Consider the following 56,159-nt stretch of genomic DNA (forward strand, 5'->3'; position numbering starts at 1 on the left):
GGTAGAACACGTCGCCCGGATAGGCTTCGCGGCCCGGCGGGCGGCGCAGCAGCAGGGACATCTGGCGATAGGCCACCGCCTGCTTGGACAGGTCGTCATAGATGATCACGGCATGCATGCCGTTGTCGCGGAACCACTCGCCCATGGCGCAGCCAGCGAAGGGAGCCAGGAACTGCAAGGGAGCAGGCTCGGACGCCGTCGCCGCCACCACGATGGTGTATTCCAGGGCACCGCGCTCTTCGAGGGTCTTGACGATCTGAGCGACGGTGGAGCGCTTCTGGCCGATGGCCACATAGATGCAGTAGAGCTTCTGGCCCTCATCACCCGAGGCGTTGACCGCCTTCTGGTTCAGAATGGCGTCGATGGCCACGGCGGTCTTGCCGGTCTGGCGGTCGCCAATGATCAGCTCGCGCTGGCCGCGCCCCACGGGGATCAGGGCGTCGATGGCCTTCAGACCGGTCTGCACCGGCTCGTGCACGGACTTGCGCGGGATGATGCCTGGTGCCTTGACGTCGGCGCGACGGCGCTCGGTAGCGACGATCGGACCCTTGCCGTCGATGGGCTCACCCAGGGGGTTGACCACCCGGCCCAGCAGACCCTTGCCCACCGGCACGTCCACGATCTCGCCAAGACGACGGACTTCGTCACCTTCACCGATGGCGCGGTCATCGCCGAAGATCACGACGCCGACATTGTCCCGCTCGAGGTTCAGGGCCATGCCCTTCACGCCCGCCTTGGGGAACTCGACCATTTCGCCCGCCTGGACGTTGTCGAGGCCGAAGACCCGGGCAATGCCGTCGCCGACGGAGAGCACCTGACCGACGTCGGAAACGTCAGCTTCTTCGCCGAAATTGGCGATCTGCGACTTGAGGATGGCCGAAATCTCGGCGGCGCGGATGTCCATGTTCTTACGCTCTCTTGAGGGCGAATTTCAGCGAGTCGAGCTTCGTACCCAGCGAAGCGTCGAACAGACGGGAGCCGACCCGGACCTTGATTCCGCCAAGAATGGACGGATCAACCTGGGTCTCAATTTCAGGATCCTTGCCCAGCGCCTGGCGCAGGGCCTGGGCAACACCCTGGGCCTGGGCCTTGGTGAGGGGCATGGCGGTGGTCACATGCGCCGAAACGACGCCGCGACGCTCGGCCGAAAGGGCCTGGAAGGCGTTGATGACCGACGAGAGGGCCGACGCCCGCCCATTGGCCGTAATCAAGCCCAAAAACTTACGGGTGGTCGGATCAAATCCGGCCTTTGCCGCCACGGCCAGCAGGCCCTTGGCCTTGTCCTGGGCGCTGAAGACAGGCGACGCCAGCAGGATGCGCAGATCCCGGCTGTCAGCCATCATGGCTTTCAGCGACTTGAGGTCGCCTTCTACCGCCGCAATCTTGTTCTCGTCGTCCGCGAGGTCGAACAGGGCTCGGGCATATCTGCCCCCCACATTCGAAGTCCTGGAATCGTCCGCCACTATGTGTCCGCCCGGTGCGTGTCTAAAAGCCACTGCGAAGGAATCTTCGCCCCAGCTAAAGGCTTGAAAGCGCTTGAAAAAGCACGGTGCCGAAAGCGGATGCCCGCCCCCGACCCTAAGCCGCGCGCCTGATAGCACGCGATTTTAGGCGCCGCAACCGAACCAGCGCATGGGAATCGGGCCATCGGCCTAAGGGTGGCCAGGAACCTCGACCCGACGAAAGACGGCCGAGCCCGTGGCGGCCAGGGCACCATTGGCCTTCAGCACCCGGCCATGGGCAAAGACAAGGGTTCGGGTGGCCCGTTCGACCGCCGCCTCCAGGGTCACGGTCTCCCCGGCTTGAAGGGGAAAACCGTAGTCCAGCGTGAGGGAGACCGGCGAGAGGGTCTCACCGCTGACCGCGGCCAGGGCGGCCTCCAGCAGGGCTGCAGCGGCACCCGGCCCGGCAGGGACCTGGCCTGAGCTGACCGTGGGGGCGGAAGGGGAAGCTGTGAATGAGGAGGTCATGACAGCCGCCATTTACGGCGCTCTCCACAAAAGGAAAGGGCGCCGGAGGTCCGGCGCCCAGTTTGGCAGGCTCAACACTCAGCTGGGAGCTGGTTCATCAAAGGCCGCTGGTCAGGGCATGGGGGCCTTGGCTGACGCAGGCGCGGCCGCATTGCAGGCCTCAAGCCGGGCCGCATCAAAGGCCCGGGTGCCGGACTCAAAGGCCGTCAAGGGCCCGAAGCGGCCGGCGATATCCTTGCACGTCGACGGAATAAAGGTGCGGCTGTTGGAAACGGTGGCGACGCAGGCCTCGCCCTCACACACAAACACCGCACCACCGGCCACCAATCGGGTCCGCTCGGCCACGGGCTGGCCAAGTTTGGCGGTAACCAGGGTCTGGGCGGCCGCCTGGCCGGCCAGGGTGAGGGTCAGAAGGGCCGCGGCGGCGGTCAGGGTCGAACGGATCATCATGGCGTATCTCCGGCATTGGGGAGGGGGCGGCGCAGGATGAGCGCCGGCTGGTCCGAGCCCCTGCGCTATCCCCAGCGGCAGACCCTCGAACTAAGCGTTGCTAAGATAACGCTGTTAAGATCGATCGCAACCACCATTTGTGCAGGCCTGCCATGCAGGTTTGGAGGGTTGGGGCGATTGGGCGATGAGGATGAGCCGCCCTTGAACCGTCCCGTTCATCCCCCATCAATCCTGTCGCGCCTCTTGTGGGCTTCGGATAAAGAAAACCGCGCCTGGGCGCACCCCTGCAAAAGCACCAATGGCTGGGATCAAGATGGCCAACCCACAAACGCCAAGATCGCAGCGGCCCGCCAGCGGGGGCCGGACCCGGCGGACCCCGGCCCAGGCCATCCTTTACTGGTCAGCCGTTTTGTCAGTCTGGGGCCTGATCTTCATTGCGGCCTTCTTCGCGGTTTTCGCCGTAGACCTGCCCGACACCTCCAAGCTGTTTGAGGTCGAGCGCCAGCCGTCTGTCGCCTATCTGGACCGGTCTGGTGCCCTGGTGGCCGTTCGGGGTTCGCAATATGCCCCGCCGGTGGACCTGGACACCCTGCCCGACTACGTCCCCCAGGCCTTCATCGCCATCGAGGATCGCTGGTTCTATTGGCACCCCGGCTTCAACCCCTGGGGCATCGTCCGCTCGCAGATCTACAACATGACCAGCGATGGGGGCCCCTTGCGGGGAGGCTCGACCATCACCCAGCAGTTGGCCCGCAACCTCTTTCTGACGCCGGCCCAGACCTATCGCCGCAAGGCCCAGGAGCTGATTCTCGCTGTGTGGCTGGAGCTCAAATTCTCCAAGAAGGAAATCCTCGAGCTCTATCTGAACCGGGTCTATTTCGGTGGAGGGGCCTATGGGATCGAGGCCGCTTCCCAGCGCTATTTCAATAAGCCAGCGCCGCAGCTGACCATCGGGGAATCGGCGTTGCTGGCCGGCATGATGAAGGGCCCCTCACGCTACAGCCCCGTCTCAGCCACCGAACGCGCTGCCCGGCGCGCCACCATCGTTCTCGATGAGATGGTCCGGCACGGGGCGATCACCGAGGCCGAGCGGGCTGAAGCCTTCAACAATCCTGTCCGGGTCAATCCGACCCTGGCCAACCAGCGGGCCCAGTATTTTGTCGACTGGCTCGATGTGGAGGTTCGGGCCCTGGTGGGCGAGCCGACCGACGACCTGGTGGTCGAGACCACCCTCGACCTGCCGATCCAGACGGCCGCCGAGCAAGCCGTTCGCCGCGGCGTCGCCGCAGGTGCCGACCAGGGAATCGGCCAGGGCGCCCTGGTGGCCCTGGATGGCGAAGGTCGGGTTCGGGCCTATGTGGGCGGGGCCGACTATGCCGAAAGCCAGTTTGACCGGGCCGCCATGGCCCAGCGCCAGGCCGGATCGGCCTTCAAGCCCTTTGTCTATCTGACCGCCATGGAGCAGGGCCGGACCCCCAATGTCCGGATGGTCGACGAGCCCCTTCGCATCGGCGACTGGCAACCGCAAAACTACAACGGCGAGTTCCGCGGGGAAATGTCCCTGGAGCAGGCCCTGGCCCAGTCGACCAACACCATCGCCGCGCGCCTGGCTGGCGAGGTTGGCACTGGCAATGTGGCGACCACCGCCCGGCGGCTCGGGATCACGGGCAAGATCCAGCTGGACCCGTCCATGGCCCTGGGCGCCGTCGAGGTCACGCCCCTGCAGATGGCCCAGGCCTATGCGCCTTTCGCCAATGGCGGCTTCAAGGCGCAGGGCTATGGCATCGAGCGCATCCGGACGGCCGACGGCCGGGTGCTCTATGATCACAATGTCGACAAGCCTCAGCGGCAGGCCGTGATCGGGTCTCCGGCGCTGCAGTACATGAACCAGATGATGCGCGGGGTCGTCACCAACGGAACGGGCACAGCAGCCCAGGTCCCCAACTACGATCTGGCCGGAAAAACCGGCACCACCAACGATTATCGGGACGCCTGGTTCGTGGGCTATACTGGCGGCTTTGTGGCGGCGGTCTGGGTGGGCAAGGACGACAACACCACCATGCGTCGGGTGTCCGGCGGCGGTGCCCCGGCTAGGATCTGGCGGGATTTCATGGGCGCAGCCCTGCCCCGGCTCAATGCCCAGCCGATCCCCGGCGGAGTTATTGAAGCCCCCCCGACAGCCCCGGCGGTCGATCCCATCGGCGACCTGCTGGATGGCGTTGGCGGTATGATCGACAGCAGCCCTGCGCCGGCCCAGCCTGCCCCAGTTCAAGGCGCGGGCGAGTCGATTCCCTACTGAGCCGAGACGCCGGCACCGACGGCATGCAGCCGCGCCCCATGGGCTCTCAGCCAGGCACGATGCGGGGCGGGGTCGCCGATCAGGGCCTCCACCAGCGCCCAGAAGCGCGGCCCGTGGTTGAGCTCCAGCAGGTGGGCGCACTCGTGGGCCGCCACATAGTCGGCCACCGGCAGGGGGGCCAGGGCCAGCCGCCACGAATAGCGGATCACGGCGGGCCCGCCGCCGACAGACGGCTTGCACGACCCCCACCGGGACCGGGCGTCAGTGAGCGCCACCTTGGGCATCGGTGCCCCCAGGGCCCCGGCGTGGATCCGTGTGAGGTCGCTCAGCCCTTCCAGCGCGCGACGACGCAGGAGCCTTTGGACGGCGCGGGAGAAGCCTTCCCCCTCGCCTTGCGCGGTGATCTCGTCAGGGGCCTCGCCCGTGGCCGTCAGCCAACGGGCGCGGCCCGGCGCATAAGCCAGCCGCACGGTTTGCCCCATGACCGTTAGCTCAGCACCGGGGATCAGAGGCTGGGGGGCGGGAAGCTCAGCCAGACGCGCACTGATCCAGTCGATCCGGTCCCGGGCGAAGGCGGCCGCCTCGGCAAGGCGGCGCAGGGATGGGGCGGTGGCCACAACCTCGCGGCGGCTGCGGTCCAGGCGCAAGGAGACCCGTCGCGCCCGGGCGTGAACGCTCAGGCGGATGACCGCGCCAGCGATCTCGATCCGGTCGCCATCGGAAAAGGTGCGGCCAAAGGGACTCATGCCCTCGGATTTAGGGGCGGTCGGCGGTGTTGTGGAAGCGGCTTTCGTGCAGGGCGATGAACTCCCGCACCCGAGGATAGATTTCTTCCCGGAACCGGCGGCCGTTGAACACCCCGTAATGGCCCACATGGGGCTGAATGTAATCGGCCTTCAGATCGCCGGGCAGGTTGGCGCAGAGGTCGTGGGCCGCCTGGGTCTGGCCTATCCCAGAGATGTCATCATTCTCCCCTTCGACGGTGAGCAGGGCGACATCTGTGATCTGGCCGGGATCCACGCGCCGGCCCCGGTGCACCAGCTCCCCCTTGGGCAGCAGGTAGCGCTGGAACACGTAGTCCACGGTCTGGAGATAGAATTCTTCGGTCAGGTCCAGGACCGACAGATACTCGTCGTAGAACTCCAGGTGCTTGTCGGCGGAGTCCCCATCATCGGCCATCAGGTGGTCCAGATACTTCAGATGGGCCTCCTTATGACGGTCGAGGTTCATCGACATGAAGGAGTAGAGCTGGACAAAGCCCGGATAGACCCGTCGGCCCATGCCCGGATAGGGCGGCGGCGCGGTATAGATCATGTTCGAGGCGAACCAGGCGAAGGGACGTTGCTCCGCCAGTTGGTTGGTCACCGTTGGCGAAAACCGCGCATCAATGGGCGAGCCCATATAGGTCATGGAGGCCGGACGGGCGTCGTCATTGTCCTCCGCCATCAGGCTGACGGCGGCCAGTACCGGCGGGCCAGGCTGGCAGACGGCCACCACATGGGCCCGCGGACCGACCACCTGCAGCATCTGGCGCACATGGTCGATATAGTCGTGGAAGTCGAAGCGCCCCTCGAGCACGGGCACCGAGCGGGCGTTCTCCCACTCGGTCACATAGACCTCGTGGTCCGGCAGGAAGGCCTGAACCGTACCGCGCAGGAGGGTCGCATAGTGCCCCGACAGCGGCGCGACGATCAGCACACTGGGCTGTATGGCTCGCGCACCGGCCCGGCGCAGGGCACCGGGGTCCCTGGCGAAATGGGTCAGCTTTACCCAGGGCGAGCTCCAGACCGTCTTGGCCGCTACGGGCACCGACTGACCACCGATCGTCGTGGCATCAATGCCCCACTCGGGCCGTCGATAGCGTCGGGTGATGTTGGAGAACAGGTCAGCCGTGGCGAAGATTCGCCGGCCAAGGTCGGTGTTTCGCGCCGGATTCAGCGGCGAACTCCAGAAATCGCGGGTCAACTGCGCCGTCAGACGAAGGGGCGCGGCCCCGTAATAGCTGGTCTCGTGCAGGGTGTAGAGCATCTGCGAGGGATCCTTGTGCGCCGCAGCATAACACGGGGAGCCTTAACGGAGTCCAGCCATGGTCGATTTCCAGGGCCGGGAGGTGTGCGCGTCAGCCTCCCGCCATGGCCTCACGGATCAGCCGGGCCATCTCATCGGGGGCGATGCCATAGGCCAGAACCCGATTGAATCGCCCCTTGGGATCCATCAGATAGGCCGCCGTCGAATGGTCGACGGTGTAGTCGGGCCCCTCGCCGGACTTGCGGTAGAAGACATAGTAGGACTTGGCCACCTGCTCGATCTGTTCGGGCGAACCGGTGAGGCCGATCACCCCATCGGGAAAGGCGTCCAGGCTGAGATAGGTCTTCAGCTGCTCTGGGGTATCGCGCTCCGGGTCCACGGAAATGAACACCGTCTGCAATTCGTCTGCCCTCGGTCCCAACTGGGCCTGGGCGGCAGACACCGACTGCAGCGTGGCCGGGCAGATGTCGGGGCAATAGGTGAAGCCGAAGAACACGATGCTCCAGCGCCCCTCAAGAATCGACTGGTCCACCGTCTGCCCATCCTGGTTCACCAGCTCGAAGGGGCCACCCACATCAGCCTGGGTGTGCGATCCGGTGGTTGGGGCCTCGATCCGCCAGAACAGGGCCGCACCGGCCGCGAGGCCAAGCGCCGCCACCAGGGCGATGATCATCAGAGCGCGTTTCGACATGGGCGCGGCCTTTGGCAAGGGGAGGCGATCTCTCGTTTGGGGCTCGCCAGGACCGCCGATCTCGGTGATCCTGTCTGAGCCATGGCCCTGAAGAACGACGGATCGGCGGGCCTGAAGGATCCCTTGGGTCTGGATAGGCAAAGCACCGCCCTACTGCAAGGTGAGCTCGCCTGGGACGAAGCTGTCGTCGGCCAGGGCCGCCTGCGGATTCGCACGGTTGTCACCCTGCGCTGGTGGCTTCTGTCGCTGCAGGGGGCCGGGCTTGTCCTGGAATCCACGGTGCAGCAGATCCCGGCCCCCTACGCCATCTGCTTTGGCATGCTGGGTCTGATCGCCTGGCTCAACCTCCTGGTCAGCCATGCCAGCCCTGGGCAGCGGCTGCTGCATCCCGCCGAAGCCGCCCTGCAGCTGGGCTTTGATGTGGTCTGGATCGCCGGCCTGGCCGCCCTGACCGGCGGGATCGTCAACCCCTTCGTGATCCTTGTCCTGCCGCCGCTGGCCTTGGCCGCCGCTACCTTGCCCTTTCGACCGACGGCGGTTCTGGGCGCGGTCGCGGCCGGCGCTCTGCTGGTGGTCAGCGTTCTGGCCCCGCCCCTCGCCGACATGGGCACCACAGACTATGCCTTTGGGGGTCAGTTGGCGGCCCTGTTTGCCCTGTTGCTGGCCATGGGGATCACCACCACCTTTGTGCGCGAGGCGGCCCAGGAAACCGCCCGCCGCGCCCTGGCTCTGGATGTCACTCAGGCTGTTCTGGCCCGGGAACGAAGACTGTCAGCCCTGGGGGGGCTGGCCGCCGCCGCCGCCCATGAACTGGGCACCCCCCTCGCCACCATCGCCATCGTCGCCAAGGAGATGGCCCGGGAAGCCACGGATGCCCAGGTCCGTGAGGACGCCGAACTGCTGATGGCCCAGGCCCAGCGCTGCCGGGAAATTCTGGCCCGCCTGACCCAGACGCCCGGGGCCTCCGATGAGGTTCATGAACGGATGAGCCTGCTGCAACTGTTGCAGGAGGTGATCGAGCCTCACCGGGACGTAAAGGGCGTCAGACTGGAGGCCATCGTCACCGGTGCCCCGGGTGCGGGTTCGGTTTCGGCCAAGCCCGCGATCAAGCGCATGCCGGAGGTCGTCCACGCGATTTCCTCTTTCGTCGAGAATGCCGTGGACTTCGCCGCGTCCGAGGTGCTGGTCACGGCGAGGTTCGACGCTGACACCATCTCCTTGGAGGTCCGCGATGACGGACCTGGCATCGCGCCCGAGATTCTGGCCCGGCTCGGGGAGCCCTACGTCACCAGCCGTCCAGGGGCCGAAGGCTCCCGCACGGGCCATGTGGGCATGGGGCTGGGCTTTTTCATTTCCAAAACCCTGCTTGAGCGCACCGGGGCCAAGGTCAGTTTCCAGAACGGTCGCCCCCGAGGTGCTGTTGTATCGGTCCGCTGGCCCCGAAGCCGCATTGAGTCTGGCCGTGTGTAGCCCTGGGAAACGCCCCCCCTTGCCCAAGGGACCCGGTGCACGCCAATATCCCTGCACGCACCGAGGGAGGCCCGCACGCGCGGGTGGCGGCGATGACCGACCTGAGCACCCAGATCGAGGGCCTGGCCGACAAGAGCCTGCTTCTGCTCGATGATGACGTCGCCCTGCGCACCCGCCTCGGGCGCGCCCTTGAAGGCCGTGGGTTCGAGCCGGTGCTGGCCGCCAGCGTCACCGAGGCCCTGGCGGCGGTGAAGGTCTTCCCGCCAGCCTTCGCCGTTCTGGACATGCGGCTGGAAGATGGGACGGGGCTGAAGGTGGTCGAGGCCGTGCGCGAAGCCCGCCCCGACGCCAAGATCATCATGTTGACCGGCTATGGGAACATCGCCACCGCCGTAGCCGCGGTTAAGGCCGGGGCCGTGGATTATCTGTCAAAGCCCGCCGACGCCGATGATGTGGCCCGGGCCCTGCTGGCCCTGCCGGGGGATGTGGCGGCCCCGCCGGACAATCCCATGAGCGCCGACCGGGTGCGCTGGGAGCATATCCAGCGGGTCTATGAACTCTGCGGCCACAATGTCTCTGAAACCGCCCGGCGGCTGAACATGCATCGGCGCACCCTGCAGCGGATTTTGGCCAAGCGCGCGCCGCGCTGATCCCCGGTCACAGACTGAGGCTGGCCCCTGCCCGCAGGGCCGCCAGCCGCCCAAAGGCCACGGTCAAGGCCTTGCGCCTGGCCCCCGCCAGGGTCGCCACCGGTGCCTCCCGCAGCACCGCGCCGCCAAAGGCGTCGGCCACGATCAGCCCGGGGTCTTCAGGCAGGATGTCCTGGGGAAACTCCGGCGCCACGGCGAAGGCGAAGGCATCGCAATAGGGCTCATATTCCCGCCATTTCTGGTCGGCGCGGTAGTCTTCCAGCCCCGATTTCACCTCGACGATGAACAGGTCACCCCGCCGCCCAAGCGCCATCAGGTCAGCTCTGCGCCCATTGGGCAGACAGACCTCAGTGAGCGGCGCATAGCCCAGCGCCGCCAGCAGGCGGGCCGCCCCCCGCGTCACCGCCTGGGTGATCTCAGGTCGGGTGGTTGGGGCGTATGTGGTGAGAACCAGATCCATACCCCACCATGTTCGGGCTTCGTTCTCCGCGCAAGGGGTCTGTCGTGGCGGGCGCGCGGGCCTATTGAACCTGCTGGGGGAATTCCAGTTTCGAGGTGTCGTAGCCCAGCTGGCGGATCCGGGCGATGGCCTGGTTGCGCACGGCAGCGCTGAGCTGCGGGGCCTTGGACAGGAGCCAGACATAGTTGCCCCCCGGCGTGCCCATGATCAGCCAGCCCTCGTCGGTGCGATGGTCGAGGACCCAGTACTCCTGGTTCATGACGCCGCCGAAGAAGCTGAGCTTGAACTTGGCGTTCTTCACCGGATCGACAGGCGTGGCGCTGGCCTTCCATTCCTTCTTCGGGCCATCCGGGGTGCCCCGGCGACAGGTCTGGATCACAGAATAACCTGCACCGGCGCGGGTCCAGTCGGCAGTGGCGGCCTCACAGGCCCTCTGCATGGCGTTGGGGGTGCGGGCCACCTCGTACCAGCGGCCGGTCATCTTGGTCAGCTCGACCCGATTGGCCGGCTCAGGGGCTGCTGCATGCACCATCGTTGTCTGACCAGCCAACAGGGCGAAGGCCAGCAGAAGCGGCGGGACGATGGAGGACGGGATGGTGGCGCGCGACATGTCGGCAACCTAGAAAAACAATGCGCCAGGAACAAGGACGCCCGCCGAGATCCTCGGCGGGCGTCGCAGGCTTGCCTGAACCACAGCCTATTCGGCGGCGATGGTGACGGGCTTTAGGGCCCGCTCCTTGAAGTTGATGGCCTGGAGATAGATGATGCCTTCCTCGGCAATGTCGTCGCCGACCATGCGGTCGCCTTCGTTCTTCAGCTCTTCCATGTCCACATACATGCCGTAGAAGGCCCGGGTGCGGTCGGTGATGATCCCGGCGTTCAGCAGAGTCTTGATCAACACGCGGAAGATGTTGGTGGACTCCTTCATGTCCTCCCGACGGGCCTCGTCGGTGGCCAGGAGCTGGATCTCGGCGAGGACCCGGTCGGGATCGAGGCCGAACTCCTCATAGAGATCCCGCTGCTCGCTGGGGGACACGAGGTTGAACAGCAGCACCTGGAAACAATGGGCCGCCCAGTCCTCGATGATCTCGTGTTCCTGCGGGCTCAGCTTGGGGATGGTGCGGTCGGCCCAGATCTTCCCGAACTTGTGGTGGAAGGCCTCGTCGGTCATGACCAGCTGCATCAGCTTGCGGCCCAGGGGATCATTGAGCTTCTGGTAGAAGGTGGCGAAGGCGCCCATGGCGAGGCCTTCCACCAGCATCTGCATGCCAATGATCTTCTTATAGACCTCCGGGCTGCCGATGATGTCCACCAGCAGGGTCTGCAGCACCTGGGTGCATTCCACCGGCCGGCCCCAGCGGGCCTTGATGTACTTGGCAAAGGCCGTGACGTGGCGGGCCTCTTCCCGGGTCTGGTTGGCGGCGTATTCCTGCGCCCCCTGGTCCAGGAGGACGTGGCAGAGGCTGGCCGACAGGTTCAGGGCCCCCTGCTCGCCGTGCAGGATCGAGGAGAAGGACCGCAGCAGCGACTTGTTGATGAACTGGGCCCGGAGGCTCGGGGTGTTCAGGTGGTTGCTGACATATTCGGTCTGCAGGGCGACGTTCAGTTCCTCGGGCACCAAGGGCTGGTTGTCCATGTCCCAGGGCTCATCGAAGTCGATGTACTTCTTGTCCAGCGGATCCCAGAAATGATCGTGGGTGGCCGAGATGATCTTGTCGAAGGCGGTCGAGCGGTTGTTGTAGCGGTCCAGCTCGAGCATCGACTCGAAGTCATCGGGGGCCACGGCGTCGTAGATCAGGTCCTTGGTGATGTTGCCGTCGGCGGCCATGGGATCCTCCTGAGGGTTCTGGGCGGTGTGGGCGACCTCACCGACAGGGAGGCGGTCGGTCACCACTTTAACGTGGGCGGGAGCCTGACTCGATGACCGACGTTCGTCAAAGGAATCCGTGACGCCGGCGTCAGTTTTGCGTTCGAACATGAAAAACGCCCGCCGGGGTTCCGACGGGCGTTGATCAAAGACAGATCCGAAGGGGACCTATTCGGCGGCGATGGTCACCGGCGCGGCGTGGCGATCCTTGAAGTTGATCTCCTGGAGGTAGCGAATGCCCTCCTCGGCAATGTCGTCGCCCACCATGCGGTCGCCCTCGGCCTTCAGCTCATCCATGTCCACATAGATGGCGTAGAAGGCCCGGGTGCGGTCGGTGATGATACCGGCGTTCAGAAGAGTCTTCACCAGCACCCGGAAGATGTTGGTCTGTTCCTTCATGTTCTCCCGGCGGGTGGCATCGGTGACCATGGCGGCCATCTCGACGATCACCTTGTCGGGATCGAGACCGAACTCCTCATAGAGGTCGCGCTGCTGGCTGGGGGACACCAGGTTGAACAGAAGGGTCTGGAAGCAGTGGGCCGCCCAGTCCTCGATGATCGCGTGCTCTTCGGGGGTCAGATGCGGAATGGTCCGATCGGCCCAGATCTTGCCGAACTTGTGGTGGAAGGCCTCATCGGTCATCACCAGCTGCAGCAGCTTCTTGCCGGTCGGATCCTTGATGTTGTTGAAGAAGGTGGCGAAGGCACCCATGGCCAGGCCCTCCACCAGCATCTGCATGCCGATGATCTTCTTATAGACCTCCGGGCTGCCGATGATGTCGACCAGCAGGGTCTTGAGGGTCGGGCCGCATTCCACCGGCCGGCCCCAGCGGGCCTTGATGTACTTGGCAAAGCCGGTGACGTGCCGGGCTTCCTCGCGGGTCTGGTTGGCGGCGTATTCCTGCGCCCCCTGGTCCTTCAGCACATGGCAGAGGCTGGCCGACAGGTTCAGGGCCCCCTGCTCGCCGTGCAGGATCGAGGAGAAGGACCGCAGGGCCGACTGGTTGACGAAGCGAACCCGGGTCTTCCAGTCCGACAGGTGGTTGGAGACGTAGTCGGTGGACATGGAAATGATCATCTCCTCCGGGAGGATCATCTCGTTTTCCATGTCGAAGGGGGTGTCGAAGTCGATGTACTTCTTGTCCAGCGGATCCCAGAAGTGATCGTGGGTGGCCGAGATGATCTTGTCGAAGGCCGTCGACCGGGCGTTGTAGCGGTCGAGCTCGAGCATCGACTCGAAGTCGTCGGGCGACACCGCGTCGTAGATGATGTCCTTGGTGATGTTGCCGTCAGCGGCCATGACTTCGTCCTCCAGGAACTTGGGGCAGGCTCTGCGGCCCAGGCTCCGCACCTTGCGGGCAGCCCCCTTGATCTACACGGCAGCCTTGCAGATGAACGCCGTTCAGTCAAGAAGATGACGGGTGCGTCAACTTCTCTGCGGGGGCGTCATCATCCGCCTCCGCTGCGGCCTCAATGGCCTCGATCTGCGCGTCGGAGAGGCCGAAATGGTGGCCGATCTCGTGCACCAGGACGTGGCTGACCAGTTCCTCCAGAGTCACGTCCCCCCGGGCCGCCCACTCATCGAGGATGGGGCGGCGATAGAGCAGAACCATGGACGGGTGCGTCTCGGGATCCATCACCGAACGATGGGCCAAGTCTACCCCATGATAGAGGCCCGTGAGGTCGAAGGGATCCTCGATCTCCAGGGCGTCCAGGGTGTCTTGATCAGGAAAGTCATCCACCCGGAACAGCACATGGCCGGTCATCGCCCGAAAGGGGGCCGGCAGGCGGGCAAAGGCGGCTTCAGCGAGGTCGGCCATGTCGTCCAGGCTTGGGGCGAGCCCCGTGACGGTGCGGGTCATTCGTCAGCAATCAGGATGTGGGGGGCCTCGGGCGTGCGCACCTCGAACAGGCCGATGTCCAGGGGCTGCTGGGGCCGGACGGCGCGCAGGGGCTGACGGGTCAGGGCGTCCAGGGTTTCCCGGTCAGGCTCAGCGCCCGTCCGGCGAACCCGGCGGGCCTGGGGTCCGTCCGGGGAGAGCTCGACGGCAGCGCCGACCTTCCAGAAGGAAACCTGCAGACGCCAGACGGTGACGATCGGGTTGGCTGGCGGAGCCGGCCAACGCCGCCCCTCCAGGAGCGTCGGTTGGGCCGGTGGGGGCAAAGGGCGCCGCCGTCCCACCTGAGCGGCCAGTTCCGCCAGCCGACAGTAGCGATCCTCCGGCGGCAGGCTCAGCAGACGCCCGGGGCGGTCGTCCTCCACCTTGCCCGCATAGGCGTCCAGGGCGGCTTCCCGGCTGGCGAAGTCTGGGCCTACGGGGCGTGTCAGGAAGGTCACCGCCTCGCCGCCAGCCAGCCGCTGGGCCTCCCGTGCCCGGGCGGCCCGGCCCAAGGGGGCGGCCAGGGCGGCTTCCGCGTCAACGGCGACCGGGTAAAGGATGGCGCTCATAGGTCCATTGTCGCTCAAACTCGCGGCCCTGGGAACGGACCGTACGTGCGGCGGCTCGCTTTGGGTCCTATGTTGGCAAATGATTGATTCGCATCGGCGCAAGCGTTGTCGATGGAGTGGTGATGAACGCAGATGAACTGATCCTGGCGGCGGCCGCCGGCGCGGTGTGCCTGGCCATCTGCGCCACGGTCTGGGCTCTGGCCCAGCAACGCCTGGGGCGTCGTCGCCTGCAAGGCCTTCAAAGCCGGGTATCCGAGCTCGAGATGCGGGCCGAGGTGGCCCAGTCTTCGGCCGAAGCTTTTGACTCCGCCCTGCTGGCGGTGGAGGACGGTCGCGCGCTCCTGGCGTCTGGCGAGGAAAGTCTGGCGGTCTGCGCCACGGCCCTCGATCTGGGTGAGTCCGACGCCCAGGGCCTGGTCAACGCGCTGATGCGGGCCGACCCTGACCATGCCCGCCGATTGCGCGCCCTGTTCGAGCGGGGTGAAGCCTGCGCCTTCGAAGTGCGCGGCCCTGCTGGCGTGGTCTCCGTCGAGGGCCGGGCCGCCGGAGCCCTGGCCTGGCTGCGCCTGTCAGCGGTGATCGGCGAGGACGCCGGCCTGCCCACAGCCCCGCGCTTTGCCGCCCTGCTGGACGCCCGTCCTGGCCCGGCCTGGATCGCCTCGGCTGACGGTGCCCCGGTGTGGGTCAACGCCGCCTGGCTGGCCGCCGTGGACGCCACCAGTCTGGATGAGGCCGCCGCCAGAGGCCTGACCTTCGACAAGGCCTGTGATGAGATCGCCAGTGAGGCCGCCAATCTGGCCCAGGTGCGCGAGACCACCCGCTGGCTGACCCTCGGAGGCCGGCGTCGGGCCTTCCATGTTATCGCCAGGCCCCTGGAAGGGGGCGGGGTCGGGGTCTGGGCTGAGGACGCCACCGAGACCGAGGAGATGCGCGAAGCCCTCAAGCGTCATGTGGCCGCCCATGACGAGACCCTGAACCATATCGCTGATGCGGTGGCCATCTTCGGCGCCAACAAGAAGATGATCTTCCACAACACCGCCTTTGCCGAGCTCTGGGGTCTGGAGCCTGCCTGGCTTGGGGAGCGGCCCGGACATGGGGAGCTGCTCGACCGCCTACGCCAGCGCCGGCGGCTGCCGGAGACGGCCGACTACGTGAAGTGGCGGGCTGCAGAGCTTGACCGATACGAGGCCCTGGGCTCGAGCCCCGATGATCTCTGGAGCCTGCCCGACGGCCGCACCCTGCGGGTGGTGCGCCAGCCCCATCCCATGGGCGGGGTGCTGCTCCTGTTCTCCGACATCACCGACGAGCTGAAGCTCAAGGCGCAGTACAACGCCCTCATCCAGGTGCAGCAGGCCACCCTGGACAAGCTCAACGACGCGGTGGCGGTGTTCGGTTCCGACGGTCGACTGAGGCTGCATAACGAGGCCTTTGAGCGGTTCTGGAACGTCACCCCGATCCAGCTGGATATGGCCGTGGACTTCGAAGGCGTGGTGGAGCTCTGCGTGCCGCGCCTGCACGACCTGAACTTCTGGCGGGAGCTGAAGGGGCGGGTCGCCGACCCCGACCCTAGCGCCCGGGCACCGATTTCCGGCGAGGTGAAAACCTCAGACTCCCGGATTGTGGCCTATCAGTCGCGCCCCCTCCCTGACGGGGCCACCCTGATCGCGTTCACCGATGTCACCGACGCCCGCAAGCTGGAGAGCGCGCTGGCTGACCGGTCCGCGGCCCTGGCCGACGCCGAGCGGCTGAAGCGGGACTTTGTGGGCAATGTCTCCTATGAGCTGCGCACCCCGCTCACCACCATCATCGGCTATTCCGAGCTTCTGGAGCGGTCGGGGGAAAACCTGTCTGAACGGGGCCGGGGCCATGCCTCCGCGGTACGCATGGCCGCCACCCAGCTGGCCCGCTCCATCGATGACGTGCTGGACATGGCCCAGATTGACGCCGACGAAATGGCCCTGGATCTGGAGGATGTGCGGGTCGCCGAGCTGATCGCGGGTGCCGCTAGTCGCTGGTCCCGCGCGGCCGATGAGGGCAAGGTCATCCTTAAGGTGGATCATGCCCAGGAGATCGGGGTCATCCGGGCCGACGCCCACCGGCTGGACCAGATCCTTGATCACCTGATCGAGAATGCCATCCGTCAGACCCCGCCGGAGGGGACCATTTCCATCTCCGCCCGCCGGGCGCTGGGAGAGGTGCAACTGCAGGTCAGCGATACGGGCCGGGGCATTCCCTTCCACGTCCAGGCGCACATTTTCGACCGCTTCATTGGCCGCGAGCGGGGGGGGCCTGGCCTAGGTCTCGCCCTGGTCAAGGCACTGACGGAACTGCATGGGGGTTGGGTGGCTCTGGAAAGCGAGCCGGGCGCTGGCGCGACCTTCACCTGCCACCTGCCAGAGCTGGCCCAGGCCGAAGCGGCGTCGCATCGGGAACTGGAGTTCTAGGGTGGCCTTGCGGGCGCGCAGACGGCCTTGGCCGCGCGCGCCCCTCAAGACTTAGTGCTGGCTCTCGGGCAGCCGGACCACCAGGCCCTCAAGGGCGTCGGTGACCTTGATCTGACAAGACAGGCGGCTGTTGGGCTCAACATTCTCGGCAAAGTCGAGCATGGATTCCTCCATGGCCGAGGTGTCCCCGGTCTTGTCCTTCCAGGCGTCGTCCACATAGACGTGGCAGGTGGCGCAGGCGCAGGCACCGCCGCAGTCGGCGTCGATGCCCGGGACGTTGTTCTTCACCGCACCTTCCATCACCGTGAGCCCGGTCTTCACGTCCACGACGTGCTCGGTCCCGTCGTGCTCGATATAGGTGATCTTGGCCATGGCTCCCTTTCGCGCCGCGTTCAGGCGACGACCTCTTTCATTGAAATGCTGGGATCGGCAAGCTTGGCCTTGGACACCGCTTTGCGGTTCCCGATCAGCTGCTTGCCCATCATGAATTCCGGGGGCGAGTTAATCGCCTCCACGGATTGGATCTGGTCTCCCTTAAGATGGAAGACCGCGAACTTGCCGCTGGCTGGATCGCCCCGCAGCAGAACCTCATTAGCGTCGAACGGATAGCCCGCGATCTGGAGTTTCAGATCATACTGGTCTGACCACTGCCAGGGCACCTCGCCGGCCGGCGCGGGCCGGCCCGTGATGGCGCTGGCGGCCTGCTTGGCCTGCTCCAGGGCATTGGGCACGCTTTCCATGCGGAACATGCGCCCGTACAGCGGCATGGGCCGTTGAGCCACATCGCCGATGGCAAAGATGGCCGGGTCGGAGCTGCGGGCCTCCAGGTTGACCACCACGCCGCGGGCCGTCTCCAGCCCGGCTTCGGCGGCCAGCTCATCATTGGGAGTTGCGCCGACCCCGATCACGGCAGCGTCGCAGGGTAGCGTCCGTCCGTCGGCCAGGGTGACCCCGGTGACCTGGCCGTTTTCGCCCACAAAGCCCGTCACGCTGGCGCCCATCTCGAACACCACGCCATGGGTCTGATGCACCCCTTGGAAGAAGTCAGACAGGGCCTCGCAGGCCACCCGGGCCAAAAGGCGGGGCTCACGCTCGATGACCACCACCTCAGCGCCGAGGGCGCGGCCCGAGGCGGCGACCTCCAGGCCGATATAGCCCCCGCCGACCACGGCCAGGCGCTTGCCCGGTCCGACGGCGGCCTTCAGGGCTTCGGCATCGGCGGCGGTGCGCAGTTCCAGCAGGCCAGCCAGATCGGCACCGGGGACTGGCAGTTTGATAGCCCGGGCACCGGTGGCCAGGATCAGGATGTCATAGGCCAGCGTCGTCCCGTCGGAGAGCTCGACCAGCTTATCGGCCCGGCGGAGCTTAAGCGCCCGAAGGTTCGGGCGGAAATCGATCTGGTGCTCGGGGTAGAACTCCAGCGGCTTCAGCGCCAGGGAGTCGGCGTCAGCCTCACCCTTGAGCCAGGCCTTGGACAGGGGCGGTCGCTGATAGGGCGCCAGGGGCTCCTCCCCCACCAGGGTGATGGGGCCCGTATGACCATACTGACGCAGCAGGGCGGCGGCCGTGCCGCCGGCATGGCCTGCCCCGAGGATCACGATGTTTGCGCCTAGATCACTCATGCCGTTCCCCGATGCAGAAAAATGACGCCGGCGTCAACTTGGGAAAAGCACGGGGCCGACTTTAGACGACCCGATCGACCAGCATCTTCTTCACCTCAGCGATCGCCTTGGCCGGATTCAGGCCCTTGGGGCAGACCTGGGCGCAATTCATGATCGTGTGGCAGCGATAGAGCTTGAACGGGTCTTCCAGGTCGTCAAGGCGCTCGCCAGTGGCCTCGTCACGGCTATCGATCAGCCAGCGATAGGCATGCAGCAGGGCCGCCGGACCCAGATACTTGTCGCCGTTCCACCAGTAGCTGGGGCACGAGGTGGAGCAGCAAGCGCAGAGAATGCACTCATAGAGGCCATCCAGCTTCTCCCGGTCCGCTGGGGTCTGCAGCCACTCGCCCTGGGGCTCGGGGGTCTTGGTGTGCAGCCAGGGCTCGATGGAGGCATACTGGGCGTAGAACAGGGTCATGTCCGGGACCAGGTCCTTGATCACCGGCATGTGCGGCAAGGGGCTGATGGTGCAGGTCTGACCCGGCACCTCATCCCAGCCATGGGTGCAGGCCAGGGTGTTGCGCCCGCCAATGTTCATGGCGCAGGAGCCGCAGACCCCCTCACGGCACGAGCGCCGGAAGGCCAGGGTCGGGTCCATGGTGTTCTTGATGTAGATGAGGGCATCCAGGACCATGGGTCCGCAGGCCTCGATATCCACGTCATAGGTGTCCCAGCGGGGGTTCTCGGCCCCTTCGGGATCATAACGATAGACCTTGAAGGTACGGACCTTCTGGGCGCCGGCCGGGGCCGGGTGGTGGCGGCCCTTCTGGACGCGGGAATTCTTCGGCAGGGCGAGTTCGACCATCGGAGGCGTTCCTTAGGCGAAGACCCCGGACCCCGCGCGGGCGGCGCGTTCGGTCCGAGGCCGGGAGTGGGCGACGAAGGGGGCCATGGACCCGACTTAGTAAACCCGCGCTTTCGGCGGGATATAGGCCACGTCATTGCTGAGCGTGTAGGCGTGCACAGGACGGTCATCCATACGCACCTTGCCAGTGGTGTCGTCGAACCAGGTGAGCGTGTGCTTCATCCAGTTCTCGTCGTCTCGATCGGGATAGTCCTCCCGGGCATGCGCGCCGCGGCTTTCGGTGCGATGCAGGGCCCCGTTCACGGTGACGGCGGCCTGGCCGATAAGATTATCGAACTCCAGGGTTTCGACCAGATCGGTGTTCCAGATCAGACCCCGGTCGGTGACCTGGATGTCGCTGCGCTGGCCATGGATTTTGTCCAGACGGGCGACGCCAGAGGCCAGGCTCTCGCCGGTGCGGAACACCGCAGCGTCCTCCTGCATGGCCTTTTGCATGTCCAGACGCAGCTGCGCGGTCGGCGTACCGCCCTTGGCGTTACGCAGGCGGTCAAACCGGGCCAGGTGAGCCTCAGTCTGGGCGGGCTTGAGGTCCGGCTGCTTGGCGCCCGGCGTCAGGATATCAGCGGCCCGCAGCGCGGCGGAGCGGCCAAACACCACAAGGTCGATCAGGGAGTTGGACCCCAGGCGGTTGGCCCCGTGCACCGAGACGCAGGCGGCCTCGCCCACGGCCATCAGGCCAGGGATGACGCTGTCGGGGTTGTCGCCGTCGCGGGTGACCACCTCGGAATAGAAGTTCGTCGGGATTCCGCCCATGTTGTAGTGGACGGTGGGCAGCACCGGGATCGGGGCCTTGGTCACATCGACGCCGGAGAACACCCGGGCGCTCTCAGAAATCCCGGGCAGGCGTGCGGCCAGGACCTTGGGGTCCAGGTGGTCCAGGTGCAGGAAGATGTGATCCTTGCCGGGCCCAGCCCCGCGGCCTTCGCGGATTTCGATGGTCATGGCGCGGCTGACCATGTCCCGGGGGGCCAGGTCCTTCACGGACGGGGCATAGCGCTCCATGAAGCGCTCGCCCTCGGAATTGGTCAGATAACCGCCCTCGCCCCGGGCGCCTTCGGTAATCAGGCAGCCGGCCCCATAGATGCCGGTGGGATGGAACTGCACGAACTCCATGTCCTGCAGGGGCAGGCCGGCCCGCAGGACCATGGCGTTGCCATCCCCGGTGCAGGTGTGGGCGCTGGTGCAGGAGAAGTAGGCCCGGCCATAGCCGCCGGTGGCCAGAATGACCATCTGGGCCTGGAACCGGTGCAGAGTGCCGTCGTCCAGCTTCCAGGCGGTGACACCCCGGCAAACGCCGTCTTCCATGATCAGGTCGAGGGCGAAGTACTCGATGAAGAACTCGGTATTGTTGGCCAGGGACTGGCCATACATCGTGTGCAGCATGGCGTGACCGGTCCGGTCGGCGGCCGCGCAGGTGCGCTGGATCGGGGCCTCACCATAGTTGCTGGTCATGCCGCCGAAGGCGCGCTGGTAGATCTTGCCATCCTCGGTGCGGGAGAAGGGCACACCCCAGTGCTCCAGCTCATAGACGGCGGCCGGGGCATTGCGGCAGAGGTACTCAATGGCATCCTGGTCGCCCAGCCAGTCCGACCCCTTGACGGTGTCGTACATGTGCCAGCGCCAGTCATCCTGGCTCATATTGCCCAGGCTCGCCGAAATGCCGCCCTGGGCGGCCACGGTATGCGAGCGAGTCGGGAAGACCTTGGAGACGCAAGCCGTCCGAAGTCCAGCCTGGGCACAGCCCAGGGCCGCCCGAAGGCCAGAGCCGCCTGCGCCGACGACGACGACGTCAAACTTGTGATCAATGAATTCGTAAACGGCCATGCTCAGTAAGCTCCGCCGGTAAGGGCGACCTTCAGGATGGAGAAGAGGGCGAGCGCGCCAAACAGCGCGCAGACGAAGAGATTGAGCAGCAGCAGGCCGGTCTTGGTCAGCCGCCGGTGGATATAGTCCTCGACCACCACCCGCATGCCCGAATGCATGTGCATGAAGCTGACCACCGTCAGCAGGGCCAGCAGGACGGCATTGATCGGCGAAGCGAGCCACATCACCGCCATCTCATAATCACTGCTGGCCAGGCGCAGGGCAGCGAAGACGCCCCACAGGACGAGCGGGATGAGGGCGACCGAGGAAACGCGCTCGGCAATCCAGTGGCTGACCCCGTGGCCAGCGGCACCCAGGCCCAGGGCCCGGGAGCGGGGGGTGCGGAAATCGGTCATGCTCAGAGCGCTCCCGTCATGGCGGCGATGATCCAGACCACCACGGTGGCCACGAGGGCAAAGGCCAGGGTCGCCACAGCGCCCGCATTGGCCGCCGGCAGCTTCAGCGCCAGGCCGGTGTCCCAGATCAGATGCTGGATGCCCTTGGCCAGGTGGAAGAAGACCGCAAAGCTCAGGCCAAACATCACCACTTTGCCAAGCGGCGAGCCGAGCAGGCCCATATAGGCAGCGTAGGACTCAGGTCCGAAAGCCAGAGCGATCGCCCAGCCGGCCAGGATCAGGGTGCCACCATAAAGGGCGACCCCGGTGATCCGGTGCATGATCGAGGTGATGGCGGTGAGATGCCAGCGCCACACCTGGATGTGCGGCGAGGTGGGCCTGGCCCGGATGGTCTTCGAGACGTCCGACATCGGTTCTACAGCCGCTCCCTGTTGCCCTGCGCATGCCTGGCTGCTTTTACGCCGCCGACCGGGGGTGTCAACGCAGGCCCCAAACGAGATCGCGACCCACGCCCTTCGCGGATGGGCGAACATCATGGCTTTCTACCTCCCGTGCAATGCGTCTTTGCTGTAGGCTTCCTTCGTGGGAGGCGAAGGATGCGCTACGATCTGGTGGACTTGCGGTTGTTCTGTGATGTGGTTGAGGCCGGCTCGATCACCCGCGGCGCCGAGCGCGCGGCCCTGGCCCTGGCGGCGGCCTCGACCCGAATCAGGGGCATGGAACAGTCCCTGGGGACGGCTCTCCTGACCCGGTCCCGGCAGGGGGTGACGCCAACCCCGGCCGGACTGCTCCTCCTCAAGCACGCCCGCGCCCTGCTGGAACAGAGCGCCCGGATGCAGGACGAGCTCGGCGTCATGGCCGAAAGCGGTGCCGCCGAGGTCCGGGTCCTGGCCAACACCAATGCCCTGACCGAGTTTCTGCCTGAGGCCCTGTCCTCTTTTCTCGCGTCTCATCCCCAGGTCAGCGTCGACCTGGAGGAGCGCCTGTCGGACGAGATCGTCGGCCTGGTGGCCGAGGGGGCCGCCGATGTGGGCATTGTGGCCGGCACGGTGGATGTGGGCGCCCTGGAAACCTTCGCCTTTCGCACAGACCGGTTCGTGGTGGTGACCGCCCTCGATCATCCCCTGGCGCAGAATGTCAGCGCCGCCTTCGCCCAGGTTCTGGACTACGACCTGGTGGGCCTGGACCGGGCCAGTTCCCTGCAACGCTTCCTGGCCGCCCGCGCCGGGCGAGAGGGGCGGCGCCTCAGGCTGCGGGTCCAGCTGCGCAGCTTCGATGCGGTCTGCCGACTGGTGGAGTGTGGGGTGGGCGTCGGGGTGGTCCCGGAAACCACAGCCGCCCGGGCGGTCTGCACCATGAACCTGGCCATTGTCGCGCTCACTGACGACTGGGCGGCCAGGGAGCTGAAGATCTGTGTCCGCAGCCTGAACGAACTTCGCCCCATTGCCCGCCAGCTGGTGGAGAGCCTGCAGAACCAGCCCGCGCCCTAGGGCAAGTCCCGATCGGCCAGCCAGTCGGCTGAGCGCATCTCCTGCAGGCGCGAGGCAGTGCGTTCGAATTCAAACGCCCCGTCGCCTTCGGGATAGAGGGCGGTGGGCTCTGCTTCAGCCAGGATGATCAGCCTGATCCGCGCCTCGTAAAGCGCGTCGATAAGGATGACGAATCGTCGGGCCTCCTCCCGCCTGGCCGGCGTCAGGCGGGGGACGTGATCCAGAAACACCGTATGGAACCGCTCGGCCAGGGCCAGATAGTCGTTGGGGCCAAGCGCCACCCCGCAGAGGCTGGTGAAGCTGGCCCGCAGGAGCCCCCCCGTGGCCCTGGGCAGGTGGATCTTGCGGCCCAGAACCTCAAGGGTCTCGCCGGACTCCGCCTCACCGTCCAGCATATCGGCCCAAAGGCGGTCAAAGACCCGCTCATGGTCCCGGTCGATGGGAGAAAACCACACCCCGGCGGCCCGCAGGCGGTCGAGGCGGTAGTCGTGCTCGCCGGCGACAGAGACCACCTCGGCCTGGGCCTTCAGCAGGTCGATGAACGGCAGGAAGAGCTGGCGATTGATGCCGTTCTTGTAGAGGGCTTCGGGCACGCGGTTGGAGGTCGCCACCAAGGTGACCCCGCGGTCGAACAGGGCGGTGAACAGCCGCCCCAGAATCATGGCGTCAGCGATGTCTGTGACCTGGAACTCATCAAAGCAGAGCAGGCGGGCCTGGCTGGCCACCACATCGGCCACGGGCGGTATGGGATCATCCCCCCGGTGCTGACCAAAGGTCGCCTTGCGGGCGGCGGCGTCACCCTTGCGCCAGGCGTCGATGAGCCGGTGAACCTCGCCCATGAAGATATGAAAGTGGGTGCGGCGCTTTTTCGCCACCGGCGCGGTCTCATAGAACAGGTCCATGAGCATGGACTTGCCCCGCCCCACTGGCCCCCACAGATAGATTCCCCGCTGGCTCTCCGGCTTGCGGAACCGGCCGAGCAGACCGCCGGGTTCGCTGGCCGCAAGATCGGCCTCAAGACGAGCCAATGCCGGCAGGGCGGCGGCCTGGGCCGGATCAGGCCTAATCTCCCCACGGTCCAGGCGGTCGCGGTAGGCGGTTTCAAGGGCGGAGGTCATGTCCCCGCCCCTAGCCTGACAGGGCCCAGATCACAATTGCCCAATCCCGTCCAAGCCCCGGCCTTAAGCCTGGTGCCGGGCGCAAGGCACCTGGCAGCGGTTCAGATCTGGGCCGGTTGGGCGGCGGTGATCGGAGGTGGCGCGGGCGTACCGTCCTCCTCCCCGGCCGGAATCAGCGGGGTCTGGCTCTGGGCCGGAAGGCCAAGATCCTCGCGGATATAGCGATAGGTTTCCCGCCGTTCGCAGGCGCAGGCCTTCATCTGACCCTCCTGGTCCCACCAGACCAGCAGGGGGTAGGCGAAGTCGACGCCATTGTCCTTCAAGAGCGGGATCAACTGGTCGACCATGTCGCGGCCAGCCTCCACCACCGCCGTCCGGGCGATGTCACCATCAGCGGGAGGCACGCCCGGTGCCGTCCAGGCGGCCGTTGGGACCGCCCCCCAACGCTCCAGCAGGGTCCAGTCGCGGTTGAGCCAAAGCTCGGCCATGGTGGCCCGTTCCTGGGGGGTGGAGCGTTCCAGCCCATTGGCCGGCCGTCGGGTGACCTCGATGACCCGGGTGTCGACGCCCGCAGCGTGAAGATCGGGGAACTGCTCGGCCTTGTAGCGGATGCAGTCGGGGCAGCCTCGGAACGACACCATATAGATGGCGCGGCCTTCGATGCCCGGCGACACCCAGCCGGCGCTTTCCAGCAGGCGGGCGATCTCGGCCTGGTTCTTGGTCATGGTGGTCGGTCTCCAGCGCAGTTCGAAGTTCCAATAGGCATAGGCACCCAGGCCGACCAGGGTCACGACCAGGGCCAGACCCGCCCAGAGACGAAAATTCTTCATGCGGGATTGCTCCAAAGTCCTGACTGGCCTGTCGGCCAAGGCCAGGGATCTATTTCATGGTCGGGATGACAAAGGCCTGGTCGCTCACCTCGCCCTCCGGCCAGCGGGCGGTGACCGTCTTGACCTTGGTGTAGAAGCGGACGCCCTCCATTCCGTGCTGGTTGGCGTCGCCAAACACACTGCGCTTCCAGCCGCCAAAGCTGTGATAGGCGACGGGTACCGGGATCGGCACATTGATCCCCACCATGCCCACATTGACTCGGGAGGCGAACTCTCGGGCGGCGCGTCCGTTCCGTGTGAAAATGGCCACGCCGTTGCCATAGGCATGTTGCGACGGCAGGGCGAGGGCCTCTTCGAAGGTCTCGGCTCGCACAATCTGCAGCACCGGGCCAAAGATCTCGTCCTGATAGGACCGCATGGACGGCAGCACATGGTCAAACAGGCTGGGGCCGATGAAGAACCCCTTCTCGTGTCCTTGCAGCGCGAAATCGCGGCCATCGACCACGAGCTCGGCCCCTTCATCCACCCCCATCTGGATATAGTCGGTGATCCGCCGACGGTGAGCGGCGGTGACCACCGGGCCGTACTGGGCAGACGGATCTGAGGAGACGCCGACCTTCAGAGTCTCGATCTTGGCGCACATCAATTCGCGGAAGGCCGCGGCGGTGGCTGCGCCCACCGGCACGGCCACCGGCAGGGCCATGCAGCGCTCTCCAGCCGACCCGAAGGCTGCCCCCAGGATATCGTTGGCTGCAGCCTCCAGATCCGCATCCGGCAGCAGGACCCCGTGGTTCTTGGCGCCTCCCATGGCCTGGACGCGTTTCCCGTGGGCTGAGGCGGTGGCGTAGACATATTGGGCGATGTCGGAGGAGCCCACGAAGCTGACGGCGGCGATGTCAGGGTGGGTCAGGATCGCATCCACGGCGACCTTGTCCCCATGGACCACATTCAAGACCCCGCTGACCTCAACCCCGGCCTCGGCCCCAGCCTCCATAAAGAGCTCAGCCAGCCTGACCGGCACGCTGGGATCTTTCTCCGACGGCTTGAGGATGAAGGTGTTGCCCACCGCCACCGCCACCCCGAACATCCACATGGGAATCATGGCCGGGAAGTTGAACGGCGTGATCCCGGCCGCCACCCCCAGGGGCTGGCGCATGGAATAGACATCAATGCCGGGACCGGCCCCCTCCGTGTATTCGCCCTTGAGCGCATGGGGGATGCCACAGGCGAACTCGATCACCTCCAGCCCCCGCTGGATGTCCCCGCGCGAGTCGGCGACGACTTTGCCGTGCTCGGCCGACAGGCGCGCGGCCAGCTCCTCCATCCGCGCCTCTACCAGCCGCTTGAAGGCAAACATCACCCGCGCCCGGCGCTGGGGGTTGACCGCCGCCCAGGCGGGTTGCGCCTGAAGGGCCGCCTGAACCGCAAAATCCAGTTCGGCGGCCGAGGCCAGGGCGACCCTCGCCTGCACCTCCCCGAGATTGGGATCGAAGATGTCGCCGAAGCGGCCCGAGGTGCCGGCCACGGCGGCACCGGCGATGAAGTGGCTGATCTCACGCATGTGGGGAGCTTAGGCCGGCACCGCGCCCTCGCCTAGCGCTTGCCCAAATTGCAGGCTCAGGCGCATTGTTCCGCGCCATGAGCGTCGCCACGACCACCGATATCCTCAACCCGTCCCGGAACGCCCGCGACCATATTGTCGACGTGCTGATCGCCGAGCGCGCGCCAGCGCTCAGCCGGCACCCGACCTGGCCCCTGCTGAGGCCTATGCTCTATGGCCTGCTGGACTATGGAAAAGCCCGGCGCATGGCCGATGCCATTGGGCCCCTGCCCGGCCACGACGCCCTGGAGCGGGTGGCTGGCCTGCTGCAGGTGCAGCTGTCGGTAAGCGGTCTGGAACGCCTGCCCAGCCAGGGCCGTGTCGTGGTGATCGCCAATCATCCCACCGGGATCGCCGATGGGGTGGCCGTGTTCGACGCCTTCAAGGCCCGGCGGCCTGACCTCTGTTTCTATGCCAATTCGGACGCCCATCGGGTGGCCCCGGGGTTTTCCGATGTGCTGATTCCGGTGGAATGGGTCGAGGAAAAGCGCACCCGCGAACGCACCCGCCTGACCCTGCAGCGCACCCGCGAGGCCATGGAGGCCGAACGCGCCCTGGTGATTTTCCCGTCTGGCCGCTTGGCGCGGCGCGGGGCCGATGGCCTGCTGGCCGATCCCCCGTGGATGAGCAGCGCCATCTCCATCGCCCGCAAGTACGAGGCACCGATTATCCCGCTGCATGTCGCCGGCCCCTGGTCGACCTTGTTCCACCTGTTCAACCGTTTTTCAGCCGAGCTGCGGGACATCACCCTGTTCCATGAACTGTTGAACAAGCGCGGGGGGCGCTATGGCCTGATCCTGGGCCAGGCGGTGTCCCCCGACGCCCTTGCCGGAGACGCCCAGGCGGCGACCGACGCCCTGAAAGCCTATGTGGAGCGGGTGTTGCCCGCCGATCCTGACCGGCCCTTTGCATGAGGCCCTGCCGCGCAGAAGACCTGCGCCTGGAGGACGAGGCGGCCACAGCGCGGCTGGGGACCGCCCTGGCTGCGGTCCTCGGTAGGGGCGACGCCATCTGCCTGACTGGGCCGCTGGGGGCGGGCAAGTCGACCCTGGCCCGGGCTCTGATCCGCGCCCGCACCACCCCGGACGAGGATGTGCCGAGCCCCACCTTCACCCTGGTGCAGTTCTATGAGGGGGCGGACCTGTCTATCGCCCATTTCGATCTTTACCGGCTGACCAGCCCCGATGAGGCCTTTGAGATCGGCCTGGATGAGGCCCTGGAGGACGGGGCGGTAATCATCGAGTGGCCGCAGCGCCTGGAGGGTCGCCTTCCCCCCCATCGGCTGGATATAGAGTTGGTTCTGGATGGCGCAGCGCGGCGGGCGCGGCTGGTGCCCCATGGTGCCTGGGAAGGACGTACGATTGAGTTCTGATCGTGAGGGTCTGAAGGCTGCGTTTCTGGAGCAGCATGGCTTGGCCAACGCCGCGCGGATTCCCCTGGCCGGGGACGCCTCCACCCGGCGCTATGAGCGTCTGGTTCGCCCGGGACAGGCCAGCTTGATCTTCATGGACCAGCCGCCGGTGGAAACCGCGCCCTGCCCGCCGGACGCCAGTCCCGACCAGCGGCGGGCGGCGGGCTACAACGCCATGGCGCGCCTGGCCGCTGGCCGGGTCGACGCCTTTGTGGCCACCGCCGGTTGGCTGCGCGGCCAGGGGCTGTCAGCCCCGGAAATCATCGCCCATGAGGCTGGCGAGGGGCTGGCAGTGCTGGAGGACCTGGGGGATGATCTCTATGCCCGGCTGATCGAGACCGGGACGGATGAGACCCCACTCTACGAGGCCGCCGTCGAGGTTCTGGCCCAGCTGCATCAAGCGGTTCCGCCGCCGGTGCTGGAGGCCCAGGGGGCCTCCTGGCCGTTCCTGACCTATGATGACCTGGCGCTGCGCACCGGGGGCGACATGTTCCTGGAATGGTGGCCCAAGTTCTCGGGCCTCGCCCCTTTCTCGCCAGACGTCATGGCGCACTGGGAGGCCCTGTGGGCCCCGATCCGCGCCCGCGGAGAGGCCGGGGCCAGTGTCTTCTGTCACCGGGACTATCACGCCGAAAACCTGATCTGGCTGCCGCAACGGTCCGGGGCGGCGCGGGTGGGTCTGCTGGACTTCCAGGACGCGGTCAGGGCCCATCCAGCCTGGGACTTCTCCATGCTGCTGCATGACGCCCGGCGCGATGTGACCCCTGAACGAGAGGCTGTGGCCCTGGCTCAGTATCTGGCAATCCGCAGCGAGATCGATGCTGACGCTTTCCGCGCCGATTATCACGCGCTGGGTGCCCTCAACTCGGCCCGGATTCTGTTCATCTTCGCCCGCCAGGTGGCCGGCTTTGGCAACCCGCGCTACGCGGCGTTCATGCCTCGCACCTGGCGCTATCTCGAGCGCTGTCTGGCGGACCCTGAACTGGCACCGGTCAAGGCCTGGTTTGACGCCCACATTCCCCCCGAGGCCCGCCGATGAGCGGCGGCGGCTTCCCCAGGACCGCCATGGTCATGGCGGCGGGCCTGGGCACCCGCATGCGCCCGCTGACCGACCACCGGCCTAAGCCCCTGGTGGAGGTGGCCGGCCGCGCCCTGATCGATCACGTCCTGGACCGGCTGGTGGAGGCTGGGGTCGAGACCGCGGTGGTCAATGTGCATCACTTCGCCGACCAGATGGTGGCCCACCTGGCCCGCCGGGACGATATCCGCATCAAGATCAGCGATGAGCGCGCCGCCCTGCTGGATTCTGGCGGCGGCATCGCCCATGCCCGCAGCCTGCTAGGGAACGATCCGATCCTGGTGGCCAATATCGACTCCCTCTGGAACGGCGGGACCACGCCACCCTTGCAGACCCTGGCGCAGGCCTGGAACCCCGAGCTGATGGATGTGCTGCTGCTGCTGGTCCCCCGTGGCCAGGGCATCGGGTTTGAGGGACCTCAGGGATTCTTCCGGGACGCGGCCGGTCGCCTGACCCATTCGGCGGCACCGGAGCCCCCGACCCCCTTTGCCAATGTGGGGTTCCAGATCCTCAAGCCACAGATCCTCGATGAGGTCCGGGAGACCGTGTTTTCTATCGTGCCCCTCTGGCGCAAGCTGTCCGAGCAGGGTCGCCTGCATGGGGCGGTGATGGACGCCTTCTGGATGCATGTGGGCGATCCCGCCGCCCGGGAGGCCGCAGAAGCCAAGCTCGCGCCGTGAGCCGAGCACCCTCGCTCTTTTCCGGCTCTGAACCGCGCTGGTTCAATATTCCAGCCCACCGTCCCTTTGTCCGCGACCTGGCCCAGGGGCTCCATGACGCCCTGGCCCCCTTGGGTCCGGAGGCCCTGTCCCAGGCCACCGTCCTGACCCCTACCCGGCGGGGTGCCCGGGTCCTGGCCGACGCCTTCCTGGCGGCCGGCGGGGGGCTGGCCATGCTGCCACCGCAGATCCGGCCCCTGGGGGATCTGGACGCGGGCGAGCCCCCCTTCGAGCCGGGGGATCTGGCCGCAAAGCTGCCAGCCGCCATCGACCCTCTGCGCCGGCGGCTGGAGCTGACCCGGCTGGTGAAAACCCACGAAAACCTGCTCTCCCGCGACCTGGACGCCTCGGCCGCCCTGGAGCTGGCCGACGCGCTTGGGGGATTTCTCGACAGCCTGCAGATCGAGGAGGTGGACGCCTCCGGGGCCCTGGCGGGTCTGGTGGACGCCGAGCTGGCCGAGCACTGGCAGGTCTCCCGCAGTTTCCTGGAAACCGCCCTGGCCGCGTGGCCTGAGCGCCTGGCGGCGTTGGGCGTCGTCGACACCAGCCAGCGCCGGGTCGCCCTGCTGCGGGCTCTGGCCGAACAGTGGAACCTGCGACCGCCCTCGGGGGTCCTGGTCGCCGCCGGCTCCACCGGCACGGCGCCAGCCACAGCCGAGCTGCTGGCGGTGATCGCCAGGGCACCCCAGGGCTGCGTGGTCCTGCCGGGCCTTGATGAGAGCCTGGCCCAGACCGCCTGGGACAAGGTGGATGAGCAGCACCCGCAAGGGGCGCTGAGCCGGCTGCTGACCCGGGCGGGCCTTAGCCGGGACTCGGTGAAGACCTGGCCGGCATCCGCCCCCTATCAGAGCCAGGGCCGCTGGCGACGGCGGGTGATCAATGAGGCCCTGCGCCCGGCTGAGGCCACCGCCGACTGGCTGAGCGTGATCGAGAACCTGCGGGCCGAGGGCGCCAAGGAAGGGGTAGACCCCATCGCCGAGGGTCTGGCGGGCCTCTCGGTGGTCACCGCCCGCAGCGAGGAGGAGGCCGCCACCGTGGCCGCCCTGCTGCTGCGGGAAACCCTGGAAATCCCAGGCGCGACCGGGGCCCTGGTGGCGCCTGACCAGAACCTGGCCCGTCGGGTGACGTTGAAGCTCGCCCGGTGGGGAATCGTTCCGGACTCTTCGGTGGGCATGCCCCTGATGGCCTGTCCCGCCGGGGTGCTGGCGGGTATGGTGGCGAAGCTGGCCGCCGAACCGCTCCATCCCGTGCTGATGCTGGGGGTCCTCAAACACCCCCTGACCCGGCTGGGCGAGCATCAGGACGCCCTGGAGCCCCGACTGATCGACCTGGAGCGTTTTGGCCTGCGCGGATCAAGGCCGGTCGACTGGGGCGCCCTCACCCGGCGTCTGGAGGCCGGTCTTTCCGACGAGACCCGGCGGGCAGGGGCCAGTGGCCTGATTACCGCCCTGCGCAGCGCCCTCACCCCCCTCACCGACCTGAGCGCCCCGGCCCCCGCGGCGGAGCGGGCGCGGGCCCTGGCCCTGGCGTTGGAGGCCCTGGCCTTGGAGGCCGGCGGCGGCTCTGGACGCCTGTGGGGCGGGGCCGGGGGCGAGGCGCTGTCCCAGCTGCTGGCCGGGTTGATGGCGGAGGCCGGAGCCCTGCCGCCGGTGACCCCCAAGGGCTTCGCCGACCTGCTGATCCGGTTGATGGGGGACGAGACCATCCGGGTCGGCGGGGCCACCCATCCCCGGCTGCGGATTCTTGGGGCCATCGAGGCCCGTCTGGTGCGGGCCGACCGTCTGGTGGTGGCGGGTCTGGAAGAGGGCGTCTGGCCGCAAGGCGCGCCGCTGGATCCCTTCCTGTCGCGGCCCATGCGCAAGCAGCTGAACCTGCCGCCGCCGGAGCGCCGGGTCGGGCTGGCCGCCCACGACTTCGCCCAGGCCGCCTGCGCCCCCAATGTAGTCCTGCTGCATTCTGAGCGTCGGGATGGGCAGCCGACGGTGAAGTCCCGCTGGCTCTGGCGGCTGGAGACCCTGGCCCGGGGGGCAGGCCTTGTCCTGCCAAGCCGCCCTGAGGTTCTGGACTGGGCCAGGGCCCTGGACGCCGCCCCAGACTATGCCCCGATCGCCCGCCCGGCCCCGCGGCCACCGGTGGCCGATCGGCCCACTCAGTTTGCCGTCACCCGCATCGAGTCTTTGACCCGGGACCCCTATGCCGTCTGGGCCAGGGACATTCTGCGGCTCTACCGCCTGGACCGCCCCGATGAACCTGTGGAGGCCCGGGCCCGGGGCACGGCTATCCATGAGGCCTTTGAGACCTTCGCCCGCCGCCACCCCAAGGCCCTGCCGCCGGACCCTGCGCGAGAGTTCGCCGCGCTCTATCTCGAAGCCCTGGCCGCCGCTGGTGCGCCACCGGAGTCCCTCGCCCGGGAGCAGGCCCTGGCCCAGGAGGCTGCGGCCTGGGTGGTGGCCCTGGAGGCCGAGCGGCGGGCCGACGGGCGCGATATCCATGTGGAGGCCAACGGCCAGATCACGGTGCGTGCCGGGGACCGGGACTTCATCCTGACCGCCAAGGCCGACCGGATCGAGACCGGCCCCGACGGCTACGCCCATGTTCTGGACTACAAGACCGGCCAGGCGCCGTCGAAGAAGATGGTCCAGACGGGCTTTTCCCCCCAACTGACCCTGACCGGGGCCATCGTCGCCCGGGGCGGGTTCAAGGACGTGCCGGCCACGCCCCCCGGCGACCTCGTCTATCTGCAGGTCACCGGCCGCCGCCCCGCCGGCAAGGTCGAGGTGCGGGCGGTCGCCGGCGAGGACAGCCAGGACGCCGCTGAACAGGCCCTGGCCGGCGCCATCAACCTGCTGACCCAGTTCGACGACCCCGAACGCCCCTATCTGTCGCGGACCGCCCCGCAGTTCGTCCACGACTATGCGGGCGATTATGGCCATCTGGCCCGGGTGTTTGAGTGGTCCACCAGCGGCGAAGATGGCGAGGGGGAGGGATGAGCCCCGTTATCGACATCGGCATCGACATCAACCCCCAGCGCACGGCGGCAGACCCCGAGCTGTCGGCCTTCGTCACCGCCAATGCGGGCTCGGGCAAGACCAAGACCCTGATCGACCGGGTGGCCCGGCTGCTGCTGGCCGGCGCAGCGCCGGCCGCCATACTGTGTGTCACCTACACCAAGGCCGCCGCCGCTGAGATGCAGCGGCGGCTGTTTGACCTCCTGGGCCAGTGGTCGGTGTGCGACGACGGGGCGCTACGTCAGGCCCTGGCCGCGCTGGAGGGCCGCAAGGCCGGCGACTATGACGCTACGCGGCTATCGGCGGCCCGGGCCCTGTTTGCCCAGGCCCTGGAAACGCCGGGCGGTCTGAAGATCCAGACCATCCACGCCTTCTGCGAAAAGCTGCTGCGGCGGTTCCCCCTGGAGGCCGGCATCTCGCCCGGGTTCCGGGTGATGGATGACCCGGCCGCCGCCCTGATCGCCAGGGCCGCCCGTCAGGCCGTGGCCCGCCATGCCCTGAGCGGCGAGGGCAGCGTGGCCCAGGCCTATGCGCGGTTGTCGGTGAGCCTGGATTTCCGCGCCTTTGAGCAGATGTTCGCCACCTTTGAGGCCCGCAGAGGAGCCCTGGACGCTTTCGTCGCCCGTGAGGGGGGGCTGAGTGGCGCGCTGGCCTGGATTTGGGACGCCTGCGGTTTTAGGGGCGAGACCGATCCCGAGGCCGTGGCCCTCGCAGCCATGGCTGACCTTGACCGGGCCCTGTGGCGGGAGGCCGCCGAGGTCCTGGCCCTGGGGGGCAAGACCGACCAGGCCAATGCAATGACGCTGGCCGCCGTGGCGGCCGACCCCGAGGCGACCCTGTCCGACGCCCTGAAGGCCCTGTTCACCGTCGGGGGCGAGGGCACGCCTGCCACCTGGGTGGGCAAGACCAAGGCCTTTGCCGCCGCCGAGCCCCTGCGCCAGGCCCTGCTGGCCGAGCAGGCGCGGCTGGCCCTGGCCCGCGATCAGGTCCGGGCGGCCAATATCGCCTGGGACAGCGCCTATGTGCTGGTCCTGGCCCAGGCCTATCTGACGGCTTACGGCCAGGAAAAGGCCGCCGCCGGGGCGCTGGACTTCGGCGATCTGATCGAAAAGACTCGGGCCCTGGTGGCCGAGCGCCCCATGGCCGCCTGGGTGCTTTACAAGCTGGACGGGGGCATCGATCACATCCTGCTGGACGAGGCCCAGGACACCGCGCCTGAGCAGTGGGAGATCCTCAGCGCGCTCACCGCCGAGTTCTTTGCCGGCGAAGGCCGCGAGCGCCAGAAGGCCCGCAGCCTGTTCGTGGTCGGCGACGAAAAGCAGTCGATCTATTCCTTCCAGGGGGCCGCGCCCGAGCGCCTGCGCCTGGAGACCGAGACCTATCTGGCCCGCATCCAGGACGCCGGCGGCCGCGCACAGAGCGTGCCCCTGGCCGCCTCCTGGCGCTCCACCATCGATGTGCTGAACTATGTGGATGCGGTGTTTTCAGCCCCTGAAACCCAAGCCGGCGTGCCGCCTGCCCGGGGGGAGGAGGCCGTGCGCCACATCCCCATGCGCCGCGACCACCGGGGCTGTGTCGATATCTGGCCCCTGGAGCGGGAGCCCAAGGGCGAGGACCGGGAGGCCTGGGACGCGCCGCTGGACGCCGACGGCCCGGCCAGCGCCAACCGTCGCCTGGCCGAAAACATCGCCCGGGAGATCGAGGACCTTGTGGCCAGGGGGGACGGGGTGTTCGACAAGGATCTGGACGGCGAGGACGGCACCCGCGGCGCCTGGCGCCCGGCCCGCTATGGCGATGTCCTGATCCTGGTCCGCCGGCGCAAGGCGTTGTTCGAAGACATCCTGCGGGCCCTGAAACGGCGCGGCGTGCCGGTGGCCGGCGCCGACCGCCTGGCCCTGTCGGAGCACATCATCTTCGATGACCTGCTGGCGGTGGCGCGCTTTGTGCTGTTCCCCCAGGACGAGCTGACCCTGGCGGCCCTGCTGAAAAGCCCGTTCTGCGGCCTGGACGATGAGGCCCTCTATGCTCTGGCCAAGCCCCGCAAGCCCGGCGACCTGTGGAGCGCCCTGCAGGCCCGCGCCCCAGAGCGTCCAGACTGGACCGACGCCCTGGCTTTCCTCAAGGCCGCCCGGGAGGAAGCCCAGCGCCGGCGGCCCTTCGAATTCTATGGCCGGCTGCTGTCCCTGCGCGACGGGGCCGGCGCCTCCATGCGCCAGAAGATCGTGCGCAGGCTCGGCACCGAGGCCGAGGACGCCCTGGACGAATTCCTGGCCCAGGCCCAGGCCGCCGAGCAGCGGGGCATCTGCGACCTGGAAGGCCTGACTGACGCGCTGGCCGGCCTCAACATCACCGTCAAGCGGGAGATGGAGGCGGCCAGGGACGAGGTCCGCGTCATGACCGCCCATGGCGCCAAGGGGCTGGAGGCGGCCATCGTCTTCCTGCCCGAGACCACCCTCTCAAGCCTTGGTCGAGGCTCGCCCCTGCTGGAAACCGAGGACGGCGGCTTCCTGTGGTGTGCGTCCAAGGCCCTGGACTGCGCCGCCTCGGCGAAGGCCCGGGAGCGCCGGGCCAGCAAGGATGAGGAGGAGGCCTACCGCCTGCTCTATGTGGCCCTGACCCGTGCCCGCGACCGGCTGGTGATCTGCGGCCGGATCGCCGCCGACGCCAAGGAAGACAACCTCAAGGGCTGGTGGGCGGCGATCCAGGCGGGTTTTGCGCACCCCGACATTGCCCCGCATCTGCGGCCGGCCGCCTGCGGCCAGGTCATGGCCCAGCGGTTTGGCGAGGACCCGCAGGTCCTGGGTAAGGGCACCCGTGCGGCCCCGAGCGCCGCCGCCCTGCCGGCCTGGGCCCGCAGCGACGCGCCCCTCGACCCGATGGCGCGCCTGGCCTCCCCCGCCGACCTTGGGGAGGTCCAGGACGTCCTCGCCCCCTCCCCCCTGGCCCGGGTCGGCGGGCTGGGCCGGTTCAGGCGCGGCGACCTGATCCACCGGCTGTTGCAGATCCTGCCCGACCTGCCCCTGGAGGGCCGCGCCGCCGCCGCCGCCGCCATCCTCGCCCGGGAGCCCGACCTCACCGACGACCAGCGGGCCGAGATGGCGGGCGCGGCGCTGGCCGTCCTGGCCGATCCGCGCTTTGCCGATGTGTTTTCCGCCGACGGCCGGGCCGAGGTGGCCATCGCCGGGGGGGCTACCACCCTGCCCCCTGGCCTGCAGATCTCCGGCCGCATCGACCGGCTGGTGGTTCGCCCAGACCGGGTTCTGGTGGTGGACTTCAAGACCAACCGCCCCTCGCCCGACGCCATCGAGGACGCCCATCGCGCCTATATCCGCCAGATGGCGCTCTATGTGGCCGTGCTCGCCGAGGTGTTCCCCGGCCGGGCCATTGAGGCGGCGCTGGTCTGGACCGATGGCCCGAAGCTGATGGCGGTGCCAGAATTCCTGATGGCCCAGGCCCTGGCTGATCTGGGGTCTGAGAGTTGATCGCCGGGCCGCAGGGCCTTACATCCGTGGATCAAGAGGCGCCCGGCGCGCGTTAGGCCCCAGTCGCAAAAGGAGCTTCCATGAGCACCGTCACCGTCACCGACGAGTCCTTCGAAAAAGACGTGCTGCAGGCGCAACGCCCGGTCCTGGTGGACTTCTGGGCCGAGTGGTGCGGCCCCTGCAAGCAGATCGCGCCCGCCCTGGAGCAGATCTCCGAGGAACTGGCCGGCCAGGTCACCATCGCCAAGCTGAACATCGAAGACAGCCCCACCACCCCGTCCCGCTACGGCGTGCGCGGCATCCCGACCATGATGCTGTTCAAGGACGGCCAGATGTCGTCCATGAAGGTCGGCGCCATGCCCAAACAGAAGATCCTGGAGTGGCTGTCGGAAGCGGGTGTGCAACCGGCGGCGTGAGGCGGTAGCGTCAGACGTGAGAGATTGCGAAAGGGTCGGCGAAAGCCGGCCCTTTTTCGTTTGGGGCATGGCGGCGGCGATGCGCCAGGAGTGGACGTTGGGATCACGCCGCAACCCGGACATTCGAAGCCAGCGTCAATTTGACGGGGGCACTGATAGTAGCGCCCACACTGCACGCCCTCTGCGCCCCGACAGTAAGCCCGGAGCGGACTACTAGCCGCGATTAACGACGAAGAAGCTGTCCATCCGCTTTTCGCTTGCGGCGCGGAATGGACTCCGCTCAGCCAGCGTCGCGTCCATCTCCGGATCCTGGGCCCAGGTCTGCTCGATCAGGCACCAGTCGATGGTGACGTGCTCGCCCTCATAGCCGACCTGGATGCCGACTCCCTTCGGCGATTTGTGGTCGTACATGGCCAGGTGGGTCAGGTTCCGCAGGCCCGTCACGCGCGCCTTCTCGCGTTCGGGCTCGTCCTTGGGGATGTCCGGATGTAACGGGGTGATCATGAAGGTGCACTGGCTGCCCGGGAACGTTAGGCGGTAGGGCATTTCGAACTTGCCGGCCTTGGCAGCCTCCAGCGATAGCAGGAATCGCTCCTTGATCGCGCGCCATACCGAGCGCGGGACGACGGCGAACTGCAACATGATCCGATAGTAGGCGAGCGGCTGGTCGTCCTTCTCAATGTGGTCGTGCAGGTTGCCGACCAGCATCGAGAGATCGAAGGCGTCGTAGTCCTGCACCAGCCGCCTGAGGATTTCGCGCATCCCCGCTTCAGGAACCACGGCCTCGGCGATGAAGGCCCCCATGATGTCGGGCTCGATCACCGCCGGATCCGCGATCTTGCCCGCGACCTGCTCGCGGTAGACGAAGTAGCGGCGGATGTCCTCTGGCACCCGCAAGGTGTGCAGCACCCCACGATAGTCATCGATGTCCAAGAGGTGAATGAAGCCCGCCGTGCGACTGACGTGGAAGCGCTTGAGTGCCAAGTCGTCCGGCAGCGCCTTGCCAGGCTGGAAGACGACGATCTTCAGGATGTCGACGAGGTCTACGCGCCGGATGTCGAATGCCTGGCCTCGCTCGTTGGTAATGCTGATCTGCGGCTCTTCGTCCAGAAAGCGAAGGGTGTCCCTCACCTGGCTTGTCGCCTTGTCGAGGACCTTCTTCTTGAACCAGCTCGCCTCAGTGTCGGCGTCCTCCGTCGGCGTCTCACGCTCCTTCAACTGGAGGGCGATTGCGAAGTCGCCGAACCAGACTAGGTTGTCGGCCAACTCAAGCTCCTGTCCGGGCTTCGGCGCGAACTTGTTCTCGGCGAAGGTGAACTCTTTCCAAAACGCTGCCCCGTTGACCTGAGCGACATGGTCTTCAAGGGTCATAGTCATTGTTCAAACCGCATCAGTCCCAGCAACAGAAGAGATTCCTGACTTTCCGACTCTTCGGCAGGAAAGCCCAACAAAATTGAGCCCACCACCCTTAAGGCTTTTCCGCACCGTCAGCAGCTTCTCGATTGGCGTCATGCTCGCCGCACGCGACTTCTCGGAGGTGCGCCTATTGCAGGAAGCCTGGCTCGGGACCGTCCGCCCACCTTCATTTGCAGCGTATGACACCACGTTGGAAATCGAGGCTCCATGAGCGACACCTACAAGCGATCACCTCCGCGAGACGAAGCGACAGTCTTTGCTGCCCTCGCGAGCCTCTGTGCGGAGCCGGGATTTGCGGAGGCGATCGCCACTATCCGCTCAGGCGAGGCCGTGATCGAACCTAAAGGTGGTCTAACCGGCGCGTCCCTCGCCCACCTGTATGGCACCGACAGGCTAATCCGCACCGAAGTCTCAACGCTCGTTGGCCTCCTAGCGCAGTCGACGATCGATGAAGCCACGCCGCCGCCGGCGGTAACTGCTGAACAGGTGCGGCGCGCCGAGGCCTTGCTAGCCGAGATGCACGACGTCCTTTCCGCGCCGTTCCGACAGACGATGCGTGACCTCGTGGACGGCAAGGGCTCAGTACCCGGCCGCGACAGCGGCGAGGCATTGCGGGAGCCCTTTTTCTATTCCGGCGAGGCCGCATTTAGCTTCCAGTACCGGGATTTCGCGGTGCCCCGGTATGGTGCGGATGACGCCTGGTTGCGCAAGCACAAGGGCTTCAGCATGGCCTTCGCTCGGGATGTCGTGATGGCCGTCGAAGAACGGCTCGTGCGTCAGATCCAAGCGGTCAGCGTGGCGCGCAAGGCCGGCGCGGCGGGTCCTTGGCTACCTGCGTTCGCCTTTTCCGCAGCGGACATCGCACGCGATCTCCGCACCACCGTGGTTCGGGTGACGCCAGTGCTTGAGGCGTTTGCCCTACCGCTTGACGCCGGCAACCCTTCGTTCCAGGGCGTTCAGCACTTCAACGCAACCAACGCCATGCCGCTGCTCAGGCTTTCCGGCGAACGTTACGTGCTTTTTCAGATCTACAGCTTGGCCGAAGCGCTCTACGAGAGCCCCGCCTTCTGGATGGCCGCAGATGGGGAGTATTTCGACACGGCCAACCGCCACCGCGGTGACTATCCAGAGCAATTTGCGAAGAACTGTCTCGCTGGGGTGTTCGGCAAGGCAGCCGTCCACCGTAACGTCATCCTACCTGGCCCGAACCGTACTCGACGGCGCGGCGAGATCGACACCTTGGTGGTGTTCGGGGAAATGGCGCTCGTCGTCCAAACTAAGGCCAAGCGCCTGACGCTCAAGGCGCGACAGGGCGACGACGGCCAGATCGAAACCGACTTCCGCGGGGCGATCCAGGACGCTTGCGATCAGGCCCGCGACTGTGCACTCGCCTTGCTTGAGGGCCACGAGCTTCGCGACGAACACGGCGTGAGCTTGCAGCTAACCTGCCCGATTCGCCGGGTGTTCCCTGTCTGTCTGGTCGCCGACCACTATCCAGCCCTGGCGGCCCAGGTCCGGCAGTTCCTTACCTGGATCCCGGCGGATCACGTGGCCGCACCGCTGGTAACCGACCTGTTCGCTCTCGACACGATCTGTGAGATGCTCGGCAGCCCGCTCCGGCTGCTGAACTATCTGCACCTGCGCGACCTGTTCGGCGACAAGCTCATGTTCAACCATGAGGTCGTCCTCTTGGGCTTCCACTTGCGCCAAAACCTCTGGATGGGAGAGGACCAAGATTTCGGGCTTCTGGACGACAGCCTCGCCGCGGACCTAGAAGCGGCGATGGCGGTCCGCCGCGTCGGCTTGCCCGGCCCGCGCACACCTCCAGGAATCCTGACCCGACTGCAGGATAGCAAGTTAACGGTCATCATCGAGCAGGTCGCGCGTGAACCGCGCGCCGCTGCGCTCGGGCTATTCCTCTTGCGGCTGGGCGAAGACTCTCACCGATCCCTCAGCGCCAGCCTGGGTAATCTGGCCACCCTCGCGAGCCGTGATTCCAAGCTCCATGACATGAGCTTCGCTGTCGGCGACGAGGGCATCTGCATTCATATCACGGCGAACATCGACTTAGGTGCCCGGCAACGCCTCGAAGCGCACTGCGAAATCAAGAAGCACCAGCAGCGCGTCAACGGCTGGTACGGACTGTTGCTGAACCCCGACCTACGGGTGTGCGGCGCTATGGGCCTGAGGCGGCCCTGGGCACCCGATCCCGAGCTGGAGGAGTTCGCGAAGAACTTCACCAAGCCGCCCGTACCGCGCGCTGTGCTCGCACAGATGCGGCCACCGAAGCTCCGTCCCAATGCGCCCTGCCCGTGTGGCAGCGGACGCAAGTACAAGAAGTGCTGCCGCTTGGCGGAGACCTAAACAGTCAGGGCGGCACGTTCCGGCAGAGACCCTCGGCCCCGGACAGGCTCAGCGCCTACCAGCGGACACACTGAAGGTCCGTTGTGAGCCCATCGGAGACATCCAGGCGATCGACATCCTCACCCCACCCCCCCCCCTTGCACACGCCCCCCATTCCGGCCACGGCTCCGACCCAACAAGCACAAGCCCCCGGGGAGGAGCCGCCATGAAGACCCGCATCACTGAATTGCTCGGCGTGGAGCATCCGATCGTCCAGGGGGGCATGCACTATGTGGGCTTTGCCGAGATGGCTGCGGCGGTGTCCAATGCCGGCGGGCTTGGCATCATCACCGGTCTGACCCAGGGGACGCCGGAGAAGCTGGCCGCCGAGATCGCCCGGTGCCGGGGGATGACCGACAAGCCGTTCGGGGTGAACCTGACCTTCCTGCCCTCGGTCACGCCGCCGGACTATCCGGGCTTTGTGGAGGCCATCGTCAAGTCCGGCGTCAAGATCGTCGAGACGGCGGGCAACAATCCGCAGAAGTACCTGCCGGCCCTGAAAGAGGCGGGCATCAAGGTGATCCACAAGTGTACGGCGGTTCGCCACGCCCTGAAGGCCCAGGCCATCGGCTGTGACGCGGTCAGCGTCGACGGCTTTGAATGCGGCGGCCATCCGGGGGAGGACGACGTGCCGAACTTCATCCTTCTGCCCCGGGCGGCCGATGAGCTGGAGATCCCGTTCCTGGCCTCGGGCGGCATGGCCGATGGGCGATCCCTGGCCGCAGCGTTGTGCCTCGGCGCCGACGGGATCAATATGGGGACGCGGTTCATCGCGACGCAGGAAGCGCCTGTGCACCCCAATGTGAAACAGGCCCTGGTGGAGGCCAGCGAGCTCGACACCCGGCTGATCATGCGGCCCCTGCGCAATACCGAGCGGGTGCTGGTCAATGCCGGCGTGGAGCGCCTGTTGGCCAAGGAAAAGGAGATGGGGGCCGCCCTGACCTTTGCCGACATCGCGCCGGAAGTGGCGGGCGTCTATCCGGCCATCATGCGCGACGGTCAGATGGACGCCGGGGGCTGGTCCTGCGGCATGGTCGCGGGCCTGATCCACGACATCCCGACGGTGAAGGACCTGATCGACAAGATCATGGCCGACGCCGAGGCCATCCTGCGCAAGCGGGTGGGCCAGTTCGAACTGGCTTGAGGCGCGCGGTCGGTCAGGTGGGCCTCGGGCGGCGGACCTGAGGCGGTAAACGTGTTCTTTTTTTGTTCTTGCAGGCCGCGCTTCTTGTGGTAGTGTTTTTCCTGTGTGCGCCCCTAGGGTGCGTGCAGGGGAGGCCCCATGACAGGAGCGCGGTTTGAGAAACGTTCACGTTGGCGTTCGCCAAGGTGCCAGTGCCTTTGAGGGCTGGATCGAGGCGCAGCAGGCCAACGCCCAGCGCCACCTTGAAGATGCCGAGCGGCGCATTGAGGCCGAACGGCAGAAGGCGGTTCGGCGGGCCCAGGCGCTTGCCCAGACGGTAGTTACCCAGGCCGAGCGGGTGGTTGACGAGGCTGCTCGGCGGTTCACGCCCCCCGTGGCGCCAGCGCCGCCGCCCCGGCCCGCCGCCAGGGCCCCGCAGCCGGCGCGGCCAACGCCGACTGTGCGGCCCACAGTAAAAGACGATGGCTTCCTGGACGAGACCCGGGCCCAGCTGGGTGCCGCCGCCCGCGGCGCGCAGGACGCCTTCACGCTGGGCCTGGGCGACCGGGCCTATGCGGGCCTCGGCGCCCTAGGCGATGCCCTTCAGGGTGAGCCCCTGGCCGCCGCTTTTCACCACAAAATGGAACAGGAGCGGGCGCGGGACGCGGCGGATGCTCAGCAGTATGGCGCGGCAAGAGCCACCGGACAGGTTCTGGGGGTTGGCGCTCAGGTGATCGGCCTGGGCGCGTTTCTGGGGCCTGGGGCACTTCTTGCTTCCGCTGCGCGCGGGGGTCGCATCGCGCAGGCCTCCCCCTTGATCCTGCGAGAGTACGCCGCCCTGGCAGGGGCTGGCGGGGCGCTCGGCGGCGTGGGTCAAGTTGCTCACGATGCCCAGAAGGGGGCCTTGGGAACGCCAGCGGATTATGGCGGCGCCGTCCTAGGCGGGGCGCTTGGCGCCGCGGCGCTCTCGCGGGGCCATGTCGTCCAGGCCAGCGGCATGGCCGGGCTCACCCAGACGGTCGCCCAGGACACCCTGAACGGCGGCGTCAACGCCCAGACCGCGACAGAGGGCCGAGAAGCGGCCGCCACAGCGGCGATGATCGGAGGCATCACCGGAGGAATGGCGACCAAATATAGCGACAACATGTCAAGAACGGCCAAAGAGGTCGCTGGGGAGACCGTGTCTAAAATCAGAAACCTTGCGCGTGGAGATAAGACTGAAGGTGGACGAAAACGGAAAGAAGACCTGCCCTTGGGCGGTTACACCATTCCGGACATGCGATCTTATCGTAACGGCGAGGTGCACGAGGTCATTGAGTCTAAGTTTGGGCGCTTTGCAAGGCTCTCCAAACGCCAAGCCGAAGCCCACGCGCAGCTCAAGAATTACCGTGTCGATCATACCCTTCCCCAAGATGTTGGCGCAGCGGTCGGGCTGCCGGCTGCGCTCTTTTTCCCATGGGACCGGGCGAAGGCCGACAAAACATCAGGATGGGAAGGGACTGCGCCATGAGAGCGACTTGGATTGCCGTTCAGGGCGCAAGCCGGGACGAGGTTCTGGCGGCGCTGCAGCTTGAGGTCCTCCCCGATGGGGAGGCGGGTAGCTGGTTTGAGGGCAACTATAGCTGCCGGGCGTTTCCGGGGGGCTGGTTGGTCGTGGCCAGCCAGGAGGGCCTGGACCTCGCCTCGGACCTGGCCAGCGCGGCGGCCACCACACAGCGGTTGGCGTTGGGCGCCGAGATGAGCACCATCGTCATGTTTTCTGAGGCCTGCGGTTACCAGGACGGTCAGCGTCAGTGGTCCATGATCCATGACCCGGAGGATGAAGACGACCCCCTGGCCATAGAGGGCGAACCGCCGGCCATCGTGGCTGAGCTGAAAGCCAAGGCCTTGGAGGACCCAGACGATGATGACGGCGCCGACATCGTCTTCGAAGCCCCCATGCAGGTGATCGCCCACTATACGGGGTTCGTCTATGACGAGGATGAGGCCACCGACTGGGTCCGTCTGCGGGCCACCGCTGCGCGACCGGTGGCCCGTGACCGGCCCAAGCCCCCCAGACCCCCTGGGCCACCTGTGCAGAGCGAACAGCCAAGGCCCAGCCTCTTGAGCCTTCTAGCGCTCGCGATGGCTACAATCATCCTGGTGGGCTGGGGGGTGCAAACGATCCTCCGACTGGTGCTCTAGGGATGGAGATGGGCTTTTGCGCCCCGGCCCTGGCCGACCGATCGACCTCGCGCCGCCGCGCTCAGCGGCCTTCGGCATCGACGACGATGGCGACGGTCTTGCCCCGGGACAGGGGTTCCCAGCCTGCCGCGATGGCCGAGGTGATGGCCCGGGCCACCAGGTCTGTGGAGATGTGCGCGGGCTGAAGCTGGGGGGCACCGTAGCGGCGCTGGGGACCGGGCGGAAACTCCACCACCGCCTCCCGCTGACCCTCCACATGGCGGACGGCCAGCGCCATGCCGCGCCACCCTGCCGTGTCGCTGGACCACTGGGGCTGGCGCTGCAGCCGCCAGACATAGGGGTCCCCGTCCACCGTGATGGGAAACTCAGGATTCAGCTTGGTGCGCGCCATGGGAAGGCCTTAGCCCGATCAGCCGCCACAGGCCACCCCGGCACGCCCGGTCGGGGGCTCAGCGGGGCCAGGTCTCCGGGTCCATGGCCAGGACATCCCCGGCAAAGTGCAGCCCGCCGCAGATCAGAATATGCGGGGCGGGACCCTCCTGCGACAGGGCGGCGGACAGGGCCGCGGTGACATCGTCGGCGATCTGCGCGTCCAGCCCGGCGGTGCGGGCGGCGGTGGCGATCTCCTCAGCCGGGGCAGCATTGGGGGAGTCAAAGCTGGTGGCCACCACCCTGGGCCGCAGGTCGGCGAAGGGGGCGAAGAAACCGACGGCGTCCTTGCGGGCGAACATGGCGGTGATCAGCACCACCGGGCGGGGATCCCGCGCCGTCAGCCGCAGCAGCGACTGGGCTAGGGCCGCGCCCGCGTGGGGGTTGTGTCCGCCGTCGAGCCACAGGACCGCGCCGCGATCTGCCGCCATCTCGCCCAGGCGGCCCTGGGTCAGGCGCTGGAACCTGGCCGGCCACTGGGCGCTGGCCACACCCCGGCCCATGGCGGCCTCATCAATGCGCGGATCGTTCAGGGTCAGAAGGGCGGCCACCGCCACCCCGGCATTGTCGAACTGATGGGGGCCAAACAGGGCCGGGGGCGGCAGGTCCAGCAGGCGCTCGCCCAGCTGGACCAGCAGCCGGCCATCGGCCTCCCAGGCGTCGGCGTCGACGCCCATCAGGGTCATGGGCGCGCCCAAGGCCTCGGCCTGGGCCTTGACGACGTCCAGACCTTCTTCCATCTGATGGGCGACCACCACCGGACGGCCGGCCTTGATGATGCCGGCCTTCTCCCAGGCGATCTTGGACAGCTCCGGCCCCAGCATCTCCAGATGGTCATAGTCCACCGGGGTGATCACACAGAGGTCCGGAGCGTCGAAGACATTGGTGGCGTCAAACCGCCCGCCAAGCCCCACCTCGATCAGGCACAGATCCGCCGGCGTCTGGGCAAAGGCCTGCAGGGCGATCACCGTGGTGATCTCAAAGAAGCTGATGGGCTGGCCGGCATTGACCGCTTCGACCTCGCCGATCAGGGCCTCCAGCCGCGCATCGGTGATCAGTTCCCCGGCCACGCGGATGCGCTCGGCAAAGCGGACCAGATGCGGCGAGGTGAGCACATGGACCTTGAGGCCCGCCGCCTCGGCCATGGCGCGCATATAGGCCACCGTCGAGCCCTTGCCATTGGTGCCCGCCACATGGATCACCGGCGGCAGCTGACGCTCCGGGTGGCCAAGGGCGGCCAGCAGCCGCTCCACCCGCCCGGTGGTCAGGTCGATCAGGCTGGGGTGGTTGGCGCGCAGACGGGCGATCACCGCGTCTGAGGCCCGGATCGGATCATACATGGCGAGGGCTCTGGCGGCGGGGCCTTGGGTGTTGGGAGGTATCAGGCGGCGCGGGAACGGGCGCGTCCGAGCATCAGGGTCTTCAGGATCGAGCCCAGCATGGCCGGCAGGTCGGGGCGGCTGACCACCCGATCGACCATGCCGCGTTCCGCCAGGAACTCTGAACGCTGAAAGCCCGGCGGCAGGATTTCACGGATGGTCTGCTCGATCACCCGGCGGCCGGAAAACGCGATCATGGCGTTGGGCTCGGCCAGGTGCACGTCGCCGAGCATGGCGTAGGAGGCGGTCACCCCGCCAGACGTGGGGTCGGTGAGCACGACGATATAGGGCAGGCCCGCAGCCTTCAGCTCATTGACCGCCAGGGTCGTGCGGGTCATCTGCATCAGGGACAGGGTCCCCTCCTGCATCCGCGCGCCCCCGGAGGCCGTGAAGATCACGAAGGGGCACTGCCGGGCGATGGCCTCATGGGCGGCCTTGATGAAGGTCTCACCGGCCGCCATGCCCAGGGAGCCGCCCATGAAGGCGAAGTCCTGGACCACCACCACAGCCGTCTGGCCCTGGATCTTGCCGACCCCGATGGCCATGGCGTCATGTTCGCCGGTGGCCTTGCGGGCGGCCTTCAGCCGTTCGCCATAGGGCCGGTCATCGGGGAACTTGAGCGGGTCTTCGGTCACATGCGGGGTGGCGATGCGCTCGACCACACCGTCATCGAAGGTGATCTTCAGCCGTTCCTTGGCCCCGATGCGCATGTGGTGCCCTGATGGGGTCACCCACAGGGCGGCCTCCAGGTCGGGGCGATAGATCATCTCCCCGGTGTCAGGGCATTTGACCCAGAGGTTCTCCGGGGTCTCGCGCTTGACGAAGGCGTTGCGGATCCCCGGCGCAATCCGGGACAGCCAGCCGCCCTGAGAGCCTTGCGGGCGGGCGGGCTTTTCGTTCTTCTGATCTGCCATCTCGATCGGGGTCTAGGCCGGTATGGAGCCGGCGCGGGCCATACGGACAGCCTTAGCCAGGGATTCAACTTTGGAAAGCACCCGGGCGGTCACGTCTTCGTTGCGCTCCAGGGCGTCGGCCACCTCGTCCACCAGGGCCGAGCCGACCACGGCAGCGTCGGCCACCTGGGCGATAGCGCCGGCGCGCTCCGGCGTCCGAATGCCAAAGCCCACCGCCACCGGCAGACCAGACGCAGCGCGGATGCGGGCCACGGCCGGCCGCACGGCCTCGGCGTCGGCCTCCTTGGCACCAGTCACCCCGGTCACGGAGACATAATAGACAAAGCCCGAGGTCCGCCGCAGGACCACCGGCAGGCGCTTGTCGTCGGTGGTAGGCGTCGCCAGCCGGATCAGGGAGATGTCGGCGGCGTCCAGGGCGTCGGCCAGGGGGTCGGCCTCCTCCGGCGGGCAGTCGACGACGATCAGCCCGTCAATGCCGGCGGCCGATGCGGCCTGGGCAAAGCCCTCAAAGCCCCAGGTCACCAGGGGATTGAGATACCCCATCATGATCAGGGGCGTGGTCTGATCGGTCTGGCGAAACTCCGCAGCCAGGTCCAGTACGCCCTTCAGGGTCATGCCATTCTTGAGGGCGCGCTGGGCGGCCTTCTGGATCGGCGGGCCCTCGGCCATGGGATCGGAGAAGGGAAAGCCCAGCTCAATCAGATCAGCACCGGCGGCCGGCAGACCCTGCAGGATTTTCAGGGCCGTGGCCCGGTCCGGATCGCCAGCCATCACATAGGCGACAAAGGCGGCGCGATCCTGCGCCTTCAGCGCGGCAAACCGGGCGTCGATACGGGATTTCATCAGATGGTGCGTCCCAGGTGGTCGGCCACAGTGGCCACGTCCTTATCGCCCCGGCCTGAGAGGTTCATCACCACGATCCCACCCTTGCCCACATCGCGGGCGATGTCAGGCAGACGGGCAATGGCGTGGGCGGTTTCGAGGGCGGGAATGATGCCCTCCAGCTCGGCGCAGAGCTTGAAGGCGTCCAGCGCCTCGGTGTCAGTGCAGGTCAGGTACTGAGCCCGACCCACATCGTGCAACCAGGAATGCTCGGGCCCGATGCCCGGATAGTCGAGGCCAGCCGAAATGGAGTGAGCCTCGGTGATCTGGCCCTCAGGGTCCTGCAGCAGATAGGTCTTGTTGCCGTGCAGAACGCCAGGGCGACCCCCATTGATGGCTGCGGCGTGGCGGTCGGTGCCCATGCCGTCGCCGGCCGCCTCGACCCCGATGATCCGCACCGACTCGTCGTTCAGGAAGGGATGGAAGGTGCCGATGGCATTGGAGCCGCCGCCGACGCAGGCGACCACGGCGTCGGGCAGTCGGCCCTCGGCCTCAAGCACCTGCTCGCGGATCTCCCGGCCCATGATCGCCTGGAAGTCCCGCACCATCATCGGATAGGGGTGAGGACCGGCCGCCGAGCCGATGAGATAGTAGGTGTCCTCCACGTTCGTGACCCAGTCGCGCAAGGCCTCGTTCATGGCGTCTTTCAGGGTCGAGGCGCCGCTGGTCACGGGCATGACCTCTGCCCCCAGCAGGTTCATGCGGAACACGTTGGGCCGCTGCCGGGCCACATCCAAAGCGCCCATATAGACCACGCAGGGCAGGCCAAAGCGGGCGCAGACGGTGGCCGTGGCCACCCCGTGCTGGCCCGCGCCGGTCTCGGCGATGATCCGGGTCTTGCCCATGCGCCTGGCCAGCAGAATCTGGCCGATGCAGTTGTTGATCTTGTGCGCGCCGGTGTGATTCAGGTCCTCGCGCTTGAAATAGATCTTGGCCCCGCCGAAGTGGTCGGTGAGGCGCTCAGCGAAATAGAGCGGCGAAGGCCGGCCCACATAGTGGGTGAGCAGGCCGTTCAGCTCGGCCTGGAAGGCGGCGTCCTGCTTGGTGGCCAGATAAGAGGCCTCCAGGTCCAGCACCAGCGGCATCAGGGTTTCGGCCACATAGCGGCCGCCAAACTGTCCAAACCGCCCATGGGCGTCCGGATAGGCGGCAAAATCGTTGGGCGTCGCGGGGGGCACCATGGCCTGCGTCGGGGCGTTCATCGTCTTGCGCGTCCTTGCAAAGAGCTCGTCATGCGCGGCGCACGGCGTCTAGAAATGCCGTGATCAAAGCCGGGTCCTTTAGTCCGGGACCGCGCTCCACGCCAGAGGAAACGTCCACGGCGGGCGCGCCCGAGAGGCTGATGGCCTCAGCGACGTTCCAGGGATCAAGGCCGCCGGCCAGGAACCACGGCCTGGAAAACCGGCGACCCGATAACAGGGTCCAGTCGAAGCGGGCACCGACGCCGCCGGGCAGGGTTGCATCCTTGGGGGGGCGGCCCTCAAACATCAGGTGGTCTGCGGCACTCTCATAGGCGCTGACGCTGGTGAGGTCGTCTGGCCCGGACACCGGGATCACCTTGATGGTCTTTGCGCCGGTGCGCTGGCCGATGGCGGCCACCCGGGCCGGGGGCTCGGCCCCATGCAGCTGGATCAGGTCCGGGCGCAGGTGGGTCATGATCTGGTCGATGAGCGTATCGGACGGATCGACGCTGACCGCCACCACCTGGGCCTCGCCACGCACCGGCGCGGTCAGGGCACCGGCGGCTTCCGGGGTCACATTGCGTGGGCTGGCGGCAAAGAAGATGAAGCCCAGATAGGCCGCACGCCCCTCCAGGGCGGCAGTGACCGCCTGCGGCGTGGACAGGCCGCAGATCTTCGAGGCGATGCGGGGGGCGCTCATGTCTCGTCGATTAGGGGATCAGAACCCCGGTCCGCAAGGCGCCGGCGCAAATCAGGTCTTGGGGGGCACCTTGGGCTTTGCGGGCGCCTTTAGGTCAGCCTGAGCTTTCAGCTGATCCCGGATCTCCATCAGCAGCACCTCGGTAGGCGTGGGGGCCGGCTGGGCTTCCGGGGGCTTTTCAGCCTCGTTGCGCCGAATGGTGTTGACCAGCTTGACCAGCAGGAAGACCGCCCAGGCCACGATCAGGAACTGGATCACCGTATTGATGAAGGCACCGTATTGGATGGCCACCAGTTCCACCGCCTCGGTGGCGGGATCCTCCGGCCTCAGCACCCAGGTCAGGCGGGAAAAATCTACGCCGCCGGTGAGCAGCCCAATGGGAGGCATGATCACCTGGTCCACCAGGCTTTTGACGATGGAATTGAAAGAGGCACCGATGATGACGCCTACGGCCAGGTCGATGACGTTACCGCGGGAGATGAACTCGCGGAATTCCGAGACGATGCTCACGGGGGACAGTCCTAGGGGTTAGGGAATCAAGGGACGCGGAACATCCCGCCGATCAGTCGGCGTTAAGGCGCTCGCGCAGTTCCTTGCCGCTCTTGAAGAACGGGACATGCTTGGCCTCGACGTCGACAGGCTCCCCTGTCCGCGGGTTGCGCCCGGAGCGGGCATCCCTGGCGCGGACCGACAGGGCGCCAAAGCCCCGCAGTTCGACGCGGCCCCCCTGTTCGAGGGCGACGATCATCTGCTCCAGGACGACGCCCACGACCCGCTCGATATCGCGCTGGGTCAGATGGGGGTTTTCCTCGGCCAGACGGGCGATCAGTTCAGATTTGATCATCGTACTTTCCGGAGGTTCGGCGGGGGCGACCATGGGCGAGTCCCTGAGGATGTTCAAGGCCATATGCGGCCCCACCGTCCAGGAACCCGGCCCTCCGGACACGAAAAAGCCCCGCCCGGAAATCCGGACGGGGCCTTTCCTCATCATGGAACAGGCAGGACGATCAGTCCTTGCCGGCGCCCTTTTCACGGAGAGCCGCGCCAAGGATGTCCCCGAGGGACGCGCCGGAGTCCGACGAGCCGAACTGCTCGATGGCTTCCTTTTCCTCGGCCATTTCCAGGGCCTTGATCGACAGGGACAGGCGACGGGCACCCTTGTCGACATTGGCCACCTGAGCATCGACGCGGTCACCCACGGCGAAGCGCTCGGGGCGCTGGTCGGCCCGGTCGCGGGACAGGTCAGACTTGCGGATGAAGGCCGTCATCGGGGCTTCATCATCGCCGAGCCGGACTTCGATGCCGCCCGAAGTGACCTCGGTGACGGTGACCGTCACGGTCTGGCCCTTGCGGTAGGCGTCGCCAGCCATGGGATCACCAGCCAGCTGCTTGATGCCGAGCGAGATGCGCTCCTTTTCGACATCAACATCCAGCACCTGCGCCTTGACCATCTCACCCTTCTGATAGCGGGTGATGACCTCTTCGCCGGGCGCGGTCCAGTCCAGGTCGGACAGGTGGACCATGCCGTCGATGTCGTTCTCCAGGCCGATGAACAGGCCGAACTCGGTGGCGTTCTTGACTTCGCCCTCGACGGTGGAGCCGACCGGATGGGTTTCCAGGAAGGCGTCCCAGGGGTTGGCCATGGCCTGCTTCAGGCCCAGCGACACGCGACGCTTGGACGGATCGACGTCCAGCACCACCACGTCGACTTCCTGCGAGGTGGAGACGATCTTGCCCGGATGGACGTTCTTCTTGGTCCAGGACATTTCCGACACGTGCACCAGGCCCTCGACCCCGGCTTCCAGCTCCACGAAGGCGCCGTAGTCGGTGATGTTGGTGATGCGGCCGGTGAACTTGGCACCGACGGGATACTTGGCTTCCACGCCGTCCCAGGGGTCGGACTGCAGCTGCTTCATGCCGAGCGAGATACGCTGGGTGTCGGGGTTGATCTTGACGATCTGCACCTTGACCGTGTCGCCCACCGCCAGAACCTGGCTCGGATGGTTGACGCGCTTCCAGCTCATGTCGGTGACATGCAGCAGGCCGTCGATGCCGCCCAGGTCCACGAACGCACCGTAATCGGTGATGTTCTTGACCACGCCTTCGCGGACTTCGCCTTCCAGCAGCTGAGCCACCAGCTCGGTGCGCTGCTCGGCGCGGGCCTCTTCCAGAATGGCCCGGCGGGAGACAACGATATTGCCCCGGGGACGGTCCATCTTGAGAATGGCGAAGGGCTGTTCCTTGCCCATCAGCGGGCCGACGTCGCGGACCGGGCGGATATCGACCTGGCTGCCCGGCAGGAAGGCCGAGGCGCCGCCGAGATCGACGGTGAAGCCGCCCTTCACGCGGCCGACGATGGAGCCCATGACCGGCTCGTTCAGGGCATAGACCCCTTCCAGACGGGTCCAGGCCTCTTCGCGGCGGGCCTTGTCGCGGCTGATCACCGCTTCGCCCATGGCGTTTTCGACCCGCTCGAGGAAGACCTCGACCGTATCGCCGATGGCCACAACGGCCTTGCTGTCGTCTTCGCCGCCGAATTCCTTCAGCAGGACGCGGCCCTCGGTCTTGAGGCCCACATCGATGATGGCGAAGTCCTTTTCGATGCCCACCACCAGGCCCTTGACCACGGTGCCTTCCATGAAGTCACGGCCGCCAAGCGACTCGTCGAGGAGGGCGGCGAAGTCGTCGCGGGAGGGGGAGAGGCTCATATCGTCAGCCATAGTGTTCTTTCGTTCGAATTGACCTCGGGCGCCTGGCCGCGCGCGGTCTCAGGACGGATTCCCGGTGTCAGGTTAGGGGTTGCAACCGAAAACGTGAGGCGAGCCTCTCGCGATGAATTCGCCCGCAGCCGACGAGGAAAAGGCGCGGTTGGATTTGCTCGCCCAGCTGCCCTGTTCAGGAAAGTTGGGCGGCGCGCGCCGCCTCGACGATGCGGCGGGCCGCATCGGCGGCTTGGTCTATAGTCATTTCCGAGGTGTCCAGCAAGACAGCGTCCGGCGCCGGTGCCATGGGTGCCGCCGCCCGGCCGGAGTCGCGGGCGTCACGGACCCGGATATCGGCCAGCACCTCGGCCAGGTCGACCCCCTCGCCCTGGCCCGTCAGCTGGCGCCAGCGGCGCTCAGCGCGCACCTCCGGCCTGGCGGTGACATAGAGCTTGGCCCCAGCCGTGGGGCAGATCACCGTACCCATGTCGCGCCCGTCCAGCACCGCCCCCCCGGGTTGTTCGGCAAAGTCCCGCTGCAGGGCCAGCAGCACCTGACGAACCTCGGGATGGACAGCCACCTGGCTGGCGGCCTCGCCGGCGGCGCGGGTGCGAAAGGCGTCCTGGTCCAGGGCCTCTGGCCGCAGGTCCCGGGCGATGGCGGCGGCGGCCAACGGGTCACCCAGATCCCCGCCGGCCTGCTGCAGCAGCACTCCGACGGCCCTATAGAGCAGGCCTGAGTCCAGCACAGGCAGGCCATAAATGCGGCCCAGTCCTGCTGCGATCGTGCCCTTACCCGAGGCCGCAGGACCATCAACGGTGATCACCTGGGAGCCGCTCATGCGGTCAGGCGGTCCGCCACGGTGATCTGACCGCCCAGACCGCTCATCATCTCGACAAAGCCCGGAAAGCTAGTGGCGATCATGCCAGGCTCGTCCACGGTGACCGGCGCCTCGGCGGCCAGCCCCAGGACCAGGTGAGCCATGGCGATGCGGTGATCCCCGTGGGTGGTCACCTGAGCCCCCCCGGCCACCGGATGGTTGGCCCGGGCCGTCCCGCTGACAATCAGGCCCTCAGGCTCCTCCTCGACACTGACTCCGCAGGCCGCGAGGCCCGCAGCGGTCAGGGCGATGCGGTCGCTTTCCTTGACCCGCATCTCGCCGATGCCACGCATGATGGTTGGCCCTGAAGCGCAGGCGGCGGCGACCGCCAGGATCGGATATTCATCGATCATGGCCGGGGCCCGCTCCGGGGGCACGACCACGCCGTGCAGGGACGAATGGCGGGCCGTGATGTCCCCCACCTGATCGCCGCCTTCGTCCCGGACGTTGGAGATCACCAGATCGGCGCCCATCTCCTGCAGGGTCAGGAACAGGGCGGTCCGCAAGGGATTGAGCAGCACCCCCTCCACGGTCACCTCAGAGCCTGGCGTAATCAGCGCCGCCACCAGGGGGAAGGCCGCCGAGGAGGGATCGCCGGGGACCGCCACCTGAGCGCCGCTCAGGGTTTGAGCGCCGGGCACAGTGATCAGGCGGGCGCCATCGGCCATCAGCTCGATCTCGACCTTGGCCCCGAAGGCCCGCAGCATGCGTTCGGTGTGATCACGGGTGGCCTCAGGCTCAATGACCTGGGCACCGCCTGCCGCATGCAGGCCCGCCAGCAGCACCGCCGACTTCACCTGTGCCGACGGCTCGGGCAGCCGATAGGCGATGGTTTTCAGACCGCCGCCCCGCAGGGTCAAAGGCAGCCGCCCGCCGGAGCGGGCGATCCAGGTCGCCCCCATTTCCCCCAGGGGCTTGAGCACCCGGTTCATTGGGCGCCCCCGAAGGGAAGCATCGCCGGTGAAGGTGGCGCTGAGGTCGAAACCGGCAGCTGCCCCCATGATCAGCCGCACCCCGGTGCCGGCATTGCCGCAATCGACCACGTCCAGGGGCTCAGCAAAGCCCCCCTGGCCCTCGACGCGCCAAGCGCCAGGCCCCAGGCGCTCGACGCGGGCACCAAAGGCCGCCATTGCCTGGGCGGTGCGCTTGACGTCCTCGCCCTCGAGCAGGCCGGTGATATCTGTGGTTCCGCTGGCCATGGCACCCAGGATCAGGGCGCGATGGGAAATGGACTTGTCGCCGGGAGCGCGGACACGGCCCCGCAGCGGGCCGCCGCGGGTCGCGGTCAGTCCAGCCGCCGTGATGGAAATGGACGCCTCCTCAAGGCCTTGGGTTTGTCCGTGGGGCTTTGCTTTTGACAGCCGCCCTGGCCCGTGGCAAGGGAGCCGGCTTCTGTCAAACCGCTCTTTAGGGGATCGCCCACGTGGCAAATCCAGAGTTGGGCGCCAAGCAGGTTTGCCCGAACTGCCAGGCCAAGTTCTACGACCTGACCAAGCGACCGGCTGTGTGCCCCAAGTGCCATCACGAATTTGATCCCGATGAGGCGGTCAAAACCCGCCGCGTTCGCGGTCGCGCGCCCATGCCAGAGCCGGAGGCCGAGGCCGAAGATCAGGTCAAGGCCCGCGGCGAGGACGACGAGGACGAGGACGAGGACCTCGGCACGCCCGAGATCGACGAGATCGAAGATCCCGCCGTCGAGGACGATGAGGATGAGGACGCCGAGCCCGTCGAGCGCGTGGCCAAGAAAAAGTCCCCCGACGCCGACCTGGCCGGCTTCAGCGATGAAGACGACCTGGAAGACGACGACGACGAGGCCGTGCCCTTCCTCGAGGAAGAGGACGAGGATTTTGACGACGCCGATCTCGAGGGAATCCCCGAACCGGACGAAGATTGAGGTCCCGGCGATCAGCCCTGAAAATGGTGCTTGATCGCCGCAAGACCTTTGACTAGGTTCCGCGCCTCTTCGGGAGGGCAAGCCCGCCCGAAGAACCCAGGACCTGGGGCTATAGCTCAGCTGGTAGAGCGCTTGAATGGCATTCAAGAGGTCAGCGGTTCGACTCCGCTTAGCTCCACCATGGAGGCCCGCAGGTAACCCTGCGGGCCTTCGCCTTTTGTGGATGATGCACTCTGTCAATGCTGAGGCACAGCGGCGCTGCGGTTGCAATCGTGGCTCAGGCCGGGCATAGCCGACCCCATCGACGGACCCGGCTTGCCGGGTGGCTCGGCCGGGCGCCTATCCCCCGGACAACGCACGGCCCCCTGAGGCGCTCGCTGCCCTGGGCCCGATGAATGACTGAAACCCGAACATATGACTCTCCTCGCTAAGCTGAGGCGCGATTGGCTGTTCAATGTGCGCGGCGATGTCCTGGCCGGTATCGTGGTCGCCCTGGCCCTGATCCCCGAAGCCATCGGCTTTTCGGTGATCGCCGGAGTTGACCCCCGCGTCGGCCTCTATGCCTCTTTTTCCATTGCCGTCATCATCGCCTTCACGGGCGGGCGGCCCGGCATGATCTCGGCGGCCACCGCGGCCATCGCCCTGCTGGTCGGTGACCTGGTCCGGGATCACGGGGTGGAATACCTGTTCGCCGCCACCGTCCTGATGGGCGTGCTGCAGATCGGCGCGGGCCTCGCCAAGCTGGGCGGGCTTATGCGCTATGTGTCCCGCTCGGTGATCACCGGCTTCGTCAATGCGCTGGCCATCCTGATCTTCATGGCCCAGCTGCCTGAGCTGATCGGCATGGGCTGGCAGACCTACGCCATGGTCGCGGCTGGCCTCGGGGTGATCTATCTGTTCCCCCGCCTGACCCGGGCCATCCCCTCGCCCCTGGTGGCCATCGTGCTGCTTTCGGGGGTCGCGATCTATATGGGTCTCGACGTCCGCAGGGTGGGCGATCTCGGTGAACTGCCCACCAGCATCCCGTTCTTCCATTTCCCGCAGGTGCCTCTGACCCTGGAGACCCTGCAGATCATCTTCCCCTATGCCGCGACCATGGCCGTGGTCGGCCTGCTGGAAAGCCTGCTGACCGCCACCATCATCGATGACCTGACCGATACGGGCTCCGACAAGAACCGCGAGTGTCGCGGCCAGGGGATCGCCAACTTCGCCACCGGCTTCCTGGGGGGCATGGGCGGCTGCGCCATGATCGGCCAGTCGGTGATCAATGTGAAATCTGGCGGTCGGGGGCGACTGTCGGCCCTGGTGGCTGGGAGCTTTCTGCTGTTCCTGATCGTGGTTCTGGGGCCGTGGGTGGCCCAGATCCCCATGGCCGCCCTGGTGGCGGTGATGATCATG

51 protein-coding genes, 1 tRNA gene, 1 pseudogene and 1 other annotated feature (1 of these 54 running past the window's edge) are annotated in these 56,159 nt (G+C 67.0%); of the genes and pseudogenes, 19 read left to right on the plus strand and 34 right to left on the minus strand.

Features of this window, described 5'->3' with window-relative positions; all coding sequences use genetic code 11:
* The 4 genes and pseudogenes from MH112_RS03775 to MH112_RS03790 form a co-directional block, all read right to left on the minus strand.
* Positions 1-904 (minus strand): annotated as a pseudogene (locus MH112_RS03775) (F0F1 ATP synthase subunit alpha); the annotation flags it as partial.
* A 4-nt stretch (positions 905-908) separates the two neighbouring features.
* On the minus strand, positions 909-1,463 hold the full coding sequence (locus MH112_RS03780) for a F0F1 ATP synthase subunit delta (protein WP_296564058.1): 555 nt from the start codon (positions 1,461-1,463) through the stop codon (positions 909-911).
* 189 nt (positions 1,464-1,652) lie between these two features.
* A complete protein-coding gene (locus MH112_RS03785) occupies positions 1,653-1,970 on the minus strand; it encodes a hotdog domain-containing protein (RefSeq protein WP_296564061.1) in 318 nt (105 codons plus the stop codon).
* 111 nt (positions 1,971-2,081) lie between these two features.
* The gene (locus MH112_RS03790; RefSeq protein WP_296564063.1) at positions 2,082-2,420 is read right to left on the minus strand and encodes a hypothetical protein; all 339 of its coding nucleotides are present in this window, start codon (positions 2,418-2,420) and stop codon (positions 2,082-2,084) included.
* 313 nt (positions 2,421-2,733) lie between these two features.
* Here MH112_RS03790 and MH112_RS03795 point away from each other — a divergent pair, with 313 nt between their 5' ends.
* Positions 2,734-4,719, plus strand: coding sequence for a penicillin-binding protein 1A (locus MH112_RS03795; protein ID WP_296564065.1), 1,986 nt, complete (start codon positions 2,734-2,736; stop codon positions 4,717-4,719).
* Here the strand turns inward: MH112_RS03795 and MH112_RS03800 are convergent.
* From MH112_RS03800 to MH112_RS03810, 3 genes are all read right to left on the minus strand, one after another.
* A complete protein-coding gene (locus tag MH112_RS03800; RefSeq protein ID WP_296564068.1) occupies positions 4,713-5,465 on the minus strand; it encodes a SprT family zinc-dependent metalloprotease in 753 nt (250 codons plus the stop codon). The genes MH112_RS03795 and MH112_RS03800 overlap by 7 nt on opposite strands.
* A 10-nt stretch (positions 5,466-5,475) precedes the next feature.
* Complete coding sequence (phaZ, locus tag MH112_RS03805; RefSeq protein WP_296564071.1) at positions 5,476-6,747, minus strand: polyhydroxyalkanoate depolymerase; 1,272 nt, start codon at positions 6,745-6,747, stop codon at positions 5,476-5,478.
* Between the two features lie 91 nt (positions 6,748-6,838).
* Positions 6,839-7,438 carry an SCO family protein gene (locus tag MH112_RS03810; protein ID WP_296564074.1) on the minus strand — a complete coding sequence of 200 codons (600 nt, stop codon included), beginning with the start codon at positions 7,436-7,438 and terminating at the stop codon, positions 6,839-6,841.
* An 81-nt stretch (positions 7,439-7,519) separates the two neighbouring features.
* Here MH112_RS03810 and MH112_RS03815 point away from each other — a divergent pair, with 81 nt between their 5' ends.
* Positions 7,520-8,908 (plus strand): ActS/PrrB/RegB family redox-sensitive histidine kinase, encoded by a 1,389-nt coding sequence (locus MH112_RS03815; protein WP_296564077.1) that lies wholly within the window; start codon positions 7,520-7,522, stop codon positions 8,906-8,908.
* A 92-nt stretch (positions 8,909-9,000) separates the two neighbouring features.
* Positions 9,001-9,558 (plus strand): ActR/PrrA/RegA family redox response regulator transcription factor, encoded by a 558-nt coding sequence (locus MH112_RS03820; protein ID WP_296564080.1) that lies wholly within the window; start codon positions 9,001-9,003, stop codon positions 9,556-9,558.
* 7 nt (positions 9,559-9,565) lie between these two features.
* Here MH112_RS03820 and mmcB read toward each other — a convergent pair whose 3' ends face one another.
* From mmcB to MH112_RS03850, 6 genes are all read right to left on the minus strand, one after another.
* The gene (gene mmcB / locus MH112_RS03825) at positions 9,566-10,018 is read right to left on the minus strand and encodes a DNA repair putative endonuclease MmcB (protein WP_296564083.1); all 453 of its coding nucleotides are present in this window, start codon (positions 10,016-10,018) and stop codon (positions 9,566-9,568) included.
* A gap of 61 nt (positions 10,019-10,079) precedes the next feature.
* On the minus strand, positions 10,080-10,628 hold the full coding sequence (locus tag MH112_RS03830) for a lipocalin family protein (protein WP_296564085.1): 549 nt from the start codon (positions 10,626-10,628) through the stop codon (positions 10,080-10,082).
* An 87-nt stretch (positions 10,629-10,715) separates the two neighbouring features.
* Positions 10,716-11,846: a ferritin-like domain-containing protein gene (locus tag MH112_RS03835; RefSeq protein ID WP_296564589.1), complete on the minus strand. Its 1,131-nt coding sequence runs from the start codon at positions 11,844-11,846 to the stop codon at positions 10,716-10,718.
* A 207-nt stretch (positions 11,847-12,053) separates the two neighbouring features.
* Positions 12,054-13,184: a ferritin-like domain-containing protein gene (locus MH112_RS03840; protein ID WP_296564087.1), complete on the minus strand. Its 1,131-nt coding sequence runs from the start codon at positions 13,182-13,184 to the stop codon at positions 12,054-12,056.
* A 106-nt stretch (positions 13,185-13,290) separates the two neighbouring features.
* Positions 13,291-13,746, minus strand: a complete 456-nt coding sequence (locus MH112_RS03845; protein WP_296564090.1) for a metallopeptidase family protein — start codon at positions 13,744-13,746, stop codon at positions 13,291-13,293.
* Entirely contained in the window at positions 13,743-14,333 is a 591-nt protein-coding gene (locus MH112_RS03850) for a hypothetical protein (RefSeq protein WP_296564093.1), read from the minus strand. The genes MH112_RS03845 and MH112_RS03850 overlap by 4 nt, the downstream gene beginning before the upstream one ends.
* A gap of 122 nt (positions 14,334-14,455) precedes the next feature.
* On the opposite strand from MH112_RS03850, the gene MH112_RS03855 reads away from it, so the two are divergent.
* Complete coding sequence (locus MH112_RS03855; RefSeq protein WP_296564094.1) at positions 14,456-16,777, plus strand: PAS domain-containing sensor histidine kinase; 2,322 nt, start codon at positions 14,456-14,458, stop codon at positions 16,775-16,777.
* A gap of 51 nt (positions 16,778-16,828) precedes the next feature.
* Here the strand turns inward: MH112_RS03855 and MH112_RS03860 are convergent, their stop codons facing one another.
* The 6 genes from MH112_RS03860 to sdhC all read right to left on the minus strand — a co-directional run bounded on the left by MH112_RS03860 (position 16,829) and on the right by sdhC (position 21,932).
* Positions 16,829-17,149 (minus strand): 2Fe-2S iron-sulfur cluster-binding protein, encoded by a 321-nt coding sequence (locus tag MH112_RS03860; RefSeq protein ID WP_296564096.1) that lies wholly within the window; start codon positions 17,147-17,149, stop codon positions 16,829-16,831.
* Between the two features lie 20 nt (positions 17,150-17,169).
* The gene (locus MH112_RS03865; protein ID WP_296564101.1) at positions 17,170-18,399 is read right to left on the minus strand and encodes an FAD-dependent oxidoreductase; all 1,230 of its coding nucleotides are present in this window, start codon (positions 18,397-18,399) and stop codon (positions 17,170-17,172) included.
* Between the two features lie 61 nt (positions 18,400-18,460).
* Entirely contained in the window at positions 18,461-19,243 is a 783-nt protein-coding gene (locus MH112_RS03870) for a succinate dehydrogenase iron-sulfur subunit (protein ID WP_296564104.1), read from the minus strand.
* 96 nt (positions 19,244-19,339) lie between these two features.
* Entirely contained in the window at positions 19,340-21,127 is a 1,788-nt protein-coding gene (sdhA, locus tag MH112_RS03875) for a succinate dehydrogenase flavoprotein subunit (protein ID WP_296564106.1), read from the minus strand.
* A 2-nt stretch (positions 21,128-21,129) separates the two neighbouring features.
* Complete coding sequence (gene sdhD, locus MH112_RS03880; RefSeq protein ID WP_296564111.1) at positions 21,130-21,522, minus strand: succinate dehydrogenase, hydrophobic membrane anchor protein; 393 nt, start codon at positions 21,520-21,522, stop codon at positions 21,130-21,132.
* 2 nt (positions 21,523-21,524) lie between these two features.
* A complete protein-coding gene (sdhC, locus tag MH112_RS03885) occupies positions 21,525-21,932 on the minus strand; it encodes a succinate dehydrogenase, cytochrome b556 subunit (protein WP_296564154.1) in 408 nt (135 codons plus the stop codon).
* A gap of 186 nt (positions 21,933-22,118) precedes the next feature.
* Between sdhC and MH112_RS03890 the strand changes: the two genes are divergently transcribed.
* Positions 22,119-23,012: a LysR substrate-binding domain-containing protein gene (locus MH112_RS03890; RefSeq protein WP_296564157.1), complete on the plus strand. Its 894-nt coding sequence runs from the start codon at positions 22,119-22,121 to the stop codon at positions 23,010-23,012.
* On the opposite strand, the gene zapE is transcribed toward MH112_RS03890, so the two are convergent.
* The 3 genes from zapE to MH112_RS03905 form a co-directional block, all read right to left on the minus strand.
* Positions 23,009-24,130: a cell division protein ZapE gene (zapE, locus tag MH112_RS03895; RefSeq protein WP_296564160.1), complete on the minus strand. Its 1,122-nt coding sequence runs from the start codon at positions 24,128-24,130 to the stop codon at positions 23,009-23,011. The two genes, MH112_RS03890 and zapE, sit on opposite strands and share 4 nt — an antisense overlap.
* A gap of 101 nt (positions 24,131-24,231) precedes the next feature.
* Positions 24,232-24,960, minus strand: coding sequence for a hypothetical protein (locus MH112_RS03900; RefSeq protein ID WP_296564163.1), 729 nt, complete (start codon positions 24,958-24,960; stop codon positions 24,232-24,234).
* Positions 24,961-25,009: 49 nt separating this feature from the next.
* Positions 25,010-26,521 (minus strand): CoA-acylating methylmalonate-semialdehyde dehydrogenase, encoded by a 1,512-nt coding sequence (locus tag MH112_RS03905; RefSeq protein WP_296564166.1) that lies wholly within the window; start codon positions 26,519-26,521, stop codon positions 25,010-25,012.
* Positions 26,522-26,598: 77 nt separating this feature from the next.
* Here MH112_RS03905 and MH112_RS03910 point away from each other — a divergent pair, with 77 nt between their 5' ends.
* The 7 genes from MH112_RS03910 to trxA all read left to right on the plus strand — a co-directional run bounded on the left by MH112_RS03910 (position 26,599) and on the right by trxA (position 36,674).
* Positions 26,599-27,474 carry a 1-acyl-sn-glycerol-3-phosphate acyltransferase gene (locus tag MH112_RS03910; protein WP_296564167.1) on the plus strand — a complete coding sequence of 292 codons (876 nt, stop codon included), beginning with the start codon at positions 26,599-26,601 and terminating at the stop codon, positions 27,472-27,474.
* Complete coding sequence (tsaE, locus tag MH112_RS03915; RefSeq protein ID WP_296564168.1) at positions 27,471-27,932, plus strand: tRNA (adenosine(37)-N6)-threonylcarbamoyltransferase complex ATPase subunit type 1 TsaE; 462 nt, start codon at positions 27,471-27,473, stop codon at positions 27,930-27,932. The genes MH112_RS03910 and tsaE overlap by 4 nt, the downstream gene beginning before the upstream one ends.
* Positions 27,898-29,010: an N-acetylmuramate/N-acetylglucosamine kinase AmgK gene (gene amgK / locus MH112_RS03920; RefSeq protein WP_296564593.1), complete on the plus strand. Its 1,113-nt coding sequence runs from the start codon at positions 27,898-27,900 to the stop codon at positions 29,008-29,010. The genes tsaE and amgK overlap by 35 nt, the downstream gene beginning before the upstream one ends.
* The gene (locus MH112_RS03925) at positions 29,007-29,729 is read left to right on the plus strand and encodes a nucleotidyltransferase family protein (RefSeq protein WP_296564169.1); all 723 of its coding nucleotides are present in this window, start codon (positions 29,007-29,009) and stop codon (positions 29,727-29,729) included. Before amgK ends, MH112_RS03925 begins: the two co-directional genes overlap by 4 nt.
* Positions 29,726-32,758: a double-strand break repair protein AddB gene (addB, locus tag MH112_RS03930; protein ID WP_296564171.1), complete on the plus strand. Its 3,033-nt coding sequence runs from the start codon at positions 29,726-29,728 to the stop codon at positions 32,756-32,758. Before MH112_RS03925 ends, addB begins: the two co-directional genes overlap by 4 nt.
* Positions 32,755-36,258, plus strand: coding sequence for a double-strand break repair helicase AddA (addA, locus tag MH112_RS03935; protein WP_296564175.1), 3,504 nt, complete (start codon positions 32,755-32,757; stop codon positions 36,256-36,258). The genes addB and addA overlap by 4 nt, the downstream gene beginning before the upstream one ends.
* 80 nt (positions 36,259-36,338) lie before the next feature.
* Positions 36,339-36,674: a thioredoxin gene (trxA, locus tag MH112_RS03940; RefSeq protein ID WP_296564178.1), complete on the plus strand. Its 336-nt coding sequence runs from the start codon at positions 36,339-36,341 to the stop codon at positions 36,672-36,674.
* A gap of 213 nt (positions 36,675-36,887) precedes the next feature.
* Here trxA and MH112_RS03945 read toward each other — a convergent pair whose 3' ends face one another.
* Entirely contained in the window at positions 36,888-38,045 is a 1,158-nt protein-coding gene (locus MH112_RS03945; protein WP_296564181.1) for a hypothetical protein, read from the minus strand.
* Between the two features lie 252 nt (positions 38,046-38,297).
* Between MH112_RS03945 and MH112_RS03950 the strand changes: the two genes are divergently transcribed.
* The 4 genes from MH112_RS03950 (at position 38,298) to MH112_RS03965 (ending at position 43,800) form a co-directional block, all read left to right on the plus strand.
* Positions 38,298-40,454, plus strand: coding sequence for an SEC-C metal-binding domain-containing protein (locus tag MH112_RS03950; protein WP_296564184.1), 2,157 nt, complete (start codon positions 38,298-38,300; stop codon positions 40,452-40,454).
* Positions 40,455-40,659: 205 nt separating this feature from the next.
* Positions 40,660-41,637 (plus strand): nitronate monooxygenase family protein, encoded by a 978-nt coding sequence (locus tag MH112_RS03955; RefSeq protein ID WP_296564188.1) that lies wholly within the window; start codon positions 40,660-40,662, stop codon positions 41,635-41,637.
* A 154-nt stretch (positions 41,638-41,791) separates the two neighbouring features.
* On the plus strand, positions 41,792-43,126 hold the full coding sequence (locus MH112_RS03960) for a hypothetical protein (protein WP_296564190.1): 1,335 nt from the start codon (positions 41,792-41,794) through the stop codon (positions 43,124-43,126).
* Positions 43,123-43,800, plus strand: coding sequence for a hypothetical protein (locus MH112_RS03965; RefSeq protein ID WP_296564192.1), 678 nt, complete (start codon positions 43,123-43,125; stop codon positions 43,798-43,800). Before MH112_RS03960 ends, MH112_RS03965 begins: the two co-directional genes overlap by 4 nt.
* A 61-nt stretch (positions 43,801-43,861) precedes the next feature.
* Here MH112_RS03965 and MH112_RS03970 read toward each other — a convergent pair whose 3' ends face one another.
* The 11 genes from MH112_RS03970 to aroA all read right to left on the minus strand — a co-directional run bounded on the left by MH112_RS03970 (position 43,862) and on the right by aroA (position 54,171).
* Positions 43,862-44,191, minus strand: coding sequence for a hypothetical protein (locus MH112_RS03970; protein ID WP_296564195.1), 330 nt, complete (start codon positions 44,189-44,191; stop codon positions 43,862-43,864).
* A 58-nt stretch (positions 44,192-44,249) separates the two neighbouring features.
* Positions 44,250-45,569 carry a folylpolyglutamate synthase/dihydrofolate synthase family protein gene (locus MH112_RS03975; RefSeq protein ID WP_296564198.1) on the minus strand — a complete coding sequence of 440 codons (1,320 nt, stop codon included), beginning with the start codon at positions 45,567-45,569 and terminating at the stop codon, positions 44,250-44,252.
* A gap of 41 nt (positions 45,570-45,610) precedes the next feature.
* Positions 45,611-46,522, minus strand: a complete 912-nt coding sequence (accD, locus tag MH112_RS03980) for an acetyl-CoA carboxylase, carboxyltransferase subunit beta (RefSeq protein ID WP_296564199.1) — start codon at positions 46,520-46,522, stop codon at positions 45,611-45,613.
* A 12-nt stretch (positions 46,523-46,534) separates the two neighbouring features.
* The gene (trpA, locus tag MH112_RS03985; protein WP_296564596.1) at positions 46,535-47,368 is read right to left on the minus strand and encodes a tryptophan synthase subunit alpha; all 834 of its coding nucleotides are present in this window, start codon (positions 47,366-47,368) and stop codon (positions 46,535-46,537) included.
* Entirely contained in the window at positions 47,365-48,585 is a 1,221-nt protein-coding gene (gene trpB / locus MH112_RS03990; protein ID WP_296564599.1) for a tryptophan synthase subunit beta, read from the minus strand. Before trpB ends, trpA begins: the two co-directional genes overlap by 4 nt.
* A gap of 49 nt (positions 48,586-48,634) precedes the next feature.
* The gene (locus MH112_RS03995) at positions 48,635-49,285 is read right to left on the minus strand and encodes a phosphoribosylanthranilate isomerase (RefSeq protein ID WP_296564201.1); all 651 of its coding nucleotides are present in this window, start codon (positions 49,283-49,285) and stop codon (positions 48,635-48,637) included.
* Between the two features lie 51 nt (positions 49,286-49,336).
* Positions 49,337-49,795: a large-conductance mechanosensitive channel protein MscL gene (mscL, locus tag MH112_RS04000; RefSeq protein WP_296564204.1), complete on the minus strand. Its 459-nt coding sequence runs from the start codon at positions 49,793-49,795 to the stop codon at positions 49,337-49,339.
* A gap of 52 nt (positions 49,796-49,847) precedes the next feature.
* Positions 49,848-50,129, minus strand: coding sequence for an integration host factor subunit beta (locus MH112_RS04005; protein WP_296564207.1), 282 nt, complete (start codon positions 50,127-50,129; stop codon positions 49,848-49,850).
* Positions 50,130-50,292: 163 nt separating this feature from the next.
* On the minus strand, positions 50,293-52,005 hold the full coding sequence (gene rpsA / locus MH112_RS04010; protein ID WP_296564211.1) for a 30S ribosomal protein S1: 1,713 nt from the start codon (positions 52,003-52,005) through the stop codon (positions 50,293-50,295).
* Positions 52,006-52,180: 175 nt separating this feature from the next.
* Positions 52,181-52,828 carry a (d)CMP kinase gene (gene cmk, locus MH112_RS04015; RefSeq protein ID WP_296564214.1) on the minus strand — a complete coding sequence of 216 codons (648 nt, stop codon included), beginning with the start codon at positions 52,826-52,828 and terminating at the stop codon, positions 52,181-52,183.
* Entirely contained in the window at positions 52,825-54,171 is a 1,347-nt protein-coding gene (gene aroA / locus MH112_RS04020) for a 3-phosphoshikimate 1-carboxyvinyltransferase (RefSeq protein ID WP_296564603.1), read from the minus strand. The genes cmk and aroA overlap by 4 nt, the downstream gene beginning before the upstream one ends.
* A 119-nt stretch (positions 54,172-54,290) precedes the next feature.
* On the opposite strand from aroA, the gene MH112_RS04025 reads away from it, so the two are divergent.
* From MH112_RS04025 to MH112_RS04035, 3 genes are all read left to right on the plus strand, one after another.
* Entirely contained in the window at positions 54,291-54,761 is a 471-nt protein-coding gene (locus MH112_RS04025) for a TIGR02300 family protein (RefSeq protein ID WP_296564217.1), read from the plus strand.
* 105 nt (positions 54,762-54,866) lie between these two features.
* A tRNA-Ala gene (locus tag MH112_RS04030) sits at positions 54,867-54,942 on the plus strand.
* A 122-nt stretch (positions 54,943-55,064) separates the two neighbouring features.
* Positions 55,065-55,117, plus strand: a sequence feature (sul1 is cis-regulatory element that is thought to sense ions involved in sulfur or methionine metabolism; They are found in Alphaproteobacteria).
* A gap of 58 nt (positions 55,118-55,175) precedes the next feature.
* Positions 55,176-56,159 carry the 5' portion of a SulP family inorganic anion transporter gene (locus MH112_RS04035; protein ID WP_296564220.1) on the plus strand. Its footprint extends 501 nt past the window's final position, so the window shows 984 of its 1,485 coding nt (coding positions 1-984); its start codon is at positions 55,176-55,178; its stop codon lies off the right edge, out of view.

The organism is Phenylobacterium sp., assembly GCF_022402485.1.
In the GTDB taxonomy this organism is placed as follows: Bacteria; Pseudomonadota; Alphaproteobacteria; order Caulobacterales; family Caulobacteraceae; genus Phenylobacterium.

Bases quoted from the DNA above. Each gene is read 5' to 3' on its own strand.
- cmk (WP_296564214.1), bottom strand. From the start codon at position 52,828: ATGAGCGGCTCCCAGGTGATCACCGTTGATGGTCCTGCGGCCTCGGGT.
- MH112_RS03845 (WP_296564090.1), bottom strand. From the start codon at position 13,746: ATGACCCGCACCGTCACGGGGCTCGCCCCAAGCCTGGACGACATGGCC.
- MH112_RS03950 (WP_296564184.1), top strand. From the start codon at position 38,298: ATGAGCGACACCTACAAGCGATCACCTCCGCGAGACGAAGCGACAGTC.
- MH112_RS03855 (WP_296564094.1), top strand. From the start codon at position 14,456: ATGAACGCAGATGAACTGATCCTGGCGGCGGCCGCCGGCGCGGTGTGC.
- MH112_RS03800 (WP_296564068.1), bottom strand. From the start codon at position 5,465: ATGAGTCCCTTTGGCCGCACCTTTTCCGATGGCGACCGGATCGAGATC.
- MH112_RS03810 (WP_296564074.1), bottom strand. From the start codon at position 7,438: ATGTCGAAACGCGCTCTGATGATCATCGCCCTGGTGGCGGCGCTTGGC.
- MH112_RS03790 (WP_296564063.1), bottom strand. From the start codon at position 2,420: ATGATGATCCGTTCGACCCTGACCGCCGCCGCGGCCCTTCTGACCCTC.
- MH112_RS03850 (WP_296564093.1), bottom strand. From the start codon at position 14,333: ATGAGCGCCATCCTTTACCCGGTCGCCGTTGACGCGGAAGCCGCCCTG.
- MH112_RS03955 (WP_296564188.1), top strand. From the start codon at position 40,660: ATGAAGACCCGCATCACTGAATTGCTCGGCGTGGAGCATCCGATCGTC.
- MH112_RS04005 (WP_296564207.1), bottom strand. From the start codon at position 50,129: ATGATCAAATCTGAACTGATCGCCCGTCTGGCCGAGGAAAACCCCCAT.
- mmcB (WP_296564083.1), bottom strand. From the start codon at position 10,018: ATGGATCTGGTTCTCACCACATACGCCCCAACCACCCGACCTGAGATC.
- trpB (WP_296564599.1), bottom strand. From the start codon at position 48,585: ATGGTGCCCCCCGCGACGCCCAACGATTTTGCCGCCTATCCGGACGCC.
- MH112_RS03970 (WP_296564195.1), bottom strand. From the start codon at position 44,191: ATGGCGCGCACCAAGCTGAATCCTGAGTTTCCCATCACGGTGGACGGG.
- rpsA (WP_296564211.1), bottom strand. From the start codon at position 52,005: ATGGCTGACGATATGAGCCTCTCCCCCTCCCGCGACGACTTCGCCGCC.
- sdhA (WP_296564106.1), bottom strand. From the start codon at position 21,127: ATGGCCGTTTACGAATTCATTGATCACAAGTTTGACGTCGTCGTCGTC.
- MH112_RS03905 (WP_296564166.1), bottom strand. From the start codon at position 26,521: ATGCGTGAGATCAGCCACTTCATCGCCGGTGCCGCCGTGGCCGGCACC.
- MH112_RS03975 (WP_296564198.1), bottom strand. From the start codon at position 45,569: ATGTATGATCCGATCCGGGCCTCAGACGCGGTGATCGCCCGTCTGCGC.
- MH112_RS03830 (WP_296564085.1), bottom strand. From the start codon at position 10,628: ATGTCGCGCGCCACCATCCCGTCCTCCATCGTCCCGCCGCTTCTGCTG.
- tsaE (WP_296564168.1), top strand. From the start codon at position 27,471: ATGAGGCCCTGCCGCGCAGAAGACCTGCGCCTGGAGGACGAGGCGGCC.
- MH112_RS03945 (WP_296564181.1), bottom strand. From the start codon at position 38,045: ATGACCCTTGAAGACCATGTCGCTCAGGTCAACGGGGCAGCGTTTTGG.
- accD (WP_296564199.1), bottom strand. From the start codon at position 46,522: ATGGCAGATCAGAAGAACGAAAAGCCCGCCCGCCCGCAAGGCTCTCAG.
- MH112_RS03840 (WP_296564087.1), bottom strand. From the start codon at position 13,184: ATGGCCGCTGACGGCAACATCACCAAGGACATCATCTACGACGCGGTG.
- MH112_RS03890 (WP_296564157.1), top strand. From the start codon at position 22,119: ATGCGCTACGATCTGGTGGACTTGCGGTTGTTCTGTGATGTGGTTGAG.
- MH112_RS03795 (WP_296564065.1), top strand. From the start codon at position 2,734: ATGGCCAACCCACAAACGCCAAGATCGCAGCGGCCCGCCAGCGGGGGC.
- MH112_RS03815 (WP_296564077.1), top strand. From the start codon at position 7,520: ATGGCCCTGAAGAACGACGGATCGGCGGGCCTGAAGGATCCCTTGGGT.
- MH112_RS03900 (WP_296564163.1), bottom strand. From the start codon at position 24,960: ATGAAGAATTTTCGTCTCTGGGCGGGTCTGGCCCTGGTCGTGACCCTG.
- MH112_RS03860 (WP_296564096.1), bottom strand. From the start codon at position 17,149: ATGGCCAAGATCACCTATATCGAGCACGACGGGACCGAGCACGTCGTG.
- sdhC (WP_296564154.1), bottom strand. From the start codon at position 21,932: ATGTCGGACGTCTCGAAGACCATCCGGGCCAGGCCCACCTCGCCGCAC.
- zapE (WP_296564160.1), bottom strand. From the start codon at position 24,130: ATGACCTCCGCCCTTGAAACCGCCTACCGCGACCGCCTGGACCGTGGG.
- MH112_RS03835 (WP_296564589.1), bottom strand. From the start codon at position 11,846: ATGGCCGCCGACGGCAACATCACCAAGGACCTGATCTACGACGCCGTG.
- phaZ (WP_296564071.1), bottom strand. From the start codon at position 6,747: ATGCTCTACACCCTGCACGAGACCAGCTATTACGGGGCCGCGCCCCTT.
- MH112_RS03925 (WP_296564169.1), top strand. From the start codon at position 29,007: ATGAGCGGCGGCGGCTTCCCCAGGACCGCCATGGTCATGGCGGCGGGC.
- MH112_RS03865 (WP_296564101.1), bottom strand. From the start codon at position 18,399: ATGAGTGATCTAGGCGCAAACATCGTGATCCTCGGGGCAGGCCATGCC.
- MH112_RS03965 (WP_296564192.1), top strand. From the start codon at position 43,123: ATGAGAGCGACTTGGATTGCCGTTCAGGGCGCAAGCCGGGACGAGGTT.
- MH112_RS03995 (WP_296564201.1), bottom strand. From the start codon at position 49,285: ATGAGCGCCCCCCGCATCGCCTCGAAGATCTGCGGCCTGTCCACGCCG.
- sdhD (WP_296564111.1), bottom strand. From the start codon at position 21,522: ATGACCGATTTCCGCACCCCCCGCTCCCGGGCCCTGGGCCTGGGTGCC.
- MH112_RS03910 (WP_296564167.1), top strand. From the start codon at position 26,599: ATGAGCGTCGCCACGACCACCGATATCCTCAACCCGTCCCGGAACGCC.
- amgK (WP_296564593.1), top strand. From the start codon at position 27,898: ATGGTGCCTGGGAAGGACGTACGATTGAGTTCTGATCGTGAGGGTCTG.
- MH112_RS03785 (WP_296564061.1), bottom strand. From the start codon at position 1,970: ATGACCTCCTCATTCACAGCTTCCCCTTCCGCCCCCACGGTCAGCTCA.
- trxA (WP_296564178.1), top strand. From the start codon at position 36,339: ATGAGCACCGTCACCGTCACCGACGAGTCCTTCGAAAAAGACGTGCTG.
- MH112_RS03870 (WP_296564104.1), bottom strand. From the start codon at position 19,243: ATGGTCGAACTCGCCCTGCCGAAGAATTCCCGCGTCCAGAAGGGCCGC.
- addA (WP_296564175.1), top strand. From the start codon at position 32,755: ATGAGCCCCGTTATCGACATCGGCATCGACATCAACCCCCAGCGCACG.
- MH112_RS03820 (WP_296564080.1), top strand. From the start codon at position 9,001: ATGACCGACCTGAGCACCCAGATCGAGGGCCTGGCCGACAAGAGCCTG.